The sequence below is a fragment of the Sphingobacterium sp. UBA6320 genome (assembly GCF_002440335.1).
Taxonomy (GTDB): Bacteria; Bacteroidota; Bacteroidia; order Sphingobacteriales; family Sphingobacteriaceae; genus Sphingobacterium.
In genome coordinates, this window is the sequence record NZ_DJTA01000028.1 from 222,800 (window position 1) to 280,470 (window position 57,671).

Sequence of the window (57,671 nt, forward strand, 5' to 3'; positions counted from 1 at the left end):
AGTTTAAACAAAAATGTAATTGCTTTTTCAAATTGGTCCAACTTCTTTAAAATCAGCAATTCGTCGTTATTATATTGAAACGGATTGGGATAGTACGCGCCATTATAAAAATAGTCTTTAGGGTCCTGTCGTATCTGTAACGGCTCTACCCGTACACCATGCTTATTGATGAGGGATTCATTTACACCGTCCTCAGCAGGTACTACAAACCAATGTTCACCACCGGCATCATATTGTTTTTTCATCTTACCGGCATATACAGTAGCGTAACCGTAATTAAACGGCAGTGCAAAACCCCAATCTGCAGGAGAAATCTTATCCCCTAAAAAATTGACAAAACCAATTTTCCCCTTCTCCACATAACGTCTCAGACCTTCAGACCAATAGTCAGATCCATTATCAAAAAACTGAGGGTAATACAATATATTGCCTTTTCTGTCATATACCGTCGAAACCGCAAAAGCTGGATTATCTGCATCTTCTTCATCTCCAAGAACCCCGATAAATTCGATAAAGGGATCATCGATCGGTACATTTAAATCAAAATCATGATATACATGGTGGATTGGAGGAATAATAATTGTCCCCTTTTCATTGCGCACCCCTACAAGACTACTGTCCGCAGTCATCATATAGTACAATTTATCTTGCCCTTTAGAAAATAAAAAGCAGCAAGACAAAATGAGCGTAACGAAAATTTTCAGCCCCCTCATATAAGCAACTTTTTGGTTCTCAAATATTTCAGAATAATTGCCGTCGCACCAGCATGCTGTTGAACATAACATTTTGCCTGTTGACCAGCGTAGTCGCGCTTAGTCTGATCCTGTAAACAAGTAAAGATCAAATGGAGTTTATCAGCATCTTGAATAGAAAAACCAGCTCCCTGCTCGATCAAATCCTTAGCTTCCTGAAACTTATGATATTTTGGGCCAAATATAACCGGTATACCATACGTCGCCGCTTCCAATGTATTATGAATCCCCACACCAAATCCGCCACCAATATAGCTGATACTTCCATAGCCATACAAAGAAGAGAGCATACCTATATTATCAATGATCAACACGCGCGCATCCACGACTTTTTGACAAGTATGCTGCGCAAAATTTGAGAATCTAAGTGCATCGGGAAATAATAATAAAATAGCGTCGATATGCGCTTCATGGATTTCATGCGGAGCTAAGATCAATTTCCAGTCAGGAAACTGCAGCATGAGGTCCTTTAAAAGCTTTTCATCCTCCAGCCATGTACTTCCTGCCACCAAAACAGGAGATTCACCAACAAATTGACCGACCTCCATCACACTTTTCTGCTGCTTGGGCAATTCCACCACACGATCAAATCTCGTATCACCCGTAAGCCCAACATTTCGAAATCCATGCTCTTTTAATAGATGGACACTTTCTTCATTTTGCATGAAAAAATAAGTGACCGACAGGAGGATTTCTCTAAAAAAACCACCATAAGGTTGAAAGAACATTTGATTCGGTCTGAATATGGCAGAAATCATGAATAGCGGAATATCTCTATTTTTCAGTTCAGAAAAATAATAATGCCAATATTCATATTTTGTAAAAACCACAAATTCTGGATGAATGAGATCTATAAACTGCTTGGCATTTTTTGCTGTATCCTCAGGGAGATAAAAAACATAATCGGCTAAATTGGTATTCTTTCTAACCTCATAACCTGAGGGAGAATAAAAAGTAATCACAATTTTTTTTAATGGATAATCTTTTTTTATACCTTCCAAAACGGCCCGCCCCTGTTCAAATTCCCCTAGGGAGGCAAAGTGAAACCAGATGTGATTTTGACCCGTTTCAACCGTTTGATTTATGCGCGCATACCAATCCTTACGACCATCTACCCAAAGCTTAGCCTTGGGATGAAAAGGCGCTATTAAGCGTAATAAAAGCCCATAAAGATGGATTCCTAAAGAATAAAGAAGACGCATGTTCGTAAAATAATACTTATATTCGTCAAAGATATTAAACCCTTTTCTAATTGTTGAAAATAAGTGGAAAATAAGATACGCAACCCAATTTTAATACCGGAGCTGCAAGATCTCTTGACTTTCACCCTGCGTGATTGTATTAGACAGGATTATCGACCATCAATCTTTGCCAATCAAAAATTAAGAACATAAAGACTTTACATATTATAATTATAAACAATGAGCAAAATACTTGTAACAGGCGGAACAGGATATATTGGTTCGCATACAGTTGTTGAATTGCATAACGCAGGATATACACCGGTTATCATTGACAACTTATCTAATTCTAGCATCAAAATGTTAGATCAAATTGAAAAAATAATCGGCGTAAAACCTGAATTTCACCAATTTGACCTATGTGATGAGGCAAAAGTCTTAGAATTTGTTAAGAATAATACAGACATCAGCGGTATTATCCACTTTGCGGCATCAAAAGCTGTTGGAGAATCTGTTCAAAATCCTTTAAAATATTACCGCAATAACTTCTTTTCTCTGATCAACATATTAGAGGCATACCGTCAAAAAACAGTCAACTTTGTATTTTCTTCAAGTTGTACAGTATATGGTGAACCCGATTACCTTCCTGTTGATGAAGCAGCTCCAATCAAAAAAGCAGCCTCACCCTACGGCAATACCAAACAAATTGCAGAAGAAATTTTGGAAGAAACGGCCCATGCCTATGACAATTTTAATATTATTGCGTTACGCTACTTCAATCCAGTTGGAGCACACGAATCTGCATTAATTGGAGAATTGCCCCTAGGAGTTCCACAAAACCTACTTCCTTTCATTACGCAAACCGCCATCGGTAAGCGTGAAAAATTAACCGTATTTGGAAATGACTTTGATACTAAAGATGGTTTCTGTGTACGCGACTTTATTCACGTTGTTGACTTGGCGAAAGCACACGTTGCTGCAATTAAATTATTAGAAAAAGGTAATCCAAAAGGAAAATATGACGTTTTTAACGTGGGAACAGGTAAAGGATATTCCGTGTTAGAAGCAATAAAAGCTTTTGAAGAAGCTTCAGGACAAAAACTAAACTACGAAGTTGGTCCGCGCCGTGAAGGAGATATCGTAAAAGTATATGGTGATGCCACCAAATCAACCAATGAATTACATTGGACAGCCCAGTTAGGCATTTTTGAGATGATGGACAGTGCTTGGAAATGGGAAAAATACCTCAAGGAAAACCCGATCGTTTAATCGAATAAATAAGAGCTAACATGAAAGTTAGCTCTTATTTATTCAATAGATTAAAGTAAGCATCTAGCCCTAAGAAACAGACCTTTAGTTGTCGTGAAAAAATCGCAAATTATAATTTCAAATTTGTAGACAGCATCGTATATCGTTCTTCCCCGATTTTCTTTTTCAATCTTTGTTTAGCCTTTTTGACGGCATCTTCTGTTACACCCAATATATTCGAAATCTCCGTATTTTTTAAACCCAGTTTGCCTAAAAAAATAAATCTTAAATTTGACTCCGTCAGTTCAGGATATTGCCTTAACAGATCATTATAAAAATGCGGGTATTCTTTAATAAAAGCTTCCTTAAATAAGTTCCACTTATCCTCAGTCATTAAATGCGATTCCAATAACGCCTGTAGCTGACCCCTTTCATGCTCAATGGCAGAAAAAGAGGTTTGATTCACCCGTTCGATCTCCTCCTTTAGATTAGCAATATATTCATTCTTTTCTCTGAGGTAAACGGTAAAGGAAGATAAGTTATTATTGGCCTCCATTAATTTCTGATCCGAAAGATACTTTTCCATTTGCAAGCCCAATACATGTCTTTCATAGATCACTCTTCGTACTTTAAGTTTTCTAGTAAACAAAAAATAAAGGCTGATGGATAAAGCCAACAGCAGAGCAATAACGATACTGTATGCCCTTTTTTTAAATAATTCTTTTTCAAATTGCTCGCGACTCAATTCGATCCGATGGATATACTTTTGCTTATCAGCAAGCCACTTTAACTGTTGTAATTTCTCATCACTATTCCATAACTGTAAACTATCGTTGAGCTGAATCAATCTCCGTCTTGCCAACAATTCACGATGATCATCATGTCGCTTCACTGCAATAGCCAAACGTACCTCTGTAATTTCTTTCTCTGACCTTTTCAGATATACTTTTGTAGAAGCATACATAGCAGCACGATTAATGGCATTTTCCGCTTCTGTCAATTTCCCTTCATCAATATATACCTTTGCTAGCAATATATAAGCATACATGGTATTTTGCTTGCTCCCATACCGCTCCGAATAAACAATATCCTCCAATAATAAATCAACAGCCTTCTTCAAGTCACCTCGCCCCCAGTAAATGACCGCCTGGTTACCTAGTGCTTTACCTAGCCGGACATAATCGCCCGTCTCCTTAGATAGTGCCTCCACCTCTTTAAAATAACGAAATGCTGTCACCGTATCCGCTTGCTTCAAATAAGCCATGCCCAATCCATCAAGAATACTACTCATCGCATTTGACTTTGGATGTGCATGTTTGCGAGCAAGATTCAAGTATATCATACTCGCTTCAGCATCGCCAATAGTACCGAAAAAATAAGCCATATTTCGTATTGAAATCTCGGGATTTGGAGATTTATTTAAAGAAACTTGTGGTAAAAAATTGCGCGCTTCTAAGAAAATAGGAAACGCCGCAGTAATATCTCGGAAATCATAAAGATAAAAACCATAGTTCACTTTCATCCAAAACTCTAACTCTTTATCCTTATTACGGATTGATCTTTTAATTGCGGAAAGGTAGAGACTTTTGCTTCTATCATTGGGAGCATCATATGCCTTTGCGATCCCATCTGCGAGCATACAATCATAAACAATGAGTAAGGAAGCGTCATTGTACACTTGAGCATAAGATAAGATCGGATTCAAATAATGCTTGAGAGCAACCGTATCTTTTCCAAAATCTCGCTCTTGTTTAATCAAATATTCAATTCTACTCTTACTTGAAAACAACTCTTCCATTCTGATTGAATCAGCAAAAGTTGTCTGAAAGAGAATCACCGTAAAGAAGAATAAATTAAACAGTTTCAAAATCAGCAAAAGGTTAATAAACTTGTAGATGTTTAGCGACAAATATAGTAGTTTTTAGATGTAGTTTATCAGGAACTTTCATTAAAAAATTGTTAAAAACAGAACGAATATATATGAATTATTTTTTGAGTATATAACGTTGCTTTTTCGCCTATGGCAATACCTTTTTTAAACAAAATCTAGGAAAAAACTATTACATAAATTAAATTTTATAGGACCGGATTTTCTAGTATTTAACACCCTTTAACAGACTTAAAAAATCTCTTTTTTATGACACATCACGATTTCACAAGACCATATCTTTAGACATCCTAAAGTCTGATTGAATAATGACTCTAAATATAAAATCATCGTAAATTTAAACCCATCAACTTTCATCAGCAATTGGATTCGGAACAATGCAATTTAACCACAATCACCTATTAAAGAGATATTTAAAGAGTACTACTTTCTAAAAGAGCACCTATCAAAAATCCAAAATAATAAAGGAAGGTCCCGTTTTGATTTTTTTTAGCCTAAATTTTCCCCTATCTTTAAATCATGTCCATTCATCAAGATCCAGAATTAAAAAAGGCTGTCCTCAACCTTCCATTAAAAGAAAAAGATAAGTTGTTACTGCGATTGATCAGTAAAGACAAAATGTTAATCAAACAACTGCATTTCCAATTGTTAGAAGATGAGTCTGACTTGGAAGACCGCATCGAAAATTTGAGAAAACAACTCCAACAACTTTTTGATATAGGAGCATCTCAGATATTCAACACGCCAAATATGAGTAATTTCATTGGACTTAGTAAATTGGTCAAACAGGCAAGTGGTATGGTCAACGAGCATGAAAAAATTACAAAGCATAAATTGAGCGAAGTAGAATTCCGCATTTATATTTTAGAAAGAGCCATCCTCGGTTACCCCAGTCTGTTTGGTTCATCCTATCAATCTGCGGCCCATAAACTTCAAAAGTACTTAGCAGGAAGAATAAAACATGCTGTATCTAAATACGAAAAGATTCACGAAGATCATCAATTCGATTATAGAGATCACTTTCAAGAAATTCTTGATACAGCCAATAATACAGCAATAAAGGATTATATAAAAGTATTAAATGTCAATACAAATTTATAGAAGTTAGACAGCAAAGTCCGAGATGGGATCGACATACTATCAAAACATCAAACATCCGGGATCACCTCAAATTGAGAAAAGCTCGATCCCAGATCTCCATTAAGTTATAGAATATGACATAATTTGATTCAAAAATAGCACAGCACTAGAAGCCAAAATTTGATACATCGAGCTCGTTTACTTGATTTATTTTTCAGATTCGCAGCATATAGCAGCAGCTAATTTTGTAAGAAGCCATCATTTTAAGTAAATTCGCAATATTCCAAATTAGTGAACGCGTGGGAATTAAAGAAATTATAGAAAAATACGGTCAAAGTGAGCTAACACAAACTTTGACTAAAGCGATACAAGCTAAAAATCCAAAAGTCCAGTTAAAAGGTCTTATCGGTTCATCAGATGCCGTTGTGGCGGTGGCGAGTTATACCTTACAAGAACGTCCCTATCTTTTTATCCTTCCGACACATGAAGATGCCTCCTATTTCTTAAGCGACCTCGAAAGTATCTTGGATAAACAAGTTTTGTTTTTTCCGGCTTCTTACCGTAAACCATTTGACTTCACACAACTCGATGCGACACACGTTCTGCAACGTGCAGAAACATTAAATGTATTAAATCATGCTTCTGAGCTTCCAAAAATGGTGGTTACCTATCCCGAAGCAATAGCTGAGAAAGTCATTAACAGAAGTGATCTGGAGAAAAACACCTTAGAAATAACTGAAAAATCAAAACTCAGTATCGATTTTATTAATGAATTTCTATTTGAATATGATTTCGATCGCGTAGATTTTGTTTACGAACCCGGGCAATACGCCATCAGAGGTGGAATTGTAGACATCTTCTCCTTTTCCAATGATCTTCCTTATCGTATTGAATTCTTTGGAGATGACATCGAAAGTATCAGAACATTTGAAATTGAATCCCAATTGTCGGTAGCAAAAATCCATAAAGTTACCATAGTTCCAAATGTGCAGGCTAAATTTCTTTCGGCACAAAATATATCCCTATTAGAGTATATTGACAAAGATGCAGTGATCTGGGTAAAGGATGTCCAATTTACATTGGATACCATAAAAGATGGGAATAAAAAGGCAACTGAATTTTGGAAGGCTTTGTCTGAGAAAGAGAAGAAAGATAATTCAGAGTGGATAAATCCAGCATATGGATTCTCGGACGAAAAAAACTTCAATGCCTTGCTCTTTGATTTTCCAATTGTAGAGTTCGGAAAACAGTTCTTTTATAAGCCCGATACAACGATCAAATTTGATATCCATCCGCAGCCCTCGTTCAATAAAGATTTCAATCTACTGATCCATAATTTCAAAGAAAACGAAAAAAATAAAATTGAAAATTTAATTTTTTCTGATTCCCCGAAACAGATCGAAAGAATCTATAAAATTTTAGAAGACCTGGACAAAATGGTTTCTTTCATCCCTATTCATAAAGGATTTCGCGAAGGATTTAGAGACGACAATGTCAAATTAGCCTGTTATACCGACCATCAAGTTTTTGATCGGTATTATAAGTATAAACGTAAAAAAGGCTACGAAAAAAGCCAAGCAATCACCTTAAAAGATTTACGCGATCTCAAACCAGGGGACTACATCACCCACATTGATCATGGTGTCGGCAAATATGCCGGTCTAGAAAAAGTCGAAGTCAACGGAAAATCTCAAGAGATGATTCGGTTGAGCTATGCCGACAATGACCTGCTATATGTCAATATCAACTCATTAAATCGGATTTCCAAATATTCAGGAAAAGAAGGTTCGATTCCGAAAATGAATAAACTGGGAACAGATGTATGGGATAAACTTAAGAAAACAACAAAAAAGAAAGTCAAAGATATCGCCCGCGACTTGATCATGCTCTATGCAAAGCGTAAAGCACAAACAGGGACTGCCTTTAGCCCCGACAGTTATCTTCAAAATGAGCTAGAAGCTTCCTTTATCTATGAAGATACACCAGATCAAGAAAAAGCGACCGCAGATGTCAAGCGCGATATGGAGTCGCCACATCCGATGGATCGACTCGTCTGTGGTGATGTTGGTTTCGGAAAAACAGAAATTGCTATCCGTGCAGCATTTAAAGCTGTTGCAGACAGCAAGCAAGTTGCGGTTCTGGTACCCACCACGATTCTTGCTCATCAACATTTCCGGACTTTTACCGAACGTCTTAAGGATCTTCCTTGCACCATCGATTATATCAATAGATTCAAAACAGCAAAACAAATTAAAGAAACCTTAGCCAAATTAGCCGAAGGCAAAATTGATATCATCATCGGCACCCACAGATTGGTAAGTAAAGATGTCAAATTCAAAGATTTGGGATTAATGATTATCGATGAAGAACAAAAATTTGGTGTTTCGGTAAAAGAGAAATTAAAACTATTGCGTGCCAATGTAGATTCTTTGACATTAACGGCAACGCCTATACCCCGTACTTTACACTTCTCCCTAATGGGAGCCCGAGATCTAAGTTTAATCAATACACCGCCGCCCAATCGTCAACCTGTACAAACAGAATTACATGTGTTCAATGAAACATTGATACAAGAAGCAGTATCCTTTGAACTCGAACGTGGCGGGCAAGTATTCTTCATCCATAACCGTGTAGCCGATCTTAAACAGCTCGGCGCTATGATCCAAAAATTAGTGCCCAATGCTCGTGTCGGCATCGCACATGGGCAACTTGAAGGTGATGATCTGGAAGATGTCATGTTGAAATTTATCAATCATGATTTTGATGTTTTGGTTGCCACGACCATCATTGAAGCAGGATTAGATATTCCAAATGCAAACACCATCATCATCAACCATGCGCACATGTTTGGTTTGAGTGACCTCCACCAAATGCGTGGACGTGTGGGGCGCTCGAATAAAAAATCATTCTGTTATCTATTAAGTCCACCTTTATCAACGTTAACTTCCGAAGCGTATAAACGCCTGTCTGCTATTGAAGAATTCTCCGAGCTTGGGGCAGGATTTAATGTTGCTATGCGAGATTTGGATATCCGTGGGTCTGGTAATTTATTAGGCGGAGAGCAGTCAGGTTTTATAGCCGAAATTGGTTTTGAAATGTATCATAAAATTCTTGATGAAGCGATCCAAGAATTAAAAGAAGATGAATTCTCAGAAGTATTTGCTGATGATAAAGACCATAAATATGTTTCATTCACACAGATCGACACCGATATGGAAGTATTGATTCCTGATGAATATGTAACGAATATCAGTGAACGCTATAATCTGTACACTGAAATATCGAAACTTGACAATGAAGATCAATTGACTGATTTTGCAGTATCGCTCGAAGATCGATTTGGTCCGATACCACATGAAGTTTTTGAATTATTTAATACTTTACGCTTACAGTGGTTTGGAAAACAGATTGGATTTGAGAAGATATCTTATAAGAAAAATACGCTTAAAGGTTATTTTGTCAATAATCCAAAGTCAGCTTATTTCGAATCCGACCAATTTGGAAAAGTGTTGGCATTTGTCCAGCAACATCCCGAAATCAGTAATCTAAAAGAAATCAAAAAACAATTGCGATTGGCATTGAGTAATGTCAATAGCATCAGCTACGCGTTAAAACTTTTAAAAGAAATGGTTTAGCATATAAATCAGCAACATGTTTATCATAAAAAAGGTTTCTATTTTAATCATAGAAACCTTTTTTTATTCGAAGTAGATTTTACAAAACCGATGTACCATCATCTGTCTTCACCTGAATAACAGTCAATTCTTTACCAAATTTTGAGAAATATTGCGGCGATACTTGAGCAATAAATTGCGCAACAAAATCATCTTTTACTATATTAATCGTACATCCACCAAAACCACCTCCCATTTGTCGAGCTCCTAATACCTCAGCAAATTGTTTAGTAAAATCTACCAGATAATCTGATTCATCACAACTGACTTCATATTCTTGACTCAATCCATGGTGTGAGGCTAATAAATTTTGACCCAATGCGATCAGATTTCCAGCCTTCAAATGTTCACAAGCCTCATGTACACGCTCACTTTCTTCGACCACAAATCTTGTTTTTGTATAGACCTCGGCATCTTTACCTTTGACCATTTCATCCAACATAGCCACTGAAACATCACGCATATTGACAACATCTGGATATTTTTCCTTAATCCAATCAATTGCTTTTTTACATTGCTCCACACGTTTATTATAAGCGGTATCACCCAATGCGTGCTTCACATTTGTATTCAACAAAATAATGGTATAACCATCTAAAATTAGAGGAACATATTCATACGCTAAAGAACGACAATCTAGTTTCAGAACATGGTCTTTCTTCCCAAAAGTAGAAGCAAATTGATCCATGATACCACATTTAACACCAGCATAAGTATGCTCCGCCAATTGACCGATCTTAGGTATTTCCAAACGTTCTATATGCAATTCAAAAAGTTCACTTAAGGCCAATGTTGTCGCACACTCAACAGCTGCAGAAGAAGATAATCCTGCTCCCAAAGGTACATCACCATCAATATAAAGATTAAATCCCCCAACGTTCAGCCCCCTCTTCTGGATTTGATCCACCACTCCCAGAATATAATTTGGCCATTGTAGATCTGAAGGAGCAATGCGATTTAATTCAACTTCATATGTAGCCTTATAATCTTCAGCATACAAAGAAATCAAATCATCGTTCCTTTTCGAAACAGCAATATAAACAGCTTTATCAATAGCTGCCGGCAATACAAAACCATCATTATAATCGGTATGTTCACCAATAATATTAATTCTGCCCGGGGAGCGTACAATAATAGGTTCTTCTTGAAAAATAGATTTAAATTTATTTTGTATGGATTCTTTTGTGATCATTTTTTATACGTTTTTATAATGGGTCGTAGAACAGTTTCTTAGTTGTTGAGCAGCAAATTCAGGAGTAATATCACGTTGCGGATTTGCAAGCATTTCGTAGCCTACCATAAATTTTTTAACAGTAGCTGATCGTAATAAGGGTGGGTAAAAATGCATATGCCAGTGCCATTCTGGAAAGTCACCACTATTTACCGGCGCTTGGTGCATACCCGCCGAATACGGAAAAGATGTGTTAAAAAGATTATCATAACGGGTAGTCAACAACTTCAAAATTGCCGCCAGATCTTCTTTTTCCTTTTCCGAAAAAGCGACGATATTCTGTATCGCTCTTTTACTCACAATCATTGTTTCATATGGCCAAGAAGCCCAAAAAGGAACCAACGCTACAAAAGAGTCATTCTCTTCAATAATACGTTCTTGCTTTTTTAATTCAGCCTCCACATACGCACTTAACATCGTTTTACCATGCTGATCAAAATATTTTTTTTGATTTTTAGACTCTTTCTGAAGCTCCACGGGAACATGATTTTGCGACCATATCTGACCATGCGGATGCGGATTACTACAGCCCATTATGGAACCTTTATTTTCAAATATTTGAATATATTTTATCCAATCATATTTTGCCAAATTAACAAATTCCGCTTGCCAAACATCTACAACAGCTTTAATCGCAGGTACCGACATTTCAGGAAGCGTCAGATCATGCCGCGGTGAAAAGGCAATAACCTTACAAATACCTTTTTCAGATTCAGCAATAAAAAGTTCTTCTTCATTGATATCTGCCGTAGGTGTATCCTTTAAAAGAGCCGAAAAGTCGTTTACAAAAACAAAACTTTCCTTATAATCGGGATTAACATCGCCATCTGCCCTTTCGTTTGTTGGGCACAAATAGCACTTTGAATCATATGCTGGTCTTTGCTCTTGATTGTCATCTTCAACTTGTCCTTGCCAAGGTCTTTTACTTCGATGTGGAGATACGAGAACGCGTTCACCGGTCAGTATATTCAACCGAGTATGGGGATCCGAATTAATTTCGAATGTTTGCTGCATGGTCTTATTTCTTTTTCATAATTTAATCCTTAAAGATAGTAATTACGCTGTTAAACAGAATGGGAATATAAAAAAATAAGCACTCGATGGAGTGCTTATTTTTTTATACTGAATAGGATTGTCGCATATAAAGTCAAATAATCATACTCGTTTATTGCTCGTAGAATACCAATATACAATTCTATTTATACAAGACCTTTAGGATCATTTCCTTTAACGAGTTCAAAAATAGTGATTTCAGGCAAGATACCGACACGGCCCGGATATCCTAAAAACCCATAGCCCACATTCACATAAAGTTGTTTATTTTCTTTCTCTTTGTACAACCCCGCCCACTCTTTATATACATATTTAGCTGGGCTCCATTGTACATTTTTAAAACGGACACCAAACTGCATACCGTGCGTATGTCCAGCAAACATAACATCTACATCAGTATCGAGTACCTGAGCACGCCAATGTGAAGGATCATGGGAAAGAAGTAATTTAACTGCTTGCTCTTCAGTCCCTAATAAGGCTTTTTTCAAATCTCCATGCTTAGGAAATCTTCCCGTACCCCAATTCTCAACGCCGATAATCGCTAATTCCTCATGATTAACTTTTAAGATCCGATTTTCATCATTCAAAAGATCCCAACCCATTACTTTATGGGTCTGTATCAAATCTTGAAGATTCTTTCTCTTAGCGGCTGAATCTTCTTTCCCAAAATAGTAATCGCCATAATCATGATTTCCTAAAGTAGAAAATACACCTAGATCAGCCTTTACGCGTGAGAAAATATCCTGATAATCCCGCATCTCCGAAGCAACATTATTGACCAAATCACCGGTAAAGAAAATAGTATCCGGTTTTTCATTCAATAATAAATCAACTCCGCCATTAACGGCTTTTCTATTGTAAAATGAACCCGAATGCACATCTGAAATTTGACCGATCGTCATACCATGAAATGCTGCCGGTAAATTTGGTAAGTATAATTTTTGACGACGAACCCGATAATCATAAGCTCCAGAAATAATTCCCCAGCTTAAAGGTACTAATGGTGAAGCACCAACAAGAATTCCTGCTTTTGTTAAAAAATCCGAACGTGTTATCCCTTTCACAGGCTCTTCTGCTATTGGCATTTCCAATACATTAACCGCCTGTTTAACCGTTTTTTTGGGAGTAACCAATCTCGTCAACCACAATCCCCCTCTTCTTATGTCATCTAAAATAAGTACAAAGAAAAAGAAAAACTTAGAGGCTGCTGTCAGAAAAAATGCAACTAAAAAGATCGATCTTACCGTCAACGGTATATTAAACTTAAAGGATATTATAACTCCCAAAGACAATAGAATTGAATAGCTCCACCAAAGTATTGCAAAAGTTTTAGTTTTTGCAAATTTGATTTTAGTAGCCTTCAATGCAAAAAAGATATAAAAATCTAATATTAGAAGTACAAATACATTAATTATTAACATCATTGTTTATGAATTTATATTAAGCATCCAAAGCGATACGCTTTAATGCTGCAATCCATTTAGGGTCACCGTTTAGACTTTCAACAAGTTGAACCTCCTCGCCTCCTAAATGTTTAAATTCATTAGCATATTCCACGCCAATCTCGTCAATCGTTTCGATACAATCCGCAACAAACGCTGGACTAAACACTAAAAGCTTTTTCTTGCCCTGCTCCGCTAAATTCTCTAATAATGTAGATGTATAAGGCTGAATCCAAGGTTCTTTCCCTAATCTTGATTGAAAACAGATGCTATATTGATCCTTTTGCAAACCCAGTTCCTGAGCGATCGCACGTGTAGTAGCATGACATTGTGACAAATAGCAAAAAGAATTGACCGTATTTTTACAAGAATCACAACCATCTTCCGGACAAACTAACTGCTTAGTCGGATCTACTTTACCCAATTGACGCACAGGAAGCCCATGATAACTGAAGACTATGTGATCAAAACGAGCAATATCATGCTGCCTAGCGTGATCCGCGAAGGTCTCAATCATCAATGGCTCTTGACAATAGCTGCTGACAAAACTCATACTTGGCAAATAATTCCATTTACGAATCAATTCCATCACACGGTCGATAACCGACCCACTAGTTGCCGAAGCATACTGTGGAAACAAGGGAATAACACGTATAGAATCTAACATCATACCCTCCAGGTTCTTCAACGCATTTTCAATAGAAGGATTCTGATAACGCATCGCGAGCTCAACATGATATTCATCCCCCAATGATTCTTGCAATAAATCACGTTGGATGACACTGTAATGCATCAACGGAGAACCGGTTTGCTCATCCCAGATCGTTTTGTATATCTTGGCTGACTTTGGCGCACGCGTCGGAGCGATAATTCCTTTGACTAAAAGAGTCCTATTGATATAAGGAATATCAATAACTCTTCCATCCATTAAAAATTCCGTTAAATATTTTCTAACATCTGATGTTGCAGGACTATCTGGAGTCCCCAGCTGAACTAATAAAATTCCTTTGGTAGCTTTCTTACTCATTAGAAACAAAAGTAAGCAAATTACATGGTAGATAGGGCTATCTAGGACAAAATGAAATATTTATGACTTGAGATTTACAAGGATTTACAAGGTTATACTGCTTCCAAAAAAGATTTGACTTCTTGCATCAGCCACATCGGTGTAGATGTGGCCCCACATATACCCACACGATCATTTTCTTGAAATACTTGAATGTCAATTTCTCCTACTTCCGAAACAAAATAAGTATTGGAATTTTCTTTAAGACATACTTCAAAAAGCACTTTACCATTGGACGATTTTTTGCCCGAGACAAAAATAATCTTATCGTATTTTTTAGCGAAATGTACCAGATCCTCATACCGATTAGATACTTGACGACAAATGGTATCATTGGCTTTCACTTCATACCCTCTCTTGATCAATTCATCTTTGATCTGATAAAATTTATCAACACTCTTGGTGGTCTGGCTATAAAGTGTAAAGGAAGCGGGCAAGTCTGCATCGTCCAATTCTGCAATATCTTGAAAAACCAAAGCTTCATTGTTCGTCTGTCCTTGCAGCCCAACTACTTCGGCATGGCCATGCTTTCCAAAAATCAAAATCTTCTCTTCCTGATCAAAAGAAGTTTTAATTCTATTTTGCAATTTGAGCACTACAGGACAAGATGCATCGATGAGGGTTATGTTATTTTCCAATGCGATCTTATATGTCTCAGGAGCCTCCCCATGTGCGCGAATAAGTACTTTCTCGTGCTGTAAGGTCGGCAATACATCATGGCCAATGATGCGTAATCCCTTCGCCTTAAGTCGGGCAACCTCCTCGTCATTATGGACAATATCACCCAGACAGTATAAATAACCATCTTCCTCCAGAATTTCCTCGGCCATATCTATCGCGTAGACAACACCAAAACAAAATCCCGAATCTTTATCAATATCAACTGTTAGATTTAATGCCATAATAATACAAAGTTACGCATTTCCTGATACTCCAAGAAAATACTTTTACCAAAGAAAATCAACAAGAATTGATCCATAATAATAATATAACACGCTAATCTTTCAGTTATTGGTGAAAATCATTACTTTTGCAAAAAAAATAACATTAATGGCAACTAACAGAACTTTTACGATGATCAAACCAGATGCAGTTGCAAATGGTCATATCGGCGCAATTTTGAATGATATTATTGCAGGTGGTTTCAAAATCGTAGCAATGAAATATATTCAATTGTCTACAGAAACAGCTGGTGCATTTTATGCAGTACACAAAGAGCGTCCTTTCTATGGAGAATTAGTAAACTTTATGACTTCTGGTCCTATCGTTGCTGCAATCTTAGAGAAAGACAATGCTGTTGAAGACTTCCGTACATTGATCGGTGCTACTAACCCAGCTGATGCTGCAGAAGGTACAATCCGTAACAAATATGCAAAATCTATCGATGCAAATGCAGTTCATGGATCTGATTCAGATGAGAATGCACAGATCGAAGGTGCTTTCTTCTTTTCACAATTTGAAAGATTTTAGTCCAGCACTATTCATAAAAAAGGCTTTCAATATCATGTTGAAAGCCTTTTTTTATGAACCTAGTTGATCTGATGATGCAACGATAATAAAATATGATTCGTCCCTTTGGAGGATCCCACATGCTGTCTCATATAGCCTAACTGCATACCTAAATTATTTCTTATTTTATAACCAGCACCAACATACAAGCGATTCCTATCAAATGTTTTTATATGGTCATCCTGAAAAAGATTGATAAAAACTTCATTATAAAAGGAAGCGTAAATCGTATTTTCTTGCATTTTCAGCGTTGTTAAAGGTAAGTCAGCAAAAAAGACATACCTTCCTCTGCCACGAAAATCCTGGTCTTCAATAAATCTTTCCTCCAACCTGAGTCGATGTCTCAACATGAACCTTCCAGCAGTTTGTTTAGCCAAGGCCTCTTGATAGATTCTATTTTCTCGAAACGGATTATTGGGTTCGCCTCTTGATTCCGAATGAATATAACCATAACCATTTGTGATGCTCAACCAAGGTAATACTTCGTATTGAAGCCCCAGCCTGAATAAAGTTTGATTATGATCTCCAAAAACTTGATGGTCCCGTAACTGCAATTCATGATGAATTGAAAATTTTGATTTATTGATTTTAGTATTTCCAAAATAAATAAACCAACCTTGTGGTGCTTGTTGACTATAAGCCGTAGTACAGAAGAAGCTAATAAGAAATAATAAGATGGAAGTTAAGTAGATATTCATTATTCTAAAATAAAAATATGGATTAGAATAATGAATATTTTCATGTAACAATATCCTATTGTTTTTTAAAAATCCCTTTTCGCTAGATATTCATTCTCTTTGGAAGTCATGAGCGTTTTGTCCTCAGGTTTTTTATCATAGTACCCGCATAAATGTAACACGCCGTGCATAATCACCCGATGCAATTCATCCCTACTATCTACCTTAAATTTATCGGCATTTTCAGCAATACGTTCCACACTGATAAATATATCGCCTGCGATCACCTCTTCCTCTTCCGAAGAATCAAAGGTAACCACATCAGTAAAAGTGTCATGATTCAGATACTGCTTATTGATTTCTAATAGATAAGCATCGGAGCATAAAATAAAGCTTAACTCACCCACACGTTTAAATCCCTCAGCTTTGATCGTATCCATTATCCACTGTCGGATTTTTGCCTTTTCCTTTAATTTAAAATCAATATCCTCTGTAAAGAACAGGATGTCTTTTAATGCCATATTAAAATGCTTTAGTTTCCATATATGTTTGCAAGATAAGGGTTGCTGAAATCGTATCTACCATACCTTTTTCTTGTCTTTTATTTTTTTTCTTGCCGCTTTGAGCAATCACTGCCGAAGCCATTTTTGAAGTAAATCGCTCATCCACCTCAACGATCTCAATCGTAGGATAAGTTTTCTTTAGCCGACGTACAAAACCTAAAACATGGATCGCAGATTCGGAATCCGTCCCATCCATTTGAAGCGGCTTGCCAACAACAAATGTTTCTATGCCCTCGATGCGAAGATAATCTTCTAAAAATTTCCAAACTTCGTCCGGATGCACCGTAGTCAATGCTGTTGCAATTATCTGCATGGGATCTGTTACCGCTATACCGATACGTTTTGTCCCATAATCAAAAGCCATTAATCTCATACTGACGCTCGTTTTGAATAATTTGACAAAAATACAACTTCTCTTGCAGTAAATACATTCCTGATTAATTAAAAAAATCTATAAATTTGCTAGACTTTAAATCAAATGGAATGAAATATACCCTATTCATTGGGCTTTTCTTAATTACTTCAAGTATCAAAGCAAATGCACAAGATTATCAAACACGTATTGTTCAAGATCGACAAGAGAAAGCAATAAGCTTATCCAAATCAAAATTTGGCCCACTGCCAGCAGATCAAGTCCAGTTTTTAGATTATTTTCCAGTTGACAAAGCTTATCGCGTTACTGCAGATGTCACATTATTATTGGGCGAAGAAACCTTCAAGATGCCCACATATGATGGTACCAGCAATCCTTATAAACGATATGCTATCTTAAATTTCACCTTGAATAATAAGCCCTATCAATTGACCGTTTATCAAAGTGCTGCACTATTTCAAAATCCTCAGTACAAAAACCATCTTTTCCTTCCATTTTTAGATTTAACAAATGGTCAAGAAAGCTATAGTGGTGGACGTTATATTGATTTAGCAACAACAGATATTATAGGAGGTAAAGCAACAATTGATTTTAATGCCGCATACAATCCCTATTGCGCATATAGTAACGGTTATCGTTGCCCTGTACCACCACAAGAAAACATTTTAGAGACCAAGATCATGGCTGGAGAAAAAGCATTTCATAAACAAAAAAACGAAAGACCTGTAGATATCCAGGCAGGACAAAATTTTAGTCAAGAAGATTTGGCGATCATCAATCAGGGTTCACAAACTGATCAATTAAGAGTATTACAAATTACAGATCAAAAAGATCTAAGCATATTGACCACAACGTCTTCTGACCTGAAATACAACGATCCATCCATACCAATTTTAGAAAAAAGAATGTTGATTACCGTTCAAGATCCGGCGCATGCAGGCGTTGGCATTGCTGCTCCTCAAGTAGGAATCAATAAAAACTTGATCGTGGTACAAAGATTTGATAAAGAAGGTGAACCATTTGAAAGTTATATCAACCCTAAAATTATCTGGAGATCAAAATTTACCAGAAAAGGAGTAGAAGGCTGCTTATCCATACCTGATCGCAGAGAGGAAGTATTAAGAAGCTACACCATTCGATTACAGCACATCAATAAAGATGGCAAAATAATAGAAGAAAATATTGAAGGGTTTACCGCTGTTATTTTTCAGCACGAAGTCGATCACCTATATGGCATCTTATACCCTGATCGTATTGAACAAGCTGAAAAAGAAGAATTCGAACCTTTAAGTGATAAAATGGAGTTTTATATAAAGCCAAACACGATACGTCCATAATTATAAAAGACCGTATCTGAGTCTATTCTCAAAACTTTTAATAATCTTTTGAGATTGCCAGCTATGTAAAATAAATTTATTCGTTTGAGTTTTTTTTCTTTAAGACTCATTGCTGGTATACAATTACCGATTTTTCCTCCATCAAGAATTAAGAAAAAAAGGAAATCTTATCCAAAAAAATCTATCCATAGCTTAGAATTCGCACCTCATCTATGGATAGATTGACGCTTCTAAAGCATGGCTAGAAAAAGTAGCTCATCTCTAAATCCCTGTCTCCAAAAAACAGTTTAAAAATGATGTAAAAACAGCTCGATTGAAGCCTTATTCATGTTGGAATAACATGAAGAACAACGGAATAAATGATTAACATCTGCTTGTTATTTTCTTGAGTTATCATAGAGCCTTAATACAGGGTTGCTATAGGGTTTCTATAGGTAAAGCACTAGAAAACCTCTATGATAACTGTATAATTTCTGTCTTATATCTTTAGGATAATAAAAGTTGGTATTAACTAGTCTACTATCAAATACCCTATACTTATGAAAGTGCAGTTCAGTCGTCAAACAAGGGCAAATATCAAGGCATAAAAAAAGAGCATAAAATTAGATTTTATGCTCTCTTTTTTATAGTGATGGTGCTTTCAAGCACCTGATTGAAACAGGTTGTCTTTAGGTTTAACCTGAAAGACTGCTTAACGCGCAATCATCTTAATTTCAAATAGTGTATTCCAAAGTTTTCCAGTCACAAATAAACGCTTTCCGACATGATCATAAGCAATACCGTTCAGCTCATTATCATACTGCGCATGTTGATAGATCCCAACTAAGTTGATTCGGCCTTCTACAACACCCGTTTCTGGGTTTATAATCGCGATAATATCCTTTTCATATACATTGGCATATACTTTACCATCAATATACTCCAGCTCATTTAACGCATTTACTTGACCATTTTCATCATATACATCAATAGAACTTAGTTCTTGTTGCGTATTAGCATCTAAAAAATAAAGCTTATTGGTACCGTCTGACTTGATCAATCGCTTTCCATCATAAGTGATTCCCCAGCCTTCTTTACTATTGGTATAAGGAAAAGTTTTCTCCAATTCAAAGGTTGATTTATTAAGAACGAAACCTTCCATATTCTGCCAGGTCAACATCACGATTTTATCTCCAACAATGGTCATTCCCTCTCCGAAATATTTTTCGGAATCAAAATCTTTTCGCTGCAGTACTTTACCCGTTTTCAGATCAACGCGTCTAATCGAAGTTTTTGTACCACCTCCACTACCAGTGGATTCATATAAAAATCCATTTTCGTATTGTAAACCTTGTGTAAAGGCTGTGGTGTCATGTGGAAATTTATTCACAACTTCAAAACTATATTCTTTCGGAGCTGGAGGCACGATGCTGATATAGGCACTAGCACTATCAATCTGTGTGCCCTGATAAACTTTTGCAGAAATACTGCGAGTACCTAAAGCCAGATGCTTACTATCTACCTGCACTGCTGCTGTATCTTTTCCAGAAGCAACAACTTGATTGTCTATGTAATAGACAACCGAATCCAGATCAGATGATGAAAATTTAAGTTGAAATTGAATCGGATCGCCTTGTTGGATGGATTTGCTTGCATCGGGCTGGGCAAACTCTAATTTACCAGACTTCTTCGTTTTACAAGCACTTAAGCTTAGGATTAAACCTAAAAGTATATATGGTGTTTTTTTCATATAAAATAACCTTTTATTCATTCCAGAACGCATCTTTGATATGTTCTAATTGTATATTTTCTTTATCTGTGATTAGAATCGAAATAATATCAAATCGAATCTCACCATTCACGTTATATTTCTTCAAATAATAATCAGCGGCTCTTGTCAGTTTACGCTTCTTATTCCAATCTACAAATTCAAATGGTTCTCCATATTCGATTTTACTGCGTGTCTTTACTTCTACAAAAACTAACGTATCCGAATCCTGGACAATCAAATCTACTTCTAAATTCTTACACCGCCAATTTCTTAACAAAATTTCACAACCTAGATCCTGCAGGAATTTTTCTGCATATGACTCTCCCAATTTTCCAAAATCAAGATGCTTTGCCATAGGTTACTTGACGACAATATTTCCAAGCAGTCCCCCTAACATCTTCTCTGCTTCCTTGAGTTTTTGGTATTTAAATATCAGCACTTCCACATTGGCATCATCTTTCTCCAATTTGAGTTCTTCGCGAATCTTGACCATCTCCCGTGAAATTTTACGTTTTTTGATCCGATAGATCGCAGTTACGACAAGTGTTTTTAGATGCTCATACTCTTGGGTGACGTAGATTTTACGTTTATCATCGTTCCAGTTCTCGCTTAAATTGTATTTTGATGCCACGCAATTAATAGCAAGTTCAGCAACTGCCGCATCGGGATTGGAATAAAACTGCTTTGCTTCTGGTATTTCAAACTTTTCGACCGCTTCTCGGTAAACATTTAAGATGTAAGCTGCCGCTTTATCTTCAAAGTTGACATCACTAATATTACTCAATAATACACCTGCCACCGGAATATCACCATCGCCTTCCCACGTCGCTAGATAATCCCCGTAATTGATGAGAATACGTATTATTTCACGCTCTTGAAGAATCTCCGAGGTAATCTGCTGTGTGGGCGTCTCAATCGCGAGGGCTGCCGCACCACCTCTTTCTTCTTCTGTCATGAAAAAATCAGCCGGTGGACCGTCCATCGGAGGAGCACCTACGCCCATAGATGCAGGAGTCTTCTTGCTGAAATCTTTATCCGCTTTTTTAGATTTGGAAATTCGGATCTTATTCAATTCAGAAAGCAAGATGCGCTCTTCGATATCCAACAGGTTACTACACTCCCGTATAAAAACTGAGACCTTTATTTCGTCAGGAATCAGGGCAATACTTTCTACCACATCTCGGATGACCTCTGCCCTTTTAATGGGATCATTATTGCTATCACGAAGTAAAATTCTTGTTTTAAAAAAGATAAAATCTTGCTGATTTTCTTTTATGTATGCTTTAAATGCAGAAGATCCGAAATTCTTCACATACGAATCGGGGTCATTCCCGTCAGGGAAAAGCAAAATCTTAACATTTAAGCCTTCTTCCAGCAACATATCGGTACCGCGCAGTGATGCTTTTATCCCTGCTTCATCACCGTCATATAATATGGTTACATTTTTAGTAAAACGCGCAATAAGCCGAATTTGGGCTGTTGTCAAAGATGTTCCTGATGATGACACTACATTTTCAACTCCAGCTTGATGCGTAGATATAACATCGGCATAGCCTTCTACCAAATAGCAATTATCCTCCTCCATGATGGCTTTTTTGGCAAAGTTGAGCCCATATAGCACATCAGATTTATGGTAGATATCGCTTTCCGGAGAATTGACATATTTAGGAACCTTTTTGTCGGTTTTTAACGTCCGGCCACCAAATCCAATTACTCTTCCTGTTAAATTATGAATCGGGAACATGACACGACCGCGAAATCGATCATACAGACTCTTGTCGTCGCGCTCGATCGCCAATCCGATCTCTTTGAGGTAATCGGGATGAAAACCGGCCTTCATGGCTGCATCTACAAATGCCGTCCAATTATCGGGAGAATATCCCAATTCAAATTTTTTGACGATATCCTCGCGGTATCCACGTTCCTTGAAGTAATGAAGTCCAATGACCTGTCCCATTTCCGTGGTCCACATTTGGTCCTTAAAAAACTTACTGGCCCAACCACTCAATACGTACAGGCTCTCTCTTTTATCCTGAGCAGCCAATTGTGCCGGTGAACGCTCGACTTCTTCAACTTCAATGCTGTACTTGTTAGCAAGATATTTGATGCCTTCTGGATAAGAGAATTTTTCCAGTTCCATCACAAACTTTAGCGCATCTCCCCCCACACCACAGCCAAAGCACTTATAAATTCCTTTAGATACAGATACGTGGAAAGAAGGTGTTTTCTCATGATGAAAAGGGCAGTTACCAATAAGGGATGTACCACGCTTCTTCAAGTCTACAAAATCTCCTACAACCTCCTCTATACGAGCAGCATCCAGCACTTTATCTATTATCTCTTGTTTGATCAATTTCGTATCCTTTTATAAACAGTAAATTTAATAAATATATAAGCAATTACAACATGAACTTCATCTGCCGTCAGACTTAGCCACCAACAGAAATTTAAAGATATCAACTGTCGATATGCATCATGTATTAAGAAATGTCCTGAGATATCCTGTCTTCAAGTTGGAATACTTTTACAGTAACGGTCATTTAAATAAAAAAAAGGAGAATTAATCATTCTCCCTTTTTTTATTCCATCCAAGATCTTAACTATTGGATGAATGAGAGTCCCAACCCTATGCTGGACCATGCAGTCAGCAAATCATGGAACTTTATTGGTGCCTGTAACACCTTTTAAAGAATAGAAGAAGAAAATGGAAAAGGATTACAGGACTTTTTATCTTTATTGAGACATCATCTGATAAATTTCGCTCATATATGTGGATTCAGATAACGCATCCGCAAAGTCATTCCATTCATTTTCGTTAAATACAAAAACAATTTCTGGACATGGAGTATCAATCAAAACCCGCATATCACCGTCAGGAAAACTAAAGTAATTACCTTTTACATTGCTTCTCATGGTGGCTGCGACAAAAGACTCAAACTGTAAATATCCTAAACTCAAGAGGAAAGAGTCTTGCCAAATATAAAATGTCTTACACTTCGTGCAATAACTGATATGGGATTTGCCTTTATGGCTAAGAACAACTGACTGACACATATGATTCGCTTAATATTAAAACATGATAACCTCTATATATATTTAGACTAATTATAAATAACAATCAAATGTAAAAATAAATTCTGAATCTGACGAATAAAAACAAAAAAAAGGAGCAAAATATTTTTGCTCCTTTTTTTGTTTTTATTGAATGTTAATTCAATCCTCTTTTTATTAATAAGTATTTTGGATCGGGATCAGCACCTCTAAATGTTTTATACATTTGTGCTGCATCTCCTGTCCCGCCCTTTTCTAAAATATTACGACGGAATGAATCTGCAGTTGGCTGATCATACAGTGATTTTTCTTTAAAGGCCGCAAAAGCATCGGAGTCCAATACCTCAGACCAGATATAAGCATAGTAACCCGCTGAATAACCTCCTGCAAAAATATGCTGGAAATAAGTGCTTCTATATCTTGGTATAATGGCATCGATTAAACCAATCTTCTTCATGGCTCCTTTTTCAAAATCATTGATATTACCCGTTATTGGCGAAGTCGCAGCATGGTAGTTCATATCCAATAAGGAAGCCGCTAAATATTCCACTGTTGCAAACCCTTGATCAAAAGTTCCCGCTTTTTCCATTTTCGCAATTAGAGAATCTGGAATTGCTTCTTTTGTTTTATAATGCTTTGCATACTCTTTTAATACTTGTGGATCTGCTGCCCAATTTTCCATCACCTGAGAAGGCAACTCTACAAAATCTCTTGACACGGAAGTACCGGCTAAGCTTCTGTATTTTACATTTGATAATAATCCATGTAAGGCATGTCCAAACTCGTGGAATAAGGTAGTTGCTTCGTCAAAAGTTAATAATGCCGGTTCATCACCTACAGGTTTTGTAAAATTACAAACGATCGAGATGACAGGAGCATTGCGTTTACCTTCAGTTTTACTCTGGCTACGGAATGATGTCATCCAGGCACCGCTTCTTTTAGATTCACGAGGAAAAAAATCAGCATATAAAAGACCTAGATGTGATCCATCTTTGTCTTTTACTTCGTAGACTTCCACATCCTTTTGATAAACAGGAACATTATTAAGAGCAACGAATGTCAAACCATATAGTTTGTTTGCTACAGCAAATGCGCCTTCTCTCACAGTAGGTAAACTAAAGTAAGGTTTGATCTCCTCTTCGTTTAAAGCGAATCTTTTCTGACGAATAATCTCGGTATAGTATCTCCAATCATATGGTGCAACTTCAAAATTTCCGCCTTCTTCTTTTATTTCCTTATCGATATCTGCGGCTTCACCTTTTGCTTTAGTGAGCGCAGGTGCCCACAATTTATTTAACAAGGCATATACATTAGCTGGATTTTGAGCCATCGATTCTTCTAACACGAATGCTGCATGAGATGGATAACCTAATAATTTTGCTTTGGATAATCTCAGGTTCGCCATCTTGCGCAAGATCTCCTTATTATCAGTGGCATCATCATGATTGCCTTGTGTTTGGTATGCTTCCCAGATCTGTTTTCTTAATTCTCTATTTTTAGCATATTGCAAGAATGGCATGATAGAAGGATTTTGTAGTGTAAAAACCCATTTTCCTTCTTTACCTTTTATTTTAGCCTCGTCGGCAGCAGCAGATTTCAAAGCCTCTGGTAATCCTTCCAATTGTGAAGCACTATCCACAACCAATTCGAATGCTTTTGATTCAGTCATCAAATTTTGTCCAAACTGTACGGTTAATGAGGATAATTCTGAATTGATTTTTTTCAATTTTTCTTTATCCGCATCTTTCAAATTTGCGCCTGAACGGACAAATGATTTATAGGTTTCTTCCAACAATTTATTGTCTTCAACATCTAATCCTAAAGTTGCTTTTTTAGACCAGACAGCCTTGACTCTATCAAATAATTTAGCATTTAAGGAGATTTCATCCTGATGCGCAGACAATACAGGAGCTAGCTCTTTAGCAATTGCCTTCAGGCTATCGTTACTATTGGCTGAGTTTAAATTAGAAAAAACCGAAGATACATTTGTCAACAGTTTACCCGCATTTTCTAACGCCAAAATGGTATTGTTAAAAGATGGATCTTCAGTATTATTAATAATTGTATCGATTTCTAAATTATGAACCTTAAGTGCTTCTTCAAAAGCTGGTTTGAAATGTTCGTCTTTAATTTTATCAAATGGAGGAACATTAAATGGAGTATCATAGGTCAATAATAGCGGATTGTCTGTCATTTGTTTCTTTTGTTCGCAACCAACAAAGGCTGTTGCCAAAATTAAAAAAAATGGCAAAAGTCGTTTTTTCTTCATTATTTATTTTTTTATTCTCGCAATAATTTGGGCAAAGTTACAAATATTTGATTAAGTAATACTTTTTAAAAAGATCAAAATAAGAATTGTATATTTATCACAATATTGTAATAACCAGAAAAGTAATGAAACAATTATTTATTTTTATTGTCCCTTTACCAATAAATCTTCTTTAATGAATCGTATCAATCATTTTTTCTTGTACTGTGCAGGTGTACATGAAGAGACCTTAAAAAAATATCCGCAAGAACACAATAAGTATGTCGCGATAGGTGCTACCATTTTCTTTACGGGTCTATTTGCTGCAATGTCGGGTGGATATGCCATGTATTTTGTTTTCAGCGGAACTTATCTGGATTGGTTATTAGCCATTGTTTTTGGAATCATCTGGGGATTGATGATTTTCAATATGGACCGCTATATTGTTCTGAGTATCAATAAATCAAAGACTGGAGGATTTCAATTCTTACAGGCTTTTCCTCGTATTCTTTTAGCTATATTAATCGGTATCGTGATCTCAAGACCACTGGAGCTGAAGATCTTTGATAAGGAAATTAGAGAAAATCTAAAAACAACTTACATCGCCAATGAACGTGCGAAAACGGATAGTTTGAATATCATTTTTAATAAAAAATATGCGTTTGAACTCAATCAATTGAAAGCATTGACGACTGAAAGGGATTCCTTAGATGCAAATATTAAAGCTGATCGTCAAAAACTCAACTATGAAATTTTTGGAAATAAAACCACGGAAACTTCGGGTGTGGTCGGATACGGTCCTTATGCTAAGCGTAAAGAACTGGAACTCGAAAGATCGAGCGTGTATCTAGATAGCTTAAGGAGTAAAGTTAGCGTCAAAGAAAGTGTTATCCGGGATAAACAAAAAGTAGAAGGAATTTTGAACCAGAAGGGACTTTCAAATGCCAGTTTGGACAGTGCTGTTAATTTAGCAGGTTTTGCTGACCGAAACTCGGCGCTAGGTAATCTTAAAATAAAGGCAAATGGCAAGGTAGACCAGGCGACAGAAAACGCGGTGAACTTTATCGGTTTACTTTTTATTTTCTTAGAATGTTTACCCGTATTTGTGAAGCTTCTTTCAGGAAGAGATGCTTATGATCGAGCGATCCGCAATCAACGTATTATTGATGAATATGAAGCAGATGCTTCCATCGATACGGAGAAAGCAGCGATCGATCATTTGAAAGATGCTGCTATTGATATTTCGATCAATAAAAGGCTTAAAAAAATGAATGAAGGCATAGAAGAGGAGGTTTAATCCTCTTCTTCTATTTCTTCGTCTAAATATTTGGAATCGATTTGCTTATTTGCTTTGGCTCCTAACTTTTTCAAATTCTCCACTCGTCTGATCACATTTCCGGCACCAAAAGATAATTTTTTAGAGGCATCTTCATGACTTTTGAGTGCGCGTTGCAATTGAAGTTGTACTTGATCCATGTCGGTAAGGAAACCGTGAAATTTATCGTATAGTGCTCCTGCTTCTTTAGCGATTTCAATCACATTACGAGTCTGACGCTCTTGCTTCCAGATACTAGCAATCGTGCGTAAAGTTGCCAACAGCGTCGAGGGACTGACGATCACGACTTTCCTGTCCCAAGCATCACTAAAAAGATCTGGTTTTTCAGATACCGACATACTCAATGCTGATTCTATAGGCATAAAAAGTAATACGAAGTCTGGAGATTCAATACCATATAGTTCATGATAATTTTTTGCCGACAGATCTTTAACATGATTTTCTACTGATAATATATGTTGTCTTGCAAAAGCAGCACGTTCGATATCATCTTCGGCATTTACCCATCGCTCATAGGCTACTAGAGAAACTTTTGAATCGACAATCAAATGTTTATTTTCAGGTAGATCAATAATGGCATCGGGTTGCAGACGTCTTCCGTCCATATCGGTAATGGATGCCTGCAGTCTAAACTCACGATCTTTTACTAATCCTGAACGTTCTAACACGCGCTCTAATATGACCTCTCCCCAATTCCCCTGTTTCTTCGCATCTCCTTTTAGCGCGCGTGTCAAATTGGTTGCTTCATCTTTGATCCGTAGACTTTGCTCCATCAATTGCTGGACAACACCTTTCAAAGAATTTCTTTCTGCGGCTTCCTGCGAATAGGTCTTATCTACTTTCTCTTCAAAAAGTTTGATTTTTTCCTTCAACGGATCCAAGATCAATCCTATCGACTTGGAGTTGGTTTCTGTAAAGCGAAGCGTTTTTTCTTCTAAAATCTTATTTGCTATGACCTGAAACTCGGCATTAAACTGACTCTTAATAGCTGCGATTTCAACTTTCTGCTCTTGAAATTTATCTTGTTGCGCTTCATAGAATGAACGTGTGCTTTCCAAAGATCGTTCAGCAATTAAAACATGCTCACGCTCTTTTTCCAATTCATCGCGCAACATCGCCCGCTCTTGCAATAAGCTCTGTTCGCGTTGCTGGGCTTTTGCCAGCTCTATGGCCATTGATTCCTTCTCCTGTCTCCACTGGCTATCATCTTGCTGTGAATCCTTCTTTTTCAAGGAAATTACAATTAGAACAACTAATAAAATGATAACGATTATAATATACACTGTTTCCATAAATTCGCTTAAATAAATAAAAAATGGTCCTTTTCAGACCATTGAGACTATTGTAGTTTTTGATGGGTTCGCCACCAAAGATCGGGCATTTCACCTGTGACAGCCATTTGGTAATCTTCATAACGACATGGCACGAGATGATAGCGTTCGTTTACAGATCGGGATCCAAAATAAGGAACTTGCATCCACCATCGATCTGATTTTTTACTTTTTACAAATACCAATTCATGGTCTTCATTTTCTAGGGTCGTCCTATAAATGATATAAGATGACTTTGGCAATAAGGGTGTATCTTGTTTACGGTTATAAAAGCCATCTATAAAACACCAGATCATTTGTGACACTAACATCGCTGTTTGTTGCATCGGATCATATGAGGGATTGAATTCATAAAACCCGATCGACGAACATTTGTCTGACATGCCTGCATAGCGCGCGATTTGACAAGCTTCATCTCCAAATAGGCCATTGGGCATCGCATTGGCATTGCCACATGCTTCGGATGCGCGAATAGCTCCAATATCAAAACTAACCATATCAGCGGCGCGTATCAACGGTTCGGACTGATCCATCCGACCTGCAATGGCTCCAACGCGTGTTGCATTGAAAAATAACTTATCATACATATTGAGCGACTCTTTGCTGACTAGATAAGTCTGGAAAGCGATATTACTCAAGTTGAACAGATAATCGGGCTCATGAAGAATAATGTGGTTTAGATACGATCTCGAATCTAAGGCTACATGTTCACTACTTTCCTGGTTGAGATCAAATCGGGCATCCACCACTGCAACTTCAACTTTTTGTCCCAGCTGTTGATATCCTAAATATTGTGCATAGGTCAGGTCTTGACCACCTCCAATAATAATTGGCAAAATATTTTCGCTCAACAATTCCTCTACCACAGCTCGCAATGCGGCATAGGTATCTGTCAACGTAGCCCCCGCTTTTATATTACCCAAGTCTACCGCATGAATCGCATAATCTCCTTGATAAAGCTGATAGAGGTGTTTGCGGATTGCGTCTGGAGACTTTGCACATCCTTGGTTATTTACTGATGCACGATCTTCCTCTACACCGATAATGGCCAATTGCGGTTTATCATCTTTATCCCACGTCGGAAATTGATCTTCATAAAAACGCAAAACATGACCGAGCTGCGAACGAAAGAAGCCTTCTTCTGGAAAGAGCTCTTGAGCAACAATGGGTGTAAAAAAAACGGATAACGACATATGATGAATTTGTATTGATGGTAATCAAAAGTTAAAACCTTGCCTTAGACAAATATCCATTTATTAACTTACTTTTGAAAACATTATTTTTAACGTTATCTTTATCATGTGATATTAATAACAGGAGGAACCGGATTCTTAGGGGCGACATTGATCAAGCAATTGATCGATTTGGGAATTGACGTAATAGCGACTAAACGCTCAACCTCTAGCATTCCACAACAGCTATTATCTTCGTCTTTAATCCAATGGATCGATGCCGACATATGTAACTATTTTGATTTGGAAGAAGCTTTTCCAAATATTACAGAGGTGTACCATTGCGCGGCTGTAGTATCGTATCAAAAGCAGGATGCTGCTTATATGAAAAAGGTGAATATTGAAGGTACTGCTCATATTGTTAATCTATGTTTGGAACATGGCGCCAGATTAGTTCACGTAAGTTCGGTCGCGGCATTGGGATCAAGCAAAAATCAGGCACCTGTCGATGAGAAGGATTATTGGGAATATGAACCTACGATGTCCAATTATGCTATTTCTAAATATGAAGGTGAGATGCAGGTGTGGAGAGGGATAGCAGAGGGGCTGGATGCTGTTATCGTCAATCCGTCTGTCATATTAGGAGCGGCGTCCGGAAGTAAGGGTTCTGGGGCTATCTTTTCGCTGATAAATAAAGGGCTAAAATATTATCCGACAGGTACTGTCGGGGTAGTGGATGTCGAGGATGTAGCGACTATTATGCGTCATTTAATGGCTGATAAGAATCTTTCGGGTGAACGATTTGTGATTAACAATGTGAACTTAAGCAATAAGGCATTACTGGATAGGGCAAGTGTGCTTATGGGAAAAACACCTCCTAAAATAGCGGTACCTCCAGTTGTACTTACTATTGCGGCTACTCTTGCAACACTGGTAGCGTCTATAAAAAATGAAAAATCGACGCTGACTAAAGACAGCGCAAGGGCTTCGAGTGAAAAGCTAGCTTATTCTGCGGCTAAATTGCAGCAGGTATTGCCTTTTACATACAAGCCTTTGGATATAACTTTAAAAGAAATCGCGACACGTTATAGTCAACAATAAACAATCTAAACCCTAAACAAACTAAACCGTGAAAAATTATTACATCATTGATTTTGACAGCACCTTTACGCAGGTAGAGGCTTTGGATGAATTGGCCAAGATTTCACTTGAGCACCACCCAGATCGCGAACAGATATATCTAGAAATTGAGCGATATACAAATCTGGCTATGGAAGGAAAACTTTCTTTTCGTGAGGCTCTTTCTGGGCGTGTTAAATTGCTTCAGGCAAATAGAAGTCACTTGGACAAACTGATCATACATCTTAAAAAGAAGGTCTCTACTTCTTTTTCTAGAAACAGAGAGTTCTTCAAAAAAAATGCGGATACTGCCTGGATTGTATCTGGTGGATTTAAAGAATTCATTACTCCTGTAGTGGTTCCTTACAATATCAAAATAGAAAATATTTATGCCAATACTTTCCGCTTTGATGAGGATGATAATATCATCGGATTTGATGAGTCTAATCCACTATCGGATGAGGGTGGTAAAGTAAAGTTGCTGCAAGAACTTAAAATAGATGGAACCATCTACGGTATTGGGGATGGATATTCTGATTTTCAATTAAAAGAATCTGGTCTTATCCAGAAATTCTTTGCATTTACTGAAAATATTTCCCGAAAAACAGTTACTGAAAGGGCTGATTTTATCACACCAAGTTTTGATGAATTTCTATATGTCAACAATCTGCCCCGTGCAATCTCTTATCCCAAAAATCGTATTTTATGTCTGATCGTTGGCGATGTTCCTGAGATAGCAGCCCATATTTTAAAACGGGATGGTTTCTCTATTCGTACCAAAGATACGTTTGAAGAAAAATATACAAAAGACGTCGGGATGCTCCTGCTGGGGAAAGATATCTCTGTATCGGAGGAGCAGTTGTCTCGCGCAGATAAGTTGAAGACAATTGGTGTCTTGGGCGATGCTAAAAATCATCTTAATAAAGAGGTGTGCAATGCAAAAGGTATTGTTGTTTTTGACGATAAAAAGGGCAAAAAGAGAAATGCGGAATATATCCCTAGAAGGATGGCCGATTTTATTAATAATGGGGATACCTATATGAGCCGTAACTTTCCGAATTTGCTGCTCCCTAAAGTAAAAGATGTCACTAGATTACTTCATATTCATAAGAATGTTCCGGGTATCATGGCTCAGATCAATCAGGTATATGCACAAAATGATATCAACATCATTTCTCAGTTTTTAATGACTAAGTCGGACATCGGTTATGCGGTTACGGATATCAAAGGCGAGTATGACCGGGATTTAATTAAGCAACTTAAAAAGGTTCAGAATACCATTAAATTTAGGATTTTATATTAAAAAAGTAAGAGGTTTTAAGACGGTTACCGACGATCAACCGGATAGCTCTTTTCATCATCTTCTTTATCATGATCTACCAAAGGGGTCTTTCTGTCATAGGAAAGACCTTTTTTTAATAACGATATACTGCTGTTGGTGTCACGCAAATATCCAGTGGGATATCATGTATATCCACATCTTCGATCCCTGCTATCGGTTCAAAAAAAGATAGACCAACCTTTTGGACATCTGGCTTACATAGAGCCAAAAATCGGTCATAATATCCCTTTCCATAGCCTACCCGATGACCAAATTGATCTGAAATCAATAATGGAACTAACACAAGATCAATGTTTTTTTCATCTATATGAACACCGTCAACAGGCTCTGGTATCCCCCACTTATTAGGTTCTAATACGGCGTCGTTATAGCGATAATGGGTCATGCTATTTGATCGCATGTCCGATTTGGATATGACAATCTGTATGTGGGGATGAGTTTCTTTCAGATAATCGATCAATAAGAAGGTATTGGGTTCGTGAAATTTCAATATGGGTAAAAAGACATGACAAAATTTCACTTTATTCCATTCCAGACTTTTTAATTGCTGGAGTAAACATAGATTTAGCTCTAACTCCTTGTCTGGAGGCAGCTGTGTTCTCAAATGCTTATAATATGCTCTCAGTTCAGTCTTAGTCATACTAATAAAAAAAACGGCCTTGTAGCTGGGTGCTAACAAGACCGAATAATCAACCTAAACCTAAATCTTTATATTATTTAACACGCTCGATGTAATCACCGGTTTGCGTATCAATTTTTACTTTATCTCCTTGATTGATAAAAAGAGGTACTTTCACTTCAACTCCAGTTTCTACTGTTGCATTTTTCAATGCATTTGTCGAAGTATCTCCTTTTACTGCAGGCTCCGTATATGTAATTTCTAATTCCACACTCTTTGGAGCATGTGCCATAATCGCCTCATCACTTTCAAATGCGACAATAACGTTCATACCTTCTTTCAAGAATCGTGCCGAATTTCCGAATAGAAATTTAGGAATATTGAACTGCTCATAGGTAGAATTATCCATCACTACGAAAAACTCATCCTCTTCATACAAATATTGATAATCGTTTGTTTCAACACGAGCAATTTCAACACTTTCGTCAACTCTAAAACGGTATTCTACTAATTTACCAGTTTTCACATTACGCATTCTTGCTTGATAGAAAGCACGTAAATTACCTGGTGTACGATGTATATATTCCTCAACAGCTACTAATTCACCGTTGAATCTTAAAACATTTCCTGACTTAACGTCTGATGCTTTTGCCATGATTTAAACTTTTATAATTATTTTCTGAGTTACAAAACTACACAATCTAATCTTTTTATAAAAATCTAATAATTATCAGCTTTTATAATCCGATATGGACAATGTCTGATCACAAAAAAGATATTCTTTCTCTTGGTTTGAACAGATGATAAACAATCTATCGCTATGCTTAGTCTTATCGACCAGTGCCAGATACCACTCCTCTCCTGCACGATCTAGATTACTTGTTGGCTCATCCAACAAAACTATTGTGGAGTCGCTACAGCAAGCTAAAGCCAATTTGACGCGTTGCTTCATTCCAGATGAAAAGTATTTGAGCTCTTTATCTATTGCTTTTTCAAGTCCTAATAATTGAACGACCTCAAGCTCACTATATCCCGCTAGGTACTTTTTAAATTTAAAATGAAATTGTATCTGCTCACGCAGCGTAAATTCCTCTATTAATTCGACATATGGAGTAGCAAGAGATAGGTATTGAAATATTTCTTCTGCTTCAACTGTTTTATTATTCCATTCAAAGGAAATATTTCCCGCAGAAGGTGTTAAACTTCCCGAGAGTACTTTTAACAGTGTTGACTTACCTGAACCATTGGGTCCAAGTATGGCGTATGATCGGCCAGATTCAAATGCATAATTGATATGCTTAAAAATCCATTCGCGATTATATCGTCTACCTACATCTGTTAAAATAATCTTCAAAATACCTGCAATTAAACAGCTCTTTGATTGAATCCCTTGATGACACCACGATTAGAGTTGCGTATAAAACCTAAGATTTCATCACGAATTTCTGTTGCCTGAAATTCTGCTTCAATGATCGCTGCTGCTTTTGTTAAATTTCTATTTTGAACAAATAATACACGATAAATATTTTGTATTTCCGCTATTTGTTCTTCTGTAAAACCTCTTCTTCTTAAACCTACTGAATTAATTCCAGCATAAGAAATAGGTTCACGTGCAGCTTTGATAAATGGAGGTACGTCTTTTCTTACTAATGTACCACCTGTCACAAAAGCATGCGAACCAATGGTACAGAATTGATGCACAGCTACCATTCCTGCCAAGACCACATAATCGCCGACAGTAATATGTCCAGCTAATGTACTGCTATTGGAAAATATACAATAATCACCTATTATACAATCGTGTGCGATATGGCTATATGCCTGAATTAAGCAATTTTTACCGATTACGGTACGGAATCTATCCTTTGTACCTCTATTGATAGTAACGCATTCACGAATTGTCGTATTATCTCCAATTTCAGCAGTGGTAATTTCTCCATCAAACTTCAAATCTTGAGGTTCACCTGAAATTACTGCTCCTGGATAAATTTTACAATTTTTCCCAATACGTGCCCCATCCATAATTGTCACATTGGAACCGATCCACGTTCCCTCTCCAATCACTACATCCTTATGGATCGTAGCAAATGGTTCTACAACAACATTTTGAGCAATTTTTGCTTCTGGATGTATATAAGCTAACGGCTGTATCATCTCTACTATTATTTTACTTTCACGATCTGAGCCATTAACTCAGCCTCGCAAACAACTTTTTCACCTACCATAGCAACACCCTTCATTTTTGCAATGCCTCTACGGATAGGTTCCGTCAAATCACATCTAAAAATAATCGTATCACCTGGACTTACTTGCACTTTAAAGCGTGCATTTTCTATTTTCAAGAATAATGTCAACCAATTTTCAGGATCCGGAACTGTACTTAATACTAAAATACCTCCAGTCTGTGCCATAGCTTCAATCTGCAATACACCCGGAAAAATTGGCGCACCAGGAAAATGTCCCATGAATAAATCTTCATTCATTGTCACATTTTTCAAGCCTACTACATGATTTTCTGTTAATTCTAAAATTTTATCAACCATTAACATGGGTTGACGATGAGGCAAAATCTTCATAATCTGAACCGTGTCATACACCGGTGTCATATTGGGATCATATACCTTTATCTTTTTTGTATTTTTATCCTTGCGGATTTGTTCTTTAATTTTCTTTGCAAAGGCCACATTGGCAGCATGTCCTGGTCTTGCAGCCATGACATGTCCTTTCAATGGTCTACCTACTAACGCTAAGTCACCTACCATATCCAATAACTTGTGACGTGCAGGTTCATTTTGATGACGCAACTGAATATTGCTCAAGATACCTTCTTTTGCGACAGTAACATCATCACGATTGAATAAATGTGATAATTTCTTTAATTCTTCAGGAGAAGTCTCTTTATCTACGATAACAATCGCATTACTCAAATCGCCGCCTTTAATCAAGCCATTGTCCACCAACATTTCTAATTCATGTAAAAAACAGAATGTTCTTGAGGAGGATATTTCTTTAGAAAAGTCTTCAATTTTATTAATCGCAGCATGCTGACTTCCTAAGACCGGAGAATTAAAATCAATCATACATGTTAAGCGATAACCATCAAGGGGCATAGCGATGATTTCAACTTTGCGATCGGCTTCTATATGATGAATACTATTGGTGATTTCATAATAATCACGATCAGCGTCCAACTCTTCGAAACCTGCTTCTTCAAATTTTTTAATAAAAATTGCTGAGCTGCCATCTAGAATAGGTACTTCAGGTCCATCTATTTCGATTAATACGTTGTCAATCTGTAAACCTACTAAAGCTGCCATTAAATGTTCAATGGTACTTACACTTGCACCATGCTGTGAAATGGTTGTACCTCTTGATGTATCTGTCACGTTATCTGCATCAACCAGTACTTCAGGCTGACCATCTAAATCAATTCTTTTAAACTTATACCAATGATTTTCAGGAGCTGGTTTTATCGTCATCGAAACAGTTTTACCTGTATGTAAACCCACTCCGGATATAACCACATCTTGCTTGATGGTTCTTTGTTTTACATTCATTTCTACCATATATTTAATCAAAATCGACCATAAGGTTCTTTATGATTTCAAATTTTCCTTTAACAATCGTTCTAATTCTCTCACTCGTTTTTCCAAATCAGGCAATTTCGCATAAATAACTTGCGATCTCATATTTGACTGATAGGCCAAAACTGGACTTCCTGCCCACTTTTTATCCGCCTCCACAATTGATCTATTGATTCCGGACTGCGCCTGCACCTGGCTTCGATCAGCAATACTGATATGTCCTACCACACCAACTTGACCTCCTAAAATCACATTTTCACCGATTTTACTACTGCCAGAAACACCCGTCTGAGCAGCTATAACGGTATTTTTCCCTATCTCCACGTTGTGGGCGATTTGAATCAAGTTGTCCAATTTCACCCCTTTATGTAATATGGTCGAACCCATAGTCGCACGGTCAATAACCGTATTAGCACCTATTTCGATATCATCTTCAATAATTACATTTCCGATTTGCGGAACTTTTGTATAAGTACCATCTTCCTGTGGAGCAAAGCCAAAACCATCAGATCCAACAACTGTACCTGAATGTACCGTTACATTGCTTCCCAAAATACAATCTTGATAAATCTTAACTCCAGGAAATAATGTACTATTGTCTCCAATCACGACATGATCTCCAATATAGACTTGAGGATAAATCTTGACATTCTTACCGATTTTGCAAGCCTTGCCGATATAGACGAAAGCTCCTATATAACCGTCTTCGCCTATTTCAGTCGTATCATGCACATATGATGGTTCTTCTCGACCTTTTCGGTCCAAACGGACCTCATTATAGAGATTCAATAGTGTTGAGAATGCCGTGTAAGCATTTTTAACACGAATCAATGTTAACGTTGATTTTGGAGTCGCTAATAATTGTTGATCTTCATTAACAATGACAATAGAAGCATTAGTTTCATATAAAAATTGCTCATATTTAGGATTTGATAGAAATGAAAGATCCCCTAGAGAAGCTTCTTCTATTTTCGCTAAATTTGAGACTTCTATATCAGGATTCCCCTCTATTGATCCATTTAATAAGGATGCTATTTGTTGAGCAGTAAATTGCATGCTACAAAGCTATGTTTTTTTATTATATTTTAATTATTTTTTAGATGGAATTGATATATATCCGAGCTCTTTTGGATAACACAGAGCAAACTTTTGCACTTTTTTTGCTAATGCCTCTAAATTTGATAAATCTGATGCTTCTGCAATATCAATTATCTCTCCGGTCTTCATTAATATCTTAATGGTATCATGATGGAGGTCATATGCACTATTGTGAATGGCCTGTGTAAAGACATAATATTGCAACTCATCGTCACTTACCTTAAAATGATCCTTTACACGTTGATAAACCAGATCCATCAGCTCATCCGAAAACGGCTCATTGCTCATAATGGTACGATATAACTCACGACTCATCAGTTTTTGACACATTGCCCGCAGAATATCATCTTCATGTTGCGCCCACGTTTTTATAGCAGACATAATATCTGTATCATCTAAACGGGTGAACCAGTCAAGATGTAACTCATCGGCTAAGAAATTATTTTTATCAATTTTCTGCGTTAAGAACCACCTAAAAGCAGGTGTTGCAAATAGGCTGATCCCCTTACTTGAAAGTTCCTTTGCTCGTTTAAGTATTTTAATTAATAACTGTTCGGCACCAACGACGGTCTTATGCAAATAAACCTGCCAATACATTAATCGTCTGGCAATCAAGAATTTTTCTACGGAATAGATCCCCTTTTCTTCTACAACTAATTCGTCATCCACAACGGCCAGCATGGCGATGATGCGGTCAAATGAAATCACTCCCTCCGATACTCCTGTAAAAAAACTATCTCTATTCAAGTAATCCATTCGATCGGTATCCAACTGACCAGAAACCAGTTGATGGAAAAAATTGCGATGGTACTGATTATTAAAAATGGTAATGGCCAAATCTAGTTTTCCACCAAATTCTTTATTAATACGATCCATTAATAGCGATGACAACATCTCATGAGAAACGCCATCAATAATGGTATGTTCCAAAGAGTGAGAAAAAGGACCGTGACCGATATCATGCAGCAGAATAGCTGCAAGCACAGCTTCCTGTTCTTGCTCACTGATCTCGATACCTTTGCTTTTCAGGGTTTCCAAAGCTAGCGACATGAGATGCATCGCGCCTATTGCATGCTGAAACCGCGTATGCAAAGCTCCCGGATAGACCAAATGCGTCATACTGACTTGCTTGATATAGCGTAAACGCTGAAAGTAAGGATGCTGTATGAGTTCAAAAATTAATCCTGGAGGTATGGAAACAAATCCATATACAGGGTCATTTATTATCTTTTTCTTAATCAACTTATAAATGTATTATATCTTATTTTAATACGACAAACAATAGTCCAATAAAATTGTTGCTCCTTTATAATAAAGTTGAGCCAGTTTATTTCTCTCTTCTAGGAGTTAAATATTTAGCACAAATATAATTAGTTTAAGTCGTTAACAAGTGTTAAAAATAATACGCTAAGCGCCTTTTTTATTTAAGTTCGTACTTATTATCATAAAAAATCAAAAAACACGCGATTACTCCCCTAGCTACCTAAACACAAAAACAAAGGAATTGAATCGTTTTTGATTACAGTAAATAAAACAACATGCAAAAAACACATATACTTTGGGCAGATGATGAAATTGACTTTTTAAAGCCTCATATTCTTTTACTAGAGGAAAGAGGTTATAAAGTCAAGACAGTAAATAATGGAAATGATGCGGTCGATGCGTTTAAGGAAGGTGTATTTGATCTAGTCTTCCTCGATGAAAACATGCCCGGCTTGACTGGTCTGGAAACATTGGTGATATTAAAATCGATCAATCCGACAGTACCAACGGTACTGGTCACTAAAAATGAAGAAGAACACGTCATGGAGGATGCCATTGGATCCAAAATCGACGATTACTTAATAAAACCTGTTAACCCCAAACAGATTCTCTTGACGATCAAAAAGCTGACAGAGAATAAAAGACTGGTGAATGAGAAAACATCTATGGCTTATCAACAAGATTTTAGAAACTTGGGTATGGTCTTGAATGATGATCTCAATTTTAAACAATGGATAGAGGCTTATAGAAAGCTGATATATTGGGAGCTTTCTTTAGAAAAATTAGAAGATGCTGGCATGCATGATATCTTGAAGATGCAAAAGTCAGAAGCTAATGTACAGTTTTCAAAGTTTATCGAGCGCAACTACTTGAACTGGATGAAAAATCCGGATCAGTCTCCAATTTTATCTCATCAGCTTTTCAAGAAAAAGGTATTTCCGCAACTCACAGAAGATAAACCCACATTTTTCTTTTTGATTGACAATTTGCGTTATGATCAATGGAAAGTGATCAATGAAGTGATTACCGATTATTTTAGATTGGAAGAAGAGGATACCTATTACAGTATTCTCCCTACAGCTACCCAATATGCCCGAAACGCTATTTTTAGTGGATTGACACCTTTAGAAATGGAGAAAAGATTTCCTAAAATGTGGCAAAATGATGAAGATGAAGGTGGTAAAAATTTATATGAGGATAAATTTTTGGAGGATCAGATCACACGTGTATACCGCAAACCGATTAAACACTCCTATACTAAGGTATTGACCTTAGATCAGGGAAAGGATGTCGTAGACAGCCTGAGCAACTTAATGCAAAACAATCTCAATGTTCTCGTGTACAACTTCGTTGATATGCTTTCGCACGCAAGAACAGATATGGCTATGATCCGTGAGTTGGCCAATAATGAAGCGGCATACCGTTCATTGACGTTGTCCTGGTTTGAGCATTCTCCTTTATTTGAGGCGCTCAAATGGTTATCTCAGCGCAACGTCAAGGTGATCATAACGACTGATCATGGAACTATAAAAGTAAAAAAACCGAGCAAAATAGTGGGCGATCGTAATACCAATACCAACTTGAGGTACAAACAGGGTAAAAACTTAAACTTTATTGATAAGGACGTTTTTTTTATCAAAAATCCACATGACGCACAACTTCCAAAGTTACATATGAGTTCTTGTTTCGTATTTGCCAAAGAGGAGTCTTATTTTGTATATCCAAACAATTACAACCAATTTGTCAATTATTTTAATGAAACTTTTCAGCATGGAGGAATTTCATTGGAAGAAATGATTATTCCTTTTGCTACTTATACGTCCAAATAACTAATTTTGCAGCATGGTAATCGAAGTCAATCAACTATCGGAGTTAGATCATGCTGCAAAACTCCTTTTAAATTCTTTTCCTGATGACCGCGTTTTTCTTTTTTACGGAAATATGGGCGCAGGCAAAACAACCTTTATAAAGGCGCTTTGTAAGGTACTAGAGGTAGAAGACAATACTTCTAGCCCTACGTTTTCGATTGTCAATGAATATAGCTCATCCCAAGGTCCAATATTCCATTTCGATTTTTACAGAATAAAAGAAGAAGAAGAAGCCTACGACTTCGGTTATGAAGACTATTTTTACTCTGGAAATTATTGTTTCGTAGAGTGGCCTAATAGAATCCCCAACTTGCTGCCTGATGATGCTAAAACAATCGAAATTGAGATCACCTCATCGACCAGCAGAAAAATAATCATAAAATAGTTGCACCCCACGCAACCTTTGCCTTTTATCTTACGTCTTCCTAATATAAACTGACTAAATTTTGGAAAACGTAAGTATAGATTCAATATGGAAAAAATGTCTTCATGGAGACAGAAAAGCTCAATACCATCTGTATCAATTGTTTTCTAAAAAAATGTATGTGGTCTGCCTTCGCTATGCAAATGATAGCTTGGAAGCAGAGGATATACTTCAAATTGGTTTTGTAAAAGTCTTCACTAAATCGCACTTATTTTCAGATCATGGATCTTTAGAAGGATGGATTAGAAAAATTATGGTCAACACTGCAATTGAGGTACAAAGAAAAAATAAAATCAGCTATGTAGAACCTCTTGAAAATGAGATTGCTCACCAAAGAACACATCATACAGAGGGTGATCATCTACATTACAAAGATCTCATAACACTGATACATCAATTGCCTATCGGATACCGTACCGTATTTAATCTATATGCTATCGAAGGTTATACTCATAAGGAAATCGCAGAGATGCTCCGTATTAGTGAAGGAAATTCAAAATCCCAATTATCACGAGCGAGACAATGGTTGCAAACAAGATTATTAAAAATTGAGGCATTAACGTTATGAAAAATCAAGACATAGATAAATTACTTCGGGACCATTTTAATAAACTTGATATTCAGCCCAGTACCGATATCTGGAAAAAGATTGAAACGGAACTTGATGAGCAAAAAGTAATCTCCATAAACAAAAAAACAACTCGGCTAAAAGTGATTGGTATGGCAGCGGCAATCTTGGTTGGTATTGGTATTGTGAGTCTTGTACTGCAACGACAGTCAGCTAATCGACCAGATCATATAAAATATGCCGATCGCAAAATGGATCGAGAAATGAACACTCCGCCAAAGGCTGCATCAAAGGTAGAACCCCTGCCCATCGAAAGGCAGGTACAGCTGTCTGTCAGACCGGTCAACAAAGGTAATCAGCGTGAAAACAGCTCGGCAAATGCTATTGAAACGGACATGAAGGTCGTTGCGATTCAAACATCACAAGCATTTGAGCGATTAAAGATGGGGAAAGAGCAACCGCTGATGGTTGTTGTCGACACACAGACACAGGTGGCACATGTCCTTGAATATATTCCGATCAAACCGTTGATCGAAAATCCTGACGAGGAGAATAGTATGATGGCTTCCACCGGCACAAACTCACAGACTGTGGTAACCAAAGTGCTGAATGTACTCAGCAAAACCATCAATCAGGGAAATAGTGCAGAAGTACAGTTCAGCAATGATGACGAAGGATCCTTACAGATTGATATCCTGAATAGCCTAGTTAAAAATAAAAAAAGAAAAAAGTAACACCTTATAAACTCTTTCCATATGAAAAAACATATCGTATCGTTGGTATTCACCGGTATCCTAACTTGCTGCATCGCAATAAAGGCACAGGCACAACAGGACAGCACCAAAAAAATTAATATTTCAACCCGTATTTTAGGTAAACAAGATAGCGATAAAGCTGACAGTACTGACAAGCCTGCTGTGTCCAAGTATCCGAAAACATTCGGTGGAATTACATTTTCTCGTATTGATTGGGGTTTTTCAAGATTGATCAATGACGGAAGTTTCACTTTAAATGAAAATAACGAGTTTTTAGAGTACAAGAAAGCTTCCAATTTTGGGTTTGATATTGCACAATTTGGCATTCGCTTCAGCGATCAATTCAAAACATATATATCGACGGGTTTTGAATGGAATTATCTGAGATTAAAACATAATGTTTTATTAGATCAGGATGCGACACCTTTAGACTATTCCTATCCTGATGACATCACTTATAAGAAAAATGTATTCACTTCCACCTATCTACGTGTTCCATTGACGTTTGAACTGAGAAGTAAAAAATTTAGAAATGGTGATCGCGCCAAACTTGCTTTTGGAGCCATGACCGGAATCTTAATAAAAGGAAGCCAGCGTCTAAAAAGTCGTGAGCAAGGTAGTCAAAAATTTAAGGACAACTATAACTTGGCGAGTTTTCAATATGGGGCATTTGCAAGGCTAGGCTATGATTCTATGGGAGTTTTTGTCAAATACTATTTCAACGATATGTTTGAAAACAGCCCAAATCAAGACGGTTTAAATAATTTTACTTTTGGTCTAACATTAGGTTTTTAGAGTAGAATAATATTAAAATGCTTAATTTTAAGCCGAATTAATACATTCGGCTTTTTATTTTGCATACTATGTTACAATCTTCATGTCAGTACGTTCCCTTTGATCAAGAAGTCACCGGACTTCCTTATATCCACCTTGAAAATCTTAGTTTTTCATTTTCAGAGCGTGCTGAATATTTAGCCGTATCGCAAGCAAACTTAGGTATACAAGAAGGTAAAATCACAGCAATTATTGGTGAATCTGGAAGTGGGAAAAGTACGCTTCTGCGATTAATCTATGGTCTTTTGGAGCCTTTAAGTGGCGAAGTTCGCTATAAAGGATGGTTGGTACCCACTAGAAAAGACAAATTGATACCTGGACATCAAGATATGAAACTGGTGTCTCAGGGTTTTGATGATTTAAATACATTTGCCAATGTGTGGGACAATGTAGCTTCGCAGTTGCCGAATACCAATATAGAAGCTAAGCAAAGTAAAACTTCTGCTATTCTCAAACGCTTACGAATTGACCATCTTGCTAAGAAAAGAATCGCAGACATCAGTGGCGGTGAAAAACAACGCGTTGCCATCTGCAGAGCATTGGTCAATGATCCTCAGGTACTATTGATGGACGAGCCCTTCAATCAGGTCGATGCTTCCTTTAGAGATACGTTGCAACAAGATATCAAGCAAATTGTGGTCGACACTGGTCTTACCATCATCCTGGTATCCCATGATCCAACTGAAGTCTTAGCATTGGCGGACGATCTTATCGTCATGAAAGATGGTCAGATATTAGATCAAGGACATCCTCGTGAACTGTACGACAAACCCACCAATCCTTATACAGCACTCTTATTGGCCAAAAGCAATATATTGAGTAGTGAGGCGGCAAAAGCACTTGGTATCGATAGTGACTCGACGATCATCATCCATCAAGAATGGATATCCGTCTTACCTTCAAGTACGACTGGAGGTTTTAAAATGATCGATATCCGTTTTAGGGGGTTTTATTATGAACTAGTAGTGGCTAATTCTGATCTTCAACTACATGCCATCAGTATAACTCCTACTTCCTTACAGATAGGTGCCGATGTAACAGTAAAAATTGAGAAATATATTAGTCTTTAAGCAATAGGCTATCTAAAAGAGCAATGAGTTGATTAAACTCCTTTTCTTCATAGCCTACGGACTGATAAATGATATGACCCTGTGTATCGAGAATAACATTTCGTGGAATACCTTGCTCTGCAAATAGACCAAATACGTTTCTTTTGAGATCGGGATAAATAGGTAAGGTAAACTGATGTTCAGAAACAAAGGGATCAATCTTATCCCAATTTTGCTCTCTTGCCAAGACCAACAAGGCAAACTTTGGGTGCTCTTTATATTTTTCCCATATTTCCTTTTGCAACCTCGGCAATTCCTCTCTACATGGTGGGCACCAGGTAGCAAAAAAGTTAAGCAGGACAATCTTACCCTTTAGATCTGCACTAGAAACCAGTTCACCATTTTTATTAGGAACGGCAAATTCGGGCGCAGGTTCATGAAGGGCAACTTTCCATCCGCTTTCAGCTGTTTGTGCTTGTGATACACAAAACAAAAAAACACATACCAATCCTAAAATATACTTCATTACGTTTTCTTGTTTTACAAATGATCGACCCAATCCATAAATTGAGCTAACCATGCTACTGAACTTGTTTTATTAATCATTCCAAAACCGTGCCCGCCCTCTTCGTATGTTAATAGCTCATTCTTAACGTGGGCTTGATCTAATGCTGCCATCATGACGTAACTATTTTCTATAGGCACTGCTTTATCATCTTTTGCATGCACAAAAAATACAGGACAAAGTTTAGCTGTCACGTTATGTTCTGCAGAAAATTCGGCTTTCTTTTCTAAAGAAGGATTTTCTCCAAGCAGATTCGTTCGGGAACCTTTATGGGTAATGCTATCCTGCATGGAAATAACCGGATAGATCAGACCTGCAAAGTCAGGAGCTAAAGATAAATTTGTGGGATTGGCAATGAAAGCCTGATCTGATTTAGTGAGTAAAGTCGATGCTAAGTGCCCTCCTGCCGAAAATCCGATAACTCCAACTTTGCTCAATGAAGGGAAATCGTTTCGGATCCACTGCATCGCACGTTGCGCATCTTGAATAGGTCCAATACTTTTGTCGACCATAATATTGGGAGAAGGAAGTCTATATTTAAGTACAAATGCTGTAAACCCCGATTTTATCAATTCCTTGGCCACATCATGACCTTCATGATCCATCGCAATATGTGAATATCCTCCACCAGGTATAATCAAGATTCCCGTGTGCTTATCTACAGCTTGGGAAGGTTTGTACACAAATATTTCGGGGATATTTCGGTTAAACTTTGCCGTATCGGTACGAATAGCATTTGGAATCGCATCCTTGTACAAGGCAAACCTCTCTTGAGCAGAGGCTTGAAAAGCGATTGAAAAGAGTAAGATCATCAACGTAAATTTCATGTATTACAAATTGGTAACGATTATTAAATCCAGATCTTTTGCTGTCATTTCAAATTTAGAAGCAATGTCCTTATTGGTTAATATGCCTTGATAAAGGTATGTCGCACTCCTAATCCCGGCGCTTTTCCAGATGACATTTTTCAATCCACCTTGCTCTGCAATATCGAGTAATATTGGTGTAAAGATATTAGTCAGGGCATAGGTTGCAGATCGAGCTACCCTCGAAGCGATATTGGGTACACAATAGTGAATGACATCATATTTTCTGAATGTTGGTTCATCATGGGAAGTAATATTTGATGTTTCAAAACAGCCACCTTGATCAATACTAACATCGATGACAACGGCATTTGGTTTCATTTCAGATACTGTTTCTTCCGATATGACACAAGGAGTACGCCCCGTCTTTGAACGTAATGCACCGATAACAACATCGCAAGTTCTGACAGCCTTATTTAAAATAGCAGGTTGTATTATAGAGGTGTATACGGGACTTCCTAAATTATTCTGTAATCGCCTTAGCTTATAAATAGAATTGTCAAAAACTTTCACCTGAGCTCCCAAAGCGATCGCAGTACGGGCTGCATATTCGCCTACAGTACCAGCACCTATGATGACCATTTCTGTGGGCGGTACTCCAGTGATACCTCCTAACATCAATCCTTTTCCACCAAAACTATTACTTAAGTACTCCGAAGCGATTAATGTTGATGTAGCCCCTACGATTTCGCCCATAGCTCTAACGACAGCTAAACAACCTCCTTCATCACGTAAATACTCGAACGATAAAGCCGTAATTTTTTTTTGGATAAGTGCACGAAGAACAGGTAGTTCCAATAGCGAAGGTTGTAATGAGGACATCAAAATTTGATTGGGCTTCATCATCCCTACTTCTTTTAGGGTGGGAGCAGATATTTTGACGATACAGTCTGCTTGATACACTTCCTGTGCAGAAGATACAATTCGAGCTCCTTGTTCACTATAATGATGATCCAAAAAATTAGACCCCAATCCTGCACCTGTCTCCATGACAACCTCATGACCATTTTCTACCAAAAGACCGACCGATAATGGTGTTAAGCAAATCCTTCTTTCTTGAAATGCAATTTCCTTGGGCACACCAATAAACAATCTTTTTTCCCGTGAAGCCGTCGCCGATAAAGTCTCTTGAGGCTGTATCATTGCCTGACTTGCCAATTTACTTAACTCACTCATTTATTTTATGCATTACTTTTTAAATTTACTATTTTTATTTAAGCTAAGCAAAAGAAATTAAGTGGTTATGTAGTTAGTACATTAGAAAAAAAACTACATTTGTGAAACTAAAACACTAAAACAAACCTATGTTTAACAAACTTAATATTGTTCCTCGATGGATCATTTTTGTATTAGATATTTTCACGGCCATATTTGCTTTTACACTAGCAAACATTATCTATTACAGTTTTGACTTTGCGTTTATCAATACATCTGAATTTGCCATTAGGCTTATTTATGTAATAAGTGTGACGGCATCTTCGTTTTATTTATTCAAGATGCACACGGGTATCATCCGATATACAAGTGCAGTGGACTCCATTCGAATTTTAACGGCGATTGTTTTTGCAGTGTTTGTCTTTTTAGTGATTAAAACCGTGTTATTGGCCACTGGAGATCATCATACCATATCAGCCTCACTCGTTATTTTATATGCATTATTCTGTTTCTTACTACTTACAACCTACCGAACGTTCATTAAAATATTTTTTGTCTATACCAAAAATATCAGAAGTGACAGACGTAACACGTTGATATATGGAGCTGGGGATTTGGGAATTGCCGTCAAAAGGACTTTAGATCATGATATCCGTTCGAAAAATGCAATTGTTGGTTATTTAGACGACAATGAGCAGAAAATTGGAAAAGTCATTGATGGTATCAAAATTTTTGATCCAAAGAAATTGGGTCAAGTCATCATCAATTTGAATATTGAAGAAGTGATTATCGCTTCTCACAACATACCTTTGGAATCAAAAACTGATGTTATTGATGTTTGTTTGGAAAAAAAGGTCGCTATATTGACCTTACCTTCTGTTAAAAAAATAATGAACGGGGAATTAAATCCAAACCAAATTCAAAAAATAAAAATTGAAGACTTATTGGAGCGCGCTCCCATTAAAATAAGCAATAGTAATATTTTAAGCCAATTAAAGGGCAAGCGCGTATTAGTAACGGGAGCTGCCGGATCTATCGGGAGTGAGATCGCAAGACAATTGGGCAAATTTGAACCACAGATGATCATCCTTTGTGATCAAGCTGAATCGCCACTTCACAATTTACAACTGGATTTGCAGGATGAATTTCCGCTCCAAGTGTATCATTCTTTTATTGGTGACGTTCGGAGTCTAGACCGTATGAAACTGATGTTTGAGACTTTCAAACCACATTATGTCTATCACGCAGCAGCGTACAAGCATGTTCCCATGATGGAAAATCATCCTTTGGAAGCAGTGCATACCAATGTTGTCGGCACTAAAAATATTGCCAACCTTGCTGTGGAGTATAATGCGGATAAGTTTGTGTTTGTTTCCACGGATAAAGCGGTCAACCCAACCAATATCATGGGTGCGACAAAAAGAATTGCCGAAATCTACGTGCAGTCTTTCAATCATTTCTTACAAAACAATGGGCATCTAAATGCAAAGACTAAATTCATTACGACACGATTTGGCAACGTCCTAGGTTCTAACGGATCTGTGATCCCACGTTTTAGAGACCAGATCGAAAAGGGGGGGCCTGTAACGGTCACCCACCCCGAGATCACACGTTATTTTATGACCATACCCGAAGCTTGTCAATTGGTGCTTGAAGCGGGATCAATGGGCGAAGGGGGAGAAATATTCGTGTTTGATATGGGCAAATCTGTTAAAATCATCGAATTGGCCAATAAAATGATCAAGCTTTCTGGCTTTATTCCAAACGAGGATATTGAAATTAAGTTTACAGGACTGCGACCTGGGGAAAAACTGTATGAGGAACTACTCAACGATCTGGAAAATACGATGCCAACGCACCATAAAAAGATCATGATCGCAAAAGTGAGAGAAAATGATTTTCAACAGATAAATAATCATATTGAAGTTTTAATAGCTGGTATTAAGCATCAAAATAGACATGATGTCGTATTAGAGATGAAAAGAATTGTACCTGAGTTTAAAAGCCAAAACTCAATCTACGAACAAATAGATAAAGAAATTGAGGCTGAGCAAAATCCGATAAATCGAGTTTAACGTTTATTATCATTACAAAAGCTTGGATATTTACAGTAAAATTGTATTTTTGCAATCTATATTTTTTCATTGAATCATAATGTCTAAAAATCAAAACCAAAATAACGCTGGACAAGCGAATAAACCTTCACAAGGTTCATCTTTTCAGGACAATCAAAAAAGCATCACTTTTATTGTAGGTGGTATTTTTGTGTTAATTATATTGTATTTTGGATATCAAAAACTTTATCTACAACCAAGAGCTGAAAAAGCAGCGAATGAAATATTTAAAGCGGAAGAATATGCAACAATAGATTCATTACAAAATCGTGCTATTGAAGGTGATGGTTCTTTCTTAGGATTTAAAGAAATTGCTGATGAATATTCAAATACAAAATCAGCCAATATTGCTAATGCCTATTTAGGTGGATTATATTTACGTCAAGGTAAGTACAATGAAGCTATTGAAGCATTGGAAAACTATTCTTCAACAGGTAGTACCATTCTAGATCCTTTGGTTATTGGATTAAAAGGTGATGTTTATTCAGAATTGAAAGATTATAAAAAAGCAGCTGGTTTTTATAAAGAAGCGGCTGACAAATCTTCAAACTCTTATACTACTCCATTATTTTTGAAAAAATTAGGATTAGTTTACGAGGCACAGAATGAATATAAACAAGCTGAAGAAACTTATAAGAAGATAAAATCAGACTTTCCTGAAAGTCAAGAAGCTGCTATGATAGACGGACCTATCGGTCGTGTACAGGCGCATTTATAGTATTTATGATGTTGCATCATATAGAAGGTCGCTCAAAAAGCGACCTTTTTTTTGTGCTGTATAACCCGGATAAAACCATCACTTTACAATGTCTGTCATCCATCGATGTCGAGGAGCTAAATCATCCGTGTGGCTGATAAACGATATTGATTTGAAAGAATAAATTTACTCTTAGATGAACGCTATTGTATTGTGTATCTAAGCAAATTTATCTAAGTTTGTTTCAATATGGCAAGTAGCATTAAAAATTTATCAGACTTCTCACACATAAAAGTCGCAAATGCAAATCCTTTTAAATTTGGGATTGTAGTAGCACAATGGAATGCTGAGATCACTGGGGCTCTTTTAAATGGTGCAATTTCTGGATTGGAAAAGCATGGAGCACAAGAAGAAAATATTAAAATCATCGAAGTTCCGGGCAGCTTCGAATTAATAACCGGCGCTGATATTTTATTACGCGATGATTCCCTTGATGCAATTATCTGTTTGGGATGTGTAATCCAAGGAGAGACTCGTCATTTTGACTTCATCTGTGACGCCGTAGCCAACGGAATCAGTAATGTGGCATTGAAGTACAATAAACCTGTTATTTTTGGTGTATTGACCACTGACAATCAACAACAAGCATTAGATAGAGCTGGTGGCCAACACGGAAACAAAGGTGAAGAGGCTGCGATTACAGCAATTCAAATGGCACAAATTAGTTCACAAAACTAATTTTACTTTTTTACCAAAAAAAAGTATCAGTCATTGACTTTGTAGGTGCTTATGCTAAAATATGTGAAGGCTTGGCACACACATGCAAACAAGAATAAGATAATATTGTTATCTCTATAGTATTTGATCGACTTAGGTATCCTGTAAGAGATGTCTAAGTCGATTTTATCTTTTATAAAGATTCATATCATGAAAACTACAGTAAAAATTATTTTCTTTTACCTCATTGTGCAAGTTAATTTTGCCATAGCGGTAGCACAAGAGACGAGTATCCCTGCGAAGCTTTGGTCTTCAATAGGCGGAAACGATATCTGGCAGGAAACAAAATTTTTATTATTTTCTTGTAACGGAAATGACAACGCCAATCTATTAAATAATGAGGCCGAACGTTCCTTATTGTGGAATCGGGAAACTGGTGAATGTCGATTTGAAGGGCAATCTAAAAAAAATGAAAAACTAGTCTACTTATTCAATTTCAAAACTAAGAAATCACTTAAATTTTTTGTTAATGCGGTTGATGTAAGCACCCAAGAGTCGGCATTGCAAGAGGACATCAGGCAACAGATCAATGGAGACTTACAACTACTCTTGCTGCCCACAATAGCAGAACTAAAAGGAATAAACTTTTCGAATACCACTGCGAAGCTTTTAAATAGTGAAAAGCTCTTGAGTACCTCTGTGACCTACAACGGAAATTTTTATAATAGCCCAATCAGAGGGAACCTCATGATTCATGAAAATAACGGCGAAATAAAAGTATTCGAAAATAGTATCAATACAATAAGCTATCAAATTGATCAGTATAAAGATACGGGATCAGGTTTGAGACTACCGACTTTATTTGTTGCGATCAACAATAAAAAGAAAAGCTGTACATTTACAACCGTTTCTACCTTTGAACAGGTAGAAGCTTCAAAATTTACTGATTTATAATATGATTAACTGGATTCCTCTTAATAGTTTAGACCAACTACAAGAAATATTGAATAGCGATCAAGTATCTGCCATTTTCAAACACAGCACTACTTGTGGTATCAGCGGCATGGCCAAGAAAAACTTTGAGCGCTTTGCGAACCTGACGGATAAGTCTTATGATGTTTATTACTTAGATCTGCTGTCGTTCCGCGAAATTTCTAATCAGATTGCTTCCATCTGGAACGTGGAGCATCAATCACCACAACTCTTGATCATAAAAGGCAAAACTTGTATTTTCAATGCTTCACATGGCGATATTGATTTTGACGATGTCGTAAATCATATAAAATAGAAAAAGCTACCTCGGTAGCTTCTTTTATTTTATATTTTTTTATATAGATTAGTTTTTACCTTCATCTTCCCACCAGTCTTCTTTTAAATCATCGATCTCACGACGATCTCTTTTAGTCGGTCTACCCGTACCTCGATCTCTTTTAAGAATGGGAGCATGGAAAGCCGATTTGTAGGCTGAGGTTTCCTCTTCAGGAGTTAAATCTTCATAAAATTGTACCGCTGTTTTAGCATCTACCCTTCTTTCCAGAAGCCCTAAAACTTTGACTACCTTACGTTCAATACCTTTCTGGACCTGATAGATTTCTCCAACTTTCACCACATACGAAGCCTTTATATTCTGCCCGTTCAATTTTACCCGACCCGCTTTACAAGCTTCAGTTGCCAAACTACGTGTTTTGAAAAGACGGATTGACCACAAATATTTATCGATTCGAAGTTTTTCAGTTTCTGTTGCCATTTGTACAAAAATAGTCATAAAGACTTAAAATCTGCTTATTATGCATTATAAATTGAACAAATTTTAACATATTTGTCTTCAATAAAAAGAACTGATAATTTTGAATTATAAAAGATGGTTGATCAATTAAAAAAACTTATTGAAGATGCCTGGGAGGATAGACTACTTCTAGAATATAAAGAATATGCAGAGGCTATTCGTACAGTAATCTTAAAACTTGACGCTGGTGAATTGAGGGTTGCTGAACCTATTGGTACGAGATGGCATGTCAATGATTGGATTAAAAAAGCTGTTATTTTATATTTCCCTATTCGTGAAATGAGTGAATCAACTGCTGGTCCTTTTGTTTACTACGATAAAATGAAATTAAAAACGAACTACAAAGAAATTGGTGTTCGTGTTGTTCCTGGTGCTTCTGCTCGCTTAGGAGCTTATTTAGCAAAAGGTGTTATCTTAATGCCTTCGTATGTCAATATTGGTGCTTATGTAGGAGAAGGTACCATGGTGGATACATGGGCTACTGTTGGTTCTTGTGCACAAATTGGTAAAAACGTTCACTTAAGTGGTGGTGTTGGTATCGGTGGCGTATTGGAACCTGTACAAGCAGCTCCAGTAATCATCGAAGACAATGTATTTGTTGGTTCTAGAGCTATCGTTGTGGAAGGTATCCGCGTTGAAACTGAAGCAGTATTAGGTGCGAATGTTGTCTTAACAGCATCAACTAAAATCATTGATGTATCTGGTCCTGAACCTGTCGAATACAAAGGTTATGTGCCTGCTCGTTCTGTTGTGATCCCTGGTTCATACACGAAAAAATTTCCGGCTGGAGAGTACCAAGTTCCTTGCGCACTAATCATCGGTAAACGTAAAGAATCTACAGACAAGAAAACATCGTTAAACGATGCGCTACGTGATCATAATGTAGCGGTATAGTATTTTATATAATTAAAAAAATGAGTGAATTTGTAGATAGAAATGATATTAACCAGGCTCTAGAAGTACTCAAGAGTGGCGGTTTGATTCTATACCCAACAGATACGATCTGGGGTATAGGTTGTGACGCAACAAATCCTGAGGCTGTAGAAAAAGTTTTTCAGTTAAAAGGTCGGGGAAAAGAAAAGAGCCTTATTGTTTTACTACATAATGAAAATCAATTGGCAAGTTACGTGACTGAAATTCCAGAAGTAGCTTACCAATTGATTGAATATACCGAGAAGCCGCTTACGATCGTTTATTCCGCAGCTAAAAACTTAGCGCCTAATGTTATTGCAGAAGATGGTTCAATCGGAATTCGCATTGTAAACCATGATTTTTGTCAACAGCTCTTACAGCGCTTTAGAAAACCATTGGTCTCTACATCTGCTAATATCAGCGGACAATCTTCCCCGACATGCTTTGACGACATCGCTGAAGAAATAAAAGAGCAAGTAGACTATGTGGTCAAATATGGTCAACATGTCAAAAGTGATGGTAAGTCTTCAAGCGTAATGAAGTTGGATCCTAGCGGAAAGTTTGAATTTATCCGAAAATAAGGTGAACATGAAAAAATTAATATTATTCGTAGCGTTAGCATTTGGCTTTTCATGGAATAGTCAAGCGCAACAAAAAGAAATTACACCTGCGAAGGTTGGTGTACAATATGGCAAAAAGGTTGATAACTCTAATGCAATTACAGTTGACAAATTGGAAAAATCGTTGGAGACATCTGCCAAATTTACGGGTAAAGTCACGGGCAAAGTTGTTGAAGTTTGCAAAAAAAAGGGCTGTTATTTGACCCTTGAGAGAACAGGAGACAAAGAGCCTGTTATGGTTCGCTTTACCGACTATAGCTATTTTGTACCCACTGACCTCATCGGAAAAAATGTAGTTTTAGATGGCTACGCAAAAGTCAAAGAAGCGACAAATGAAATCACTTTTGTTGCAGACGGCGTATTGGTCGTAAAATAAACGTACTATAAAAACACTGAACAGGCTATTTCCAACGGAATTAGCCTGTTTTTATTTGTAGCATTTATTAAATAAGCTTGATACCTTTGTAGACGATGAAAATGATCCATACTACAGCCGCTCAATCGATCAACTTAAAAGGTCAAATAATGACATTTGATCGTCCCATCATCATGGGAATATTAAATGTGACGCCAGACTCTTTTTTTGATGGGGGACAAAATAATACGATAGAACAAATACTTATCCAGACTAGAAAGTTACTTGAAGAGGGCGCTGACATCATCGACATTGGGGCTTATTCTTCAAGACCTGGAGCAGCATTGATCAGTTCTCAAGAAGAGCTGGACCGAGCACTACCCGCTATCGCAGCCATAGTAAGTACATTTCCAGATGCCATACTTTCTATAGATACTTTCCGAGCAGATGTGGCCGAGGCCTGTATACATGCTGGTGTACATCTCATAAACGATGTATCTGGAGGCACTATAGATCCTCTTATGTTCGAAACCGTAGCGAAATTGCAGGTCCCATATATTTTGATGCATATGCGCGGCATTCCTGAAAATATGCAACAATTAACCGCATATCAGGATATCGTCACTGATGTTGCTACCTATTTTGGACAAAAAATTGCAGCTTTACGAAAACTCGGGGTGAAAGACATCATCCTTGACCCTGGCTATGGTTTCGCAAAAACAATAGAACAAAATTATGAACTGCTACATCGCGTCGATGAGCTCCATTATTTTGGCCTTCCTTTACTTGGGGGAATCTCCCGAAAATCTATGATCTATAAAAAATTGGGAATAACTCCACAAGAGGCCCTAAATGGGACAACAGCCCTCCATACTTTACTCCTGAGCAAAGGCGTACAGCTGTTGCGTGTGCATGATGTTAAAGAGGCTAAACAGATCGTAGATCTGTTATGTAGTTAACCTTTTTTATACATGAAAGGCTTGAATAATCAAGCCTTTTATTATTTATACAATTTAATATCAATATATTACAACACTTTCATCAGCTTTTCAAAGGCCATTCCTCGGGATGCTTTCAACAGGATAGTTGCACCGGAGATCGGATGGAGGGATAGGCTCGATTTCACATCATCGGTCGTTTCAAAAAACTCAGAATCGCCATCTTTGTGTTCATAAAATGCTTTGCCGACGAAAATCAAGCGTGCTCCTACAATTGTTTTGGCAAGATCTACCACTTTTTGATGTTCAAAAGAAGATTCATCTCCAAGCTCAAACATATCACCCAAGATAATGACTTTCTGCTCAGCTTCGATGATCCCCATATTAGTCAATGCGGCCTCCATACTCGTTGCATTCGCATTATAATAATCACAGATCACGGTATTGCGGTCTGTCTTTGTTATCTGAGATCGATTATTAGTAGGTGTATATTCTGAAATGGCTTCGTTGATAAGCCCAAGAGGAACATCAAAATAATGTCCCAGTGCGATCGCTGCTAAGAAATTTTCTGTATTGTAAGAACCCGTTAATTGGGTATCTGCTTGAAAGACTTGTTCCGATTGTTGAAGATGCCATTCGATTTGCAATAATGGATTTGCCTTGATCAAACGGCCAATGATGGCATTAGACTCGGAAAAACCATAGGTTACCACCTTATTGATATGTCGTTGTGCTGCCATTTCTTTCAAAAAAGGATTATCCCCCTGCAGAAACAATGTTCCCTGACTATCTTGTAACCAATCATACAGTTCTCCTTTTGCTTTCTTCACCCCCTCAAAAGAACCAAATCCTTCCAAGTGCGCTTTACCTACATTGGAGATCAGCCCATGAGTAGGTGCTGCAATCTGGCATAAAAAATCAATTTCACCAATATGATTTGCTCCCATTTCGATGATAGCGATTTCGATTGTCTGATCAATCGCTAACAAGGTCAAGGGAACGCCTATATGGTTATTCAAATTTCCTTTGGTCGCATAGGTCTTATAGGTTCTGGATAGCACGGCATGCAACAACTCTTTAGTCGTGGTCTTACCATTGGTACCTGTGACACCAATAAAAGGAATCTCAAATTGTTGGCGATGATAATGTGCCAAAGCTTGTAAGGTTTTCAAAACATCATCAACGAGTATAAATCGATCATCTTTTTTGTATTGGACCTCATCAATGATCACGTATCGAGCACCAGAAACCAGCGCATGTTCTGCAAATTCATTTCCATTAAAATTGGCTCCTTTTAAAGCAAAAAAGAGTGAATCAGGTAAGATATGACGTGTATCAGTTGATACCGCAGGATATTGTTTGAATATGTTGTACAGTGCTTGCAGTTCCATTCTAAAAACTTTTATGTGATTGCATTTATAAGAGCAATCATAAAACAAACTTAGATAAATTTGCTTTTATACCCAATTATAATCTTACTAAAGATAGCGCGTACCTATACCCCATCCGGAAGAGCGCCATAACAGATTATAGGTTTTTATGGAGAAAGGTGATGATTTTATCGATCATGGGCTGAAACCAAGGATTAAAAAACCAAAAGGTATGCGGAGAGTCTTCAAATGCAAAAACCTCTGTATAGATCCCTAAATCATGCATCTTACGTATCATATCATCTCTCCCTGCGTGAAAACGGGGTATGGAGCTATTCAAAAATAATGTCTTTGCCGTGGAGATATTGACTTGATACAAAGGTGAGGCTTTTTCCCATTGTGCAGGCTCCTGATCATATGTTCCTCCTAGCCAAAATGAAGCCATCTCCCCTTCTTCAGATTCTGGATGATTAAAAGCTACAATCCCGTCAATATTGACAACGGCCTGAACATATGCTTCTTTATTTGCATCACTATTTGTACCCAATAAACTTGCTAACTGACCTCCCGAAGAGGTACCGATTACCGCAATTCGAGCCGTATCGATCGGCAATTGCTTCTGACTTTTGGCCCATAAGACCGCATCTATTAAATCTGTATATGCTGCGGGAAATTTAGCTTCTAACGAAAGCCTATATTCCACACTCAGAACTACAAATTGATGTGCTAAGGCATTTGCCATCGTTGCCATCATCTCTTTATTGCCAGAGCGCCATCCCCCTCCATGTACTAAAATGAGACAAGGATAACGGGTGTCAAAATTTTGAGGGATGTAGGCATCTAAGGATAATATCCTATCATCTGTTTTTTTATATGGGATTTGACGGATGGTCAAAACTGTACTGTCTACTTTTTCTGCCAAAGTAATATAAGGTCTTTTCTTACTTTCTTTAGCAAAGGTACCTTGTAAAGTAAAAGAGCTGTCAACTTTCAAGATCTCCTGTGCGTGGAGCAAGAAACACAAACTATTAAGAATAAGAAGTAAAATACGAACCTTCATGATTTTGAAATTTTTATTGCTTATCCGTTTC

The 57,671-nt window shown here is 37.2% G+C and carries 54 protein-coding genes (1 of these 54 cut by a window edge); 23 read left to right on the forward strand and 31 right to left on the reverse strand.

Translation table 11 applies throughout. The features are described from left to right. Together B3P23_RS17870 and B3P23_RS17875 are read right to left on the reverse strand one after the other, a co-directional pair. A protein-coding gene (locus B3P23_RS17870; RefSeq protein WP_293928502.1) for a hypothetical protein crosses the window boundary here: on the reverse strand, positions 1-632 show its 5' portion. The gene continues 313 nt to the left of window position 1, outside the view; 632 of the gene's 945 nt are visible here — the first part of the coding sequence; it begins with the start codon at positions 630-632; the stop codon falls past the left edge of the window. Positions 633-709: 77 nt separating this feature from the next. Then, positions 710-1,954 carry a 3-deoxy-D-manno-octulosonic acid transferase gene (locus B3P23_RS17875; protein WP_293928504.1) on the reverse strand — a complete coding sequence of 415 codons (1,245 nt, stop codon included), beginning with the start codon at positions 1,952-1,954 and terminating at the stop codon, positions 710-712. A gap of 219 nt (positions 1,955-2,173) precedes the next feature. Here B3P23_RS17875 and galE point away from each other — a divergent pair, with 219 nt between their 5' ends. Then, positions 2,174-3,202, forward strand: coding sequence for a UDP-glucose 4-epimerase GalE (galE, locus tag B3P23_RS17880; RefSeq protein WP_045752453.1), 1,029 nt, complete (start codon positions 2,174-2,176; stop codon positions 3,200-3,202). Between the two features lie 109 nt (positions 3,203-3,311). On the opposite strand, the gene B3P23_RS17885 is transcribed toward galE, so the two are convergent. Next, positions 3,312-4,979 (reverse strand): tetratricopeptide repeat protein, encoded by a 1,668-nt coding sequence (locus tag B3P23_RS17885; RefSeq protein ID WP_052627466.1) that lies wholly within the window; start codon positions 4,977-4,979, stop codon positions 3,312-3,314. A gap of 609 nt (positions 4,980-5,588) precedes the next feature. On the opposite strand from B3P23_RS17885, the gene B3P23_RS17890 reads away from it, so the two are divergent. Then, positions 5,589-6,170, forward strand: a complete 582-nt coding sequence (locus tag B3P23_RS17890) for a hypothetical protein (RefSeq protein WP_293928509.1) — start codon at positions 5,589-5,591, stop codon at positions 6,168-6,170. A gap of 278 nt (positions 6,171-6,448) precedes the next feature. Further along, a complete protein-coding gene (gene mfd, locus B3P23_RS17895; protein ID WP_293928511.1) occupies positions 6,449-9,784 on the forward strand; it encodes a transcription-repair coupling factor in 3,336 nt (1,111 codons plus the stop codon). Positions 9,785-9,863: 79 nt separating this feature from the next. Here mfd and galK read toward each other — a convergent pair whose 3' ends face one another. The 5 genes from galK to B3P23_RS17920 form a co-directional block, all read right to left on the reverse strand. After that, positions 9,864-11,015 (reverse strand): galactokinase, encoded by a 1,152-nt coding sequence (gene galK / locus B3P23_RS17900; RefSeq protein ID WP_248754978.1) that lies wholly within the window; start codon positions 11,013-11,015, stop codon positions 9,864-9,866. Between the two features lie 3 nt (positions 11,016-11,018). Further along, positions 11,019-12,068 (reverse strand): UDP-glucose--hexose-1-phosphate uridylyltransferase, encoded by a 1,050-nt coding sequence (locus B3P23_RS17905; RefSeq protein WP_084405267.1) that lies wholly within the window; start codon positions 12,066-12,068, stop codon positions 11,019-11,021. Positions 12,069-12,253: 185 nt separating this feature from the next. Next, positions 12,254-13,528: a metallophosphoesterase gene (locus B3P23_RS17910; protein WP_414713157.1), complete on the reverse strand. Its 1,275-nt coding sequence runs from the start codon at positions 13,526-13,528 to the stop codon at positions 12,254-12,256. 19 nt (positions 13,529-13,547) lie between these two features. Continuing rightward, positions 13,548-14,576: a ferrochelatase gene (hemH, locus tag B3P23_RS17915; protein ID WP_045754469.1), complete on the reverse strand. Its 1,029-nt coding sequence runs from the start codon at positions 14,574-14,576 to the stop codon at positions 13,548-13,550. A 92-nt stretch (positions 14,577-14,668) separates the two neighbouring features. After that, on the reverse strand, positions 14,669-15,517 hold the full coding sequence (locus B3P23_RS17920) for a 4-hydroxy-3-methylbut-2-enyl diphosphate reductase (RefSeq protein ID WP_045754468.1): 849 nt from the start codon (positions 15,515-15,517) through the stop codon (positions 14,669-14,671). Between the two features lie 148 nt (positions 15,518-15,665). Between B3P23_RS17920 and B3P23_RS17925 the strand changes: the two genes are divergently transcribed. Continuing rightward, positions 15,666-16,085 (forward strand): nucleoside-diphosphate kinase, encoded by a 420-nt coding sequence (locus tag B3P23_RS17925; protein WP_045754467.1) that lies wholly within the window; start codon positions 15,666-15,668, stop codon positions 16,083-16,085. 59 nt (positions 16,086-16,144) lie between these two features. Here B3P23_RS17925 and B3P23_RS17930 read toward each other — a convergent pair whose 3' ends face one another. From B3P23_RS17930 to ruvX, 3 genes are all read right to left on the reverse strand, one after another. Next, positions 16,145-16,822, reverse strand: a complete 678-nt coding sequence (locus B3P23_RS17930) for a DUF2490 domain-containing protein (protein WP_248754980.1) — start codon at positions 16,820-16,822, stop codon at positions 16,145-16,147. 65 nt (positions 16,823-16,887) lie between these two features. Beyond that, a complete protein-coding gene (ybeY, locus tag B3P23_RS17935) occupies positions 16,888-17,322 on the reverse strand; it encodes an rRNA maturation RNase YbeY (protein ID WP_045754466.1) in 435 nt (144 codons plus the stop codon). Between the two features lies 1 nt (position 17,323). After that, positions 17,324-17,737 (reverse strand): Holliday junction resolvase RuvX, encoded by a 414-nt coding sequence (gene ruvX / locus B3P23_RS17940; RefSeq protein ID WP_045754465.1) that lies wholly within the window; start codon positions 17,735-17,737, stop codon positions 17,324-17,326. Positions 17,738-17,847: 110 nt separating this feature from the next. Here ruvX and def point away from each other — a divergent pair, with 110 nt between their 5' ends. After that, positions 17,848-19,074, forward strand: a complete 1,227-nt coding sequence (gene def, locus B3P23_RS17945; RefSeq protein ID WP_248754981.1) for a peptide deformylase — start codon at positions 17,848-17,850, stop codon at positions 19,072-19,074. 691 nt (positions 19,075-19,765) lie between these two features. Here the strand turns inward: def and B3P23_RS17950 are convergent. From B3P23_RS17950 to B3P23_RS17970, 5 genes are all read right to left on the reverse strand, one after another. Beyond that, positions 19,766-20,803, reverse strand: a complete 1,038-nt coding sequence (locus B3P23_RS17950; protein WP_293928520.1) for a glutaminyl-peptide cyclotransferase — start codon at positions 20,801-20,803, stop codon at positions 19,766-19,768. A gap of 13 nt (positions 20,804-20,816) precedes the next feature. Next, a complete protein-coding gene (locus tag B3P23_RS17955) occupies positions 20,817-21,179 on the reverse strand; it encodes a YraN family protein (protein WP_045754464.1) in 363 nt (120 codons plus the stop codon). Between the two features lie 3 nt (positions 21,180-21,182). Then, positions 21,183-23,177, reverse strand: a complete 1,995-nt coding sequence (dnaG, locus tag B3P23_RS17960; RefSeq protein ID WP_045754463.1) for a DNA primase — start codon at positions 23,175-23,177, stop codon at positions 21,183-21,185. 380 nt (positions 23,178-23,557) lie between these two features. Then, a complete protein-coding gene (locus tag B3P23_RS17965; protein ID WP_045754462.1) occupies positions 23,558-23,878 on the reverse strand; it encodes a hypothetical protein in 321 nt (106 codons plus the stop codon). A gap of 154 nt (positions 23,879-24,032) precedes the next feature. After that, on the reverse strand, positions 24,033-26,144 hold the full coding sequence (locus tag B3P23_RS17970; RefSeq protein WP_293928524.1) for a M3 family metallopeptidase: 2,112 nt from the start codon (positions 26,142-26,144) through the stop codon (positions 24,033-24,035). Between the two features lie 175 nt (positions 26,145-26,319). On the opposite strand from B3P23_RS17970, the gene B3P23_RS17975 reads away from it, so the two are divergent. Beyond that, positions 26,320-27,420: a DUF4407 domain-containing protein gene (locus B3P23_RS17975; protein ID WP_045752612.1), complete on the forward strand. Its 1,101-nt coding sequence runs from the start codon at positions 26,320-26,322 to the stop codon at positions 27,418-27,420. Here B3P23_RS17975 and B3P23_RS17980 read toward each other — a convergent pair. After that, positions 27,417-28,691, reverse strand: coding sequence for a DNA recombination protein RmuC (locus tag B3P23_RS17980; RefSeq protein WP_248754985.1), 1,275 nt, complete (start codon positions 28,689-28,691; stop codon positions 27,417-27,419). The two genes, B3P23_RS17975 and B3P23_RS17980, sit on opposite strands and share 4 nt — an antisense overlap. A 107-nt stretch (positions 28,692-28,798) precedes the next feature. Next, positions 28,799-29,983, reverse strand: a complete 1,185-nt coding sequence (locus tag B3P23_RS17985) for a formimidoylglutamase (protein WP_293928527.1) — start codon at positions 29,981-29,983, stop codon at positions 28,799-28,801. Between the two features lie 108 nt (positions 29,984-30,091). On the opposite strand from B3P23_RS17985, the gene B3P23_RS17990 reads away from it, so the two are divergent. Then, positions 30,092-31,063 carry an NAD-dependent epimerase/dehydratase family protein gene (locus B3P23_RS17990; protein ID WP_248754987.1) on the forward strand — a complete coding sequence of 324 codons (972 nt, stop codon included), beginning with the start codon at positions 30,092-30,094 and terminating at the stop codon, positions 31,061-31,063. Between the two features lie 28 nt (positions 31,064-31,091). Continuing rightward, a complete protein-coding gene (locus tag B3P23_RS17995) occupies positions 31,092-32,384 on the forward strand; it encodes an HAD-IB family phosphatase (RefSeq protein WP_293928530.1) in 1,293 nt (430 codons plus the stop codon). Positions 32,385-32,496: 112 nt separating this feature from the next. On the opposite strand, the gene B3P23_RS18000 is transcribed toward B3P23_RS17995, so the two are convergent. From B3P23_RS18000 to B3P23_RS18030, 7 genes are all read right to left on the reverse strand, one after another. Further along, entirely contained in the window at positions 32,497-33,063 is a 567-nt protein-coding gene (locus B3P23_RS18000) for a 5-formyltetrahydrofolate cyclo-ligase (RefSeq protein WP_293928532.1), read from the reverse strand. A 73-nt stretch (positions 33,064-33,136) separates the two neighbouring features. Further along, the gene (efp, locus tag B3P23_RS18005; RefSeq protein WP_094771921.1) at positions 33,137-33,697 is read right to left on the reverse strand and encodes an elongation factor P; all 561 of its coding nucleotides are present in this window, start codon (positions 33,695-33,697) and stop codon (positions 33,137-33,139) included. 75 nt (positions 33,698-33,772) lie between these two features. Beyond that, on the reverse strand, positions 33,773-34,396 hold the full coding sequence (locus B3P23_RS18010) for an ABC transporter ATP-binding protein (RefSeq protein ID WP_045752619.1): 624 nt from the start codon (positions 34,394-34,396) through the stop codon (positions 33,773-33,775). 11 nt (positions 34,397-34,407) lie between these two features. Further along, positions 34,408-35,196: an acyl-ACP--UDP-N-acetylglucosamine O-acyltransferase gene (gene lpxA, locus B3P23_RS18015; protein WP_045752620.1), complete on the reverse strand. Its 789-nt coding sequence runs from the start codon at positions 35,194-35,196 to the stop codon at positions 34,408-34,410. An 8-nt stretch (positions 35,197-35,204) separates the two neighbouring features. Beyond that, positions 35,205-36,599, reverse strand: coding sequence for a bifunctional UDP-3-O-[3-hydroxymyristoyl] N-acetylglucosamine deacetylase/3-hydroxyacyl-ACP dehydratase (locus B3P23_RS18020; protein WP_248754989.1), 1,395 nt, complete (start codon positions 36,597-36,599; stop codon positions 35,205-35,207). 39 nt (positions 36,600-36,638) lie between these two features. Further along, positions 36,639-37,682, reverse strand: a complete 1,044-nt coding sequence (lpxD, locus tag B3P23_RS18025) for a UDP-3-O-(3-hydroxymyristoyl)glucosamine N-acyltransferase (protein ID WP_293928537.1) — start codon at positions 37,680-37,682, stop codon at positions 36,639-36,641. A gap of 33 nt (positions 37,683-37,715) precedes the next feature. Then, complete coding sequence (locus tag B3P23_RS18030) at positions 37,716-38,966, reverse strand: HD domain-containing protein (RefSeq protein WP_045752623.1); 1,251 nt, start codon at positions 38,964-38,966, stop codon at positions 37,716-37,718. 296 nt (positions 38,967-39,262) lie between these two features. On the opposite strand from B3P23_RS18030, the gene B3P23_RS18035 reads away from it, so the two are divergent. The 6 genes from B3P23_RS18035 to B3P23_RS18060 all read left to right on the forward strand — a co-directional run bounded on the left by B3P23_RS18035 (position 39,263) and on the right by B3P23_RS18060 (position 44,506). Next, positions 39,263-40,816 carry a PglZ domain-containing protein gene (locus B3P23_RS18035; protein ID WP_045752624.1) on the forward strand — a complete coding sequence of 518 codons (1,554 nt, stop codon included), beginning with the start codon at positions 39,263-39,265 and terminating at the stop codon, positions 40,814-40,816. 13 nt (positions 40,817-40,829) lie between these two features. Beyond that, a complete protein-coding gene (tsaE, locus tag B3P23_RS18040) occupies positions 40,830-41,240 on the forward strand; it encodes a tRNA (adenosine(37)-N6)-threonylcarbamoyltransferase complex ATPase subunit type 1 TsaE (RefSeq protein WP_045752625.1) in 411 nt (136 codons plus the stop codon). Positions 41,241-41,301: 61 nt separating this feature from the next. Continuing rightward, positions 41,302-41,847, forward strand: a complete 546-nt coding sequence (locus tag B3P23_RS18045) for an RNA polymerase sigma factor (RefSeq protein ID WP_045752626.1) — start codon at positions 41,302-41,304, stop codon at positions 41,845-41,847. Then, positions 41,844-42,581: a hypothetical protein gene (locus B3P23_RS18050; protein ID WP_293928538.1), complete on the forward strand. Its 738-nt coding sequence runs from the start codon at positions 41,844-41,846 to the stop codon at positions 42,579-42,581. Before B3P23_RS18045 ends, B3P23_RS18050 begins: the two co-directional genes overlap by 4 nt. Positions 42,582-42,602: 21 nt before the next feature. Next, on the forward strand, positions 42,603-43,397 hold the full coding sequence (locus B3P23_RS18055; protein ID WP_293928539.1) for an outer membrane beta-barrel protein: 795 nt from the start codon (positions 42,603-42,605) through the stop codon (positions 43,395-43,397). Positions 43,398-43,465: 68 nt separating this feature from the next. Further along, positions 43,466-44,506 carry an ABC transporter ATP-binding protein gene (locus B3P23_RS18060; protein WP_293928541.1) on the forward strand — a complete coding sequence of 347 codons (1,041 nt, stop codon included), beginning with the start codon at positions 43,466-43,468 and terminating at the stop codon, positions 44,504-44,506. On the opposite strand, the gene B3P23_RS18065 is transcribed toward B3P23_RS18060, so the two are convergent. Genes B3P23_RS18065 through B3P23_RS18075 form a run of 3 tightly spaced genes read right to left on the reverse strand, consistent with a single transcriptional unit; the run spans position 44,496 to position 47,092 of the window. After that, positions 44,496-45,011: a TlpA family protein disulfide reductase gene (locus B3P23_RS18065; protein WP_248754993.1), complete on the reverse strand. Its 516-nt coding sequence runs from the start codon at positions 45,009-45,011 to the stop codon at positions 44,496-44,498. The genes B3P23_RS18060 and B3P23_RS18065 overlap by 11 nt on opposite strands. A 14-nt stretch (positions 45,012-45,025) precedes the next feature. After that, on the reverse strand, positions 45,026-45,877 hold the full coding sequence (locus B3P23_RS18070; RefSeq protein WP_293928544.1) for an alpha/beta hydrolase: 852 nt from the start codon (positions 45,875-45,877) through the stop codon (positions 45,026-45,028). A 3-nt stretch (positions 45,878-45,880) separates the two neighbouring features. Next, positions 45,881-47,092, reverse strand: coding sequence for an alanine dehydrogenase (locus B3P23_RS18075; protein WP_094771913.1), 1,212 nt, complete (start codon positions 47,090-47,092; stop codon positions 45,881-45,883). 128 nt (positions 47,093-47,220) lie between these two features. Between B3P23_RS18075 and B3P23_RS18080 the strand changes: the two genes are divergently transcribed. From B3P23_RS18080 to ytxJ, 5 genes are all read left to right on the forward strand, one after another. After that, the gene (locus tag B3P23_RS18080) at positions 47,221-49,146 is read left to right on the forward strand and encodes a polysaccharide biosynthesis protein (RefSeq protein WP_045752633.1); all 1,926 of its coding nucleotides are present in this window, start codon (positions 47,221-47,223) and stop codon (positions 49,144-49,146) included. 79 nt (positions 49,147-49,225) lie between these two features. Further along, positions 49,226-49,903, forward strand: a complete 678-nt coding sequence (locus tag B3P23_RS18085; protein WP_045752634.1) for a tetratricopeptide repeat protein — start codon at positions 49,226-49,228, stop codon at positions 49,901-49,903. A gap of 228 nt (positions 49,904-50,131) precedes the next feature. Next, positions 50,132-50,620, forward strand: a complete 489-nt coding sequence (gene ribH / locus B3P23_RS18090) for a 6,7-dimethyl-8-ribityllumazine synthase (RefSeq protein ID WP_293928548.1) — start codon at positions 50,132-50,134, stop codon at positions 50,618-50,620. 189 nt (positions 50,621-50,809) lie between these two features. Continuing rightward, the gene (locus B3P23_RS18095; protein ID WP_293928550.1) at positions 50,810-51,553 is read left to right on the forward strand and encodes a hypothetical protein; all 744 of its coding nucleotides are present in this window, start codon (positions 50,810-50,812) and stop codon (positions 51,551-51,553) included. 1 nt (position 51,554) lies between these two features. Continuing rightward, on the forward strand, positions 51,555-51,887 hold the full coding sequence (ytxJ, locus tag B3P23_RS18100) for a bacillithiol system redox-active protein YtxJ (RefSeq protein ID WP_052627779.1): 333 nt from the start codon (positions 51,555-51,557) through the stop codon (positions 51,885-51,887). Between the two features lie 48 nt (positions 51,888-51,935). On the opposite strand, the gene B3P23_RS18105 is transcribed toward ytxJ, so the two are convergent. Beyond that, positions 51,936-52,346, reverse strand: coding sequence for an RNA-binding S4 domain-containing protein (locus B3P23_RS18105; protein WP_045755965.1), 411 nt, complete (start codon positions 52,344-52,346; stop codon positions 51,936-51,938). Between the two features lie 114 nt (positions 52,347-52,460). On the opposite strand from B3P23_RS18105, the gene B3P23_RS18110 reads away from it, so the two are divergent. The 4 genes from B3P23_RS18110 to folP all read left to right on the forward strand — a co-directional run bounded on the left by B3P23_RS18110 (position 52,461) and on the right by folP (position 55,231). Beyond that, positions 52,461-53,279 carry a 2,3,4,5-tetrahydropyridine-2,6-dicarboxylate N-succinyltransferase gene (locus B3P23_RS18110; protein WP_108159274.1) on the forward strand — a complete coding sequence of 273 codons (819 nt, stop codon included), beginning with the start codon at positions 52,461-52,463 and terminating at the stop codon, positions 53,277-53,279. A 20-nt stretch (positions 53,280-53,299) separates the two neighbouring features. Then, complete coding sequence (locus B3P23_RS18115; RefSeq protein ID WP_094771912.1) at positions 53,300-53,878, forward strand: L-threonylcarbamoyladenylate synthase; 579 nt, start codon at positions 53,300-53,302, stop codon at positions 53,876-53,878. A 7-nt stretch (positions 53,879-53,885) separates the two neighbouring features. Further along, positions 53,886-54,293: a DUF4920 domain-containing protein gene (locus tag B3P23_RS18120; protein ID WP_052627500.1), complete on the forward strand. Its 408-nt coding sequence runs from the start codon at positions 53,886-53,888 to the stop codon at positions 54,291-54,293. A gap of 95 nt (positions 54,294-54,388) precedes the next feature. Continuing rightward, positions 54,389-55,231 (forward strand): dihydropteroate synthase, encoded by an 843-nt coding sequence (gene folP, locus B3P23_RS18125; protein WP_045752960.1) that lies wholly within the window; start codon positions 54,389-54,391, stop codon positions 55,229-55,231. A 68-nt stretch (positions 55,232-55,299) separates the two neighbouring features. On the opposite strand, the gene B3P23_RS18130 is transcribed toward folP, so the two are convergent. Both B3P23_RS18130 and B3P23_RS18135 read right to left on the reverse strand, forming a co-directional pair. Then, the gene (locus B3P23_RS18130) at positions 55,300-56,601 is read right to left on the reverse strand and encodes a UDP-N-acetylmuramoyl-tripeptide--D-alanyl-D-alanine ligase (RefSeq protein WP_293928554.1); all 1,302 of its coding nucleotides are present in this window, start codon (positions 56,599-56,601) and stop codon (positions 55,300-55,302) included. A gap of 136 nt (positions 56,602-56,737) precedes the next feature. Next, on the reverse strand, positions 56,738-57,640 hold the full coding sequence (locus tag B3P23_RS18135) for an alpha/beta hydrolase (protein WP_293928555.1): 903 nt from the start codon (positions 57,638-57,640) through the stop codon (positions 56,738-56,740). Positions 57,641-57,671 lie beyond the last annotated feature (31 nt).

What these genes read in the sequence shown, in the direction of transcription:
- B3P23_RS17910 (WP_414713157.1), bottom strand. Translation starts at nt 13,528, where the DNA reads ATGTTAATAATTAATGTATTTGTACTTCTAATATTAGATTTTTATATC.
- galK (WP_248754978.1), bottom strand. Translation starts at nt 11,015, where the DNA reads ATGATCACAAAAGAATCCATACAAAATAAATTTAAATCTATTTTTCAA.
- B3P23_RS18110 (WP_108159274.1), top strand. Translation starts at nt 52,461, where the DNA reads ATGGTTGATCAATTAAAAAAACTTATTGAAGATGCCTGGGAGGATAGA.
- B3P23_RS18105 (WP_045755965.1), bottom strand. Translation starts at nt 52,346, where the DNA reads ATGGCAACAGAAACTGAAAAACTTCGAATCGATAAATATTTGTGGTCA.
- B3P23_RS17920 (WP_045754468.1), bottom strand. Translation starts at nt 15,517, where the DNA reads ATGGCATTAAATCTAACAGTTGATATTGATAAAGATTCGGGATTTTGT.
- B3P23_RS18070 (WP_293928544.1), bottom strand. Translation starts at nt 45,877, where the DNA reads ATGAAATTTACGTTGATGATCTTACTCTTTTCAATCGCTTTTCAAGCC.
- B3P23_RS18055 (WP_293928539.1), top strand. Translation starts at nt 42,603, where the DNA reads ATGAAAAAACATATCGTATCGTTGGTATTCACCGGTATCCTAACTTGC.
- B3P23_RS17955 (WP_045754464.1), bottom strand. Translation starts at nt 21,179, where the DNA reads ATGGCAAAGCATCTTGATTTTGGAAAATTGGGAGAGTCATATGCAGAA.
- B3P23_RS17950 (WP_293928520.1), bottom strand. Translation starts at nt 20,803, where the DNA reads ATGAAAAAAACACCATATATACTTTTAGGTTTAATCCTAAGCTTAAGT.
- ybeY (WP_045754466.1), bottom strand. Translation starts at nt 17,322, where the DNA reads ATGGCATTAAAAGACATCCTGTTCTTTACAGAGGATATTGATTTTAAA.
- B3P23_RS18000 (WP_293928532.1), bottom strand. Translation starts at nt 33,063, where the DNA reads ATGACTAAGACTGAACTGAGAGCATATTATAAGCATTTGAGAACACAG.
- B3P23_RS18065 (WP_248754993.1), bottom strand. Translation starts at nt 45,011, where the DNA reads ATGAAGTATATTTTAGGATTGGTATGTGTTTTTTTGTTTTGTGTATCA.
- B3P23_RS17975 (WP_045752612.1), top strand. Translation starts at nt 26,320, where the DNA reads ATGAATCGTATCAATCATTTTTTCTTGTACTGTGCAGGTGTACATGAA.
- efp (WP_094771921.1), bottom strand. Translation starts at nt 33,697, where the DNA reads ATGGCAAAAGCATCAGACGTTAAGTCAGGAAATGTTTTAAGATTCAAC.
- hemH (WP_045754469.1), bottom strand. Translation starts at nt 14,576, where the DNA reads ATGAGTAAGAAAGCTACCAAAGGAATTTTATTAGTTCAGCTGGGGACT.
- folP (WP_045752960.1), top strand. Translation starts at nt 54,389, where the DNA reads ATGAAAATGATCCATACTACAGCCGCTCAATCGATCAACTTAAAAGGT.
- B3P23_RS17965 (WP_045754462.1), bottom strand. Translation starts at nt 23,878, where the DNA reads ATGTGTCAGTCAGTTGTTCTTAGCCATAAAGGCAAATCCCATATCAGT.
- B3P23_RS18135 (WP_293928555.1), bottom strand. Translation starts at nt 57,640, where the DNA reads ATGAAGGTTCGTATTTTACTTCTTATTCTTAATAGTTTGTGTTTCTTG.
- def (WP_248754981.1), top strand. Translation starts at nt 17,848, where the DNA reads ATGAAATATACCCTATTCATTGGGCTTTTCTTAATTACTTCAAGTATC.
- B3P23_RS18095 (WP_293928550.1), top strand. Translation starts at nt 50,810, where the DNA reads ATGAAAACTACAGTAAAAATTATTTTCTTTTACCTCATTGTGCAAGTT.
- lpxD (WP_293928537.1), bottom strand. Translation starts at nt 37,682, where the DNA reads ATGCAATTTACTGCTCAACAAATAGCATCCTTATTAAATGGATCAATA.
- B3P23_RS17930 (WP_248754980.1), bottom strand. Translation starts at nt 16,822, where the DNA reads ATGAATATCTACTTAACTTCCATCTTATTATTTCTTATTAGCTTCTTC.
- tsaE (WP_045752625.1), top strand. Translation starts at nt 40,830, where the DNA reads ATGGTAATCGAAGTCAATCAACTATCGGAGTTAGATCATGCTGCAAAA.
- B3P23_RS18075 (WP_094771913.1), bottom strand. Translation starts at nt 47,092, where the DNA reads ATGAGTGAGTTAAGTAAATTGGCAAGTCAGGCAATGATACAGCCTCAA.
- B3P23_RS18085 (WP_045752634.1), top strand. Translation starts at nt 49,226, where the DNA reads ATGTCTAAAAATCAAAACCAAAATAACGCTGGACAAGCGAATAAACCT.
- B3P23_RS18050 (WP_293928538.1), top strand. Translation starts at nt 41,844, where the DNA reads ATGAAAAATCAAGACATAGATAAATTACTTCGGGACCATTTTAATAAA.
- B3P23_RS18130 (WP_293928554.1), bottom strand. Translation starts at nt 56,601, where the DNA reads ATGGAACTGCAAGCACTGTACAACATATTCAAACAATATCCTGCGGTA.
- B3P23_RS17890 (WP_293928509.1), top strand. Translation starts at nt 5,589, where the DNA reads ATGTCCATTCATCAAGATCCAGAATTAAAAAAGGCTGTCCTCAACCTT.
- B3P23_RS18060 (WP_293928541.1), top strand. Translation starts at nt 43,466, where the DNA reads ATGTTACAATCTTCATGTCAGTACGTTCCCTTTGATCAAGAAGTCACC.
- B3P23_RS18035 (WP_045752624.1), top strand. Translation starts at nt 39,263, where the DNA reads ATGCAAAAAACACATATACTTTGGGCAGATGATGAAATTGACTTTTTA.
- galE (WP_045752453.1), top strand. Translation starts at nt 2,174, where the DNA reads ATGAGCAAAATACTTGTAACAGGCGGAACAGGATATATTGGTTCGCAT.
- B3P23_RS17905 (WP_084405267.1), bottom strand. Translation starts at nt 12,068, where the DNA reads ATGCAGCAAACATTCGAAATTAATTCGGATCCCCATACTCGGTTGAAT.
- B3P23_RS17875 (WP_293928504.1), bottom strand. Translation starts at nt 1,954, where the DNA reads ATGCGTCTTCTTTATTCTTTAGGAATCCATCTTTATGGGCTTTTATTA.
- lpxA (WP_045752620.1), bottom strand. Translation starts at nt 35,196, where the DNA reads ATGATACAGCCGTTAGCTTATATACATCCAGAAGCAAAAATTGCTCAA.
- B3P23_RS18020 (WP_248754989.1), bottom strand. Translation starts at nt 36,599, where the DNA reads ATGAATGTAAAACAAAGAACCATCAAGCAAGATGTGGTTATATCCGGA.
- B3P23_RS17970 (WP_293928524.1), bottom strand. Translation starts at nt 26,144, where the DNA reads ATGAAGAAAAAACGACTTTTGCCATTTTTTTTAATTTTGGCAACAGCC.
- B3P23_RS17985 (WP_293928527.1), bottom strand. Translation starts at nt 29,983, where the DNA reads ATGTCGTTATCCGTTTTTTTTACACCCATTGTTGCTCAAGAGCTCTTT.
- B3P23_RS18080 (WP_045752633.1), top strand. Translation starts at nt 47,221, where the DNA reads ATGTTTAACAAACTTAATATTGTTCCTCGATGGATCATTTTTGTATTA.
- B3P23_RS17925 (WP_045754467.1), top strand. Translation starts at nt 15,666, where the DNA reads ATGGCAACTAACAGAACTTTTACGATGATCAAACCAGATGCAGTTGCA.
- B3P23_RS18115 (WP_094771912.1), top strand. Translation starts at nt 53,300, where the DNA reads ATGAGTGAATTTGTAGATAGAAATGATATTAACCAGGCTCTAGAAGTA.
- B3P23_RS17885 (WP_052627466.1), bottom strand. Translation starts at nt 4,979, where the DNA reads ATGGAAGAGTTGTTTTCAAGTAAGAGTAGAATTGAATATTTGATTAAA.
- B3P23_RS18120 (WP_052627500.1), top strand. Translation starts at nt 53,886, where the DNA reads ATGAAAAAATTAATATTATTCGTAGCGTTAGCATTTGGCTTTTCATGG.
- ytxJ (WP_052627779.1), top strand. Translation starts at nt 51,555, where the DNA reads ATGATTAACTGGATTCCTCTTAATAGTTTAGACCAACTACAAGAAATA.
- ruvX (WP_045754465.1), bottom strand. Translation starts at nt 17,737, where the DNA reads ATGAGATTAATGGCTTTTGATTATGGGACAAAACGTATCGGTATAGCG.
- ribH (WP_293928548.1), top strand. Translation starts at nt 50,132, where the DNA reads ATGGCAAGTAGCATTAAAAATTTATCAGACTTCTCACACATAAAAGTC.